A 53,352-nucleotide genomic window follows, 5' to 3' on the forward strand; every position below is an offset into this window, starting at 1 on the left:
GTTCGGACTGGTGTTCCTCGAGACCGGCTCCGTCCCGGAACCGCCGCTGCCGGCGTGGTATCCGTACGTCGCGCAGTTGAATCCCCAAAACGCGTACCGGACCCTCGCGACGGCGCCGTTCGAGGAGACGCCGCTGATCGAAACGGTCGCCGGGACGCCGGGTGCCGCGTCCGCGGTCGCCCTCGAGCCGTGGTTCGCGGGCGTCGTCCTCCTGTGGTGGGGAACGGCGCCGCTACTGATCGGCTACTACCGGTTTCAGTGCGCCGATCTCTGAGCGGATCGACGGTCGCTACTCCCGGCCGAACGCGTAACCCGCGAGGCTTAAGAGGTCACGGTATGGAGTGTCGGCCGTGCCCGAACCCGTCGAAACGACCGATCCGGAGGGCGTCGATTACGGGTGGGTGATGCAGGTCACGTTCGTCACCACGATCCTCGTCGGCGCGCCGATCGTCGCCGCCCTCTCCCTGCAGACCGACCTGCCGAGCTGGAGCGCTCGAGCGGAGTTCGCGGTCCGCGTCGGCGCCGTCGTCTGGACGCTCACCGCGCTCGCGGTGTTCGCGTACGCGAAGCGCCATCAGGAATAGCGTCCGCTGGAGAAACCGCTTAGACTCCCGACGGCCCCGACCCGACGTACTCGAAGGCCGTTTCCGCGCGCTCGGCCGTCAGTTCGTCGCGCCGCGAGTCGCCGACGAACACCGCGTTTTCGGGGTCGACGCCGAGTTCTCGAACCGCCTCGAGCAGCGGCTCCGGATCCGGCTTCTGCGTCGCGACGGTGTCGCGACCGACGACGACGTCGACCGCGTCGGCCAGTCCGTGTTCCTCGAGCGCGATCCGACACGCCGCCTCGCAGTTGAGCGAACAGACGCCGACCGGCACCGTCCGCTCGAGGAGGTCGTCGGCGTGAGCCAACCGCGGTGCGGTGCGGGCGCCCTCGCGTTCGCGGGCGGCGAGCGTCGACTCGACATCCGCCCGCAGACCGGCGTCGTCGGCCGCCTCGAGCATATCCCAGAGGTCAGTGCTCGGCGGCTCGACGCCGGCGGTTTCGTACACTTCGTGGACCGCGCGCGCGGCGTCGGCCCAGTCGACCTCGAGGTCGACGAGCGTCCCGTCCAGATCGTAGACGACGGCCTCGTAGTCGGTCTCGGTCACGATCGGTGATACGAGCGGCGGTCGAATAGTGACTTCGGTTCCGACGGGGGCGACGCTCGCCGAACGCGGGAGCGTGGCTGGAACGGAAACGGACAACGAAAACCGAGTCGCGGTCGGTTTCCTCTCGAGTTATTCGAACCGTACCGTGGTGCGCGGTGAGGCGTTACGACGCGAACGGCCGGCCCCCAGTCGGACACCGGCCGCGACGAGCGCGACGTTACTCGGTCGCCATCTCGCTCGTCGCTCCGTCCAACTGCTCGCTCGCGAGCACGCGATTCGCCCGGCGAAGCCGCTCGGAGAGCGCCTGGTGGGAGATGTCGAGTTCGTTCGCCAGCTCCTCGAGCGAGATCTCGCGGGGGACGTCGTAGTAGCCCTGGCGGTAGGCCTCGGCGATCGCTTCCTTCTGCGGTTCGGTCAGCGCCGCGGTCGTCTCGAGGTCCTCGTCGCCGCCGGCTTCGACCATCCGCTTGACGTCGACGCGAACGCCCAGCTCCTCGATGTCCGAGACGGCGTCCGAGAGCCCCTCGCGGTGGGGGAAGAGGACGCGAAGCGTCCACTGGTTGTCCGCGACCTGCGCGCCCAGCACCGTACCGTCGTGGGCGTAGATCGCGCGACAGATCGAACTGACGTCCTCGCTGTACTTGAGCCGGTAGAACCACTCCCCGTCGTCGGTGTCCTCGAGGAGCTGCTGGTGTTCGACGACGGTCGAGTCCGCACGCAGCGTCTCGTCGAGTTCGTCCGGATCGACGTTTGAAAACCAGACGAGCGGCGTCGTTCGGCCCGGCCCTTCGGCGACGACGCTCTCGACGCGAACCTCCATGTCGGGGAGCTGCCGGAACGTCTCCGCGAGCGCGAACTCGTCGGTCGGGACCGAGAGTTCTGCGATCGTCGTCATCGGCGGATCACCTCGCGCGGCGGGCTCGAGTCCGGTTGGTATCCGACGCTGCTGCCGTGCTCGCTGTGGGACTCGAATCGAATCATAATCATAGTATGGTGGACGGATGCCTGGGGGTCCTCGAGCCGCGCGTGACGCGTTGCGGTATCCCCGCAGGAATCGTGACGGAAGAAGAAACGCCGTCGAAGCCGTTGACCGACAGGCCTTGTTTTTCCAGCGCTTTAAGAGGGCACGTCACGAATACCGACGGTCACGGCTCCGAACCCGTCGGAAACGGCCGTTTCGGTCCAGTCGTTACGTCGACTCGCCGAGGTGGGCCAGCCGGTTCAGCGCGTAAACGGTCCGGAGCACGTCGACACTCTTCCCGCGGTCGAAGACGAGTTCGTCCGTCTCGAGGACGTGCTCTAACGTGTCCCGCGAGGCGTGCTCGGGGGCGGCCGCGATGCCGGCGTCGTTTTCCTCGACCCACTCCATGACGCGCAGGTCGCTCTTGGAGTCGCCCATCACCAGCGCGAAGGGATCGTCGATCCCGAGTACGTCGAACGCGCGCTCGACGCCGACCACCTTGTTCAACTCGAGGCTGCCGATCTCGGCGGCGTCGGCCTCGTAGTAGGCGACGTCGATCCGCTCTAAGGTGTCCGCGAGCCGAGCCGGTACCTCGTCGGCCTTCCGGTCGGGATAGACGCCCTCGCTCTCGAGGACGGCCCTGATCTCGGGGTCCTGATCGGCGTAGAACGCGCGGGTCCAGTCGACGACCGTCTCGTCGCTGATCTCGGTGTCGCCGTCGCCGTTCCCGTTCAACTCGAGGGCCGAGCCGACCGCGTCAGCGAGCAGATCGATAAGGTAGACCAGCGCCTCGTCGATGACGTCGCGGGCGTCCGCGGAGCCGGTCTCGTAGTTGGGCTTCATCGTGATGTTGAACTCGTTGCCCTGCAGGTGACAGCCCCGGCGGAGCTGTTCGGGCGCTTCGGGGAGCACCCGCGAGCGAACGTCGTCGAAGACCGCCCGGATCTCCTCGTCTAAGTCCTCGTAGAGCAACTGCTTGGTGTCCGCGCCGTGGCCCGGCGTGAACACGCCCGTCCCGGCCTCGTAGACGATCGAGAGGTTCCCCGAGTGGACGATCTCGCTGCCCAGCCCCTGGATCGCGAACCCCTTGACGTTCTCTAAGGTCTGGCCCGTACAGATGACGATCGGGACGCCGGCCTCGTGGAACTCCGTCAGCACGTGCAGCGTCTCGCGGGGGATCTCGTTGTCCGTGCCGCCGGCCGAGCGCAGCGTCTCGTCGACGTCTAACACGAGCACGTTCACCGCGCGGCCGTACTTGGCCTCGAGGTCCAAGGCGGTGAAGGCCTGATCGCGGTCCGCCCAGGAGGCGACCTCGGCGAACGTCTCGCCGGCCGCGAAATCGGAGCGGATCTCGTTTTTCCGCCGCTCGAGTTCCTCGGTCGCCTCCTGCCAGTGTTCGAGGGCGACCCTCGAGTCGACCGCCGGGAAGACGTCGACGAACTCCTGGTACTCGCGCAGGGTTGCCGTATCGTACTCGTCGTAGAGCCGGTAGACGAGGTCGTACCGTTCCATGCTAGCTACAGTCAGCGGCAGGGGGATAATCGTTGCCTCCGAGGGCGGCCGACGGCGCCGGCCGCTCGAGGAACCTGGTCGGCCCCCTCGGCGGCACCGCGACCGCACCGGCCACGACGCCGTCGGCGTTCGCCGCTCGACGGACGACGATACGACTATAAAAACGGCGGCCGAACCGTCCGCGTATGAAAAACGTTGACGACCTCATCGAGAGCGCGGCGGAGCTCGCCGACCGCGGTCTCTCGAAGGGCGAGATCGCCGACGAACTGAACGTCTCGCGCGAGACGGCCAGCTGGCTCGTCGAGCGCAGCGGCACGACGGCCAAGCCGACCACGCAGGACACCGCCGAACCGGCCGCCGGCGGCCCCCAGGACATCCACGTCGACTGGTCCGCGGTCGGCCGGGACAGCAAGCGGATGGGCCACATCGCCGCCGCGATGGCCGACCTGCTGGCCAAACACGGCGAGGACGTCGACCTGACGATCGGCATCGAGAAGGCCGGCGCCCCCATCGCCACGCTGATCGCGAGCGAACTCGGCACCGACCTCGGGACCTACACGCCGGCGAAACACCAGTGGGAGGAGGGCGACATCGAGGACCTCGGCGGGACCTTCTCCCGGAACTTCGCCGGCATCCGCGACCGGGAGTGTTACATCGTCGACGACACCATCACCAGCGGCACGACGATGCGGGAGACGATCGAGGCGATCCGCACCGAGGGCGGCGAGCCGCTGGCCTGCGTCGTCCTCGCGGACAAGCAGGGCGTCGAGGAACTCGCCGGCGTCCCGGTCTACTCGCTGCTGCAGGTCATCAGCGTCGGCCAGGACGAGTAACGCTCACCGACGGCCGCCGGTCCGCGGTCCACCGGACGCTTTCGGTCGCGGAGCGACGGTAAAAAAGACGATCGGCGTCGACGTCGAGCGTGCAGTGAGCGAACGGCGTTAGCCGTGGATGCCCATCGCTTCGATCTGTTCCTGGTACCGGTTCCGGATCGTCACTTCGGTCACCTGCGCGACGTCGGCGACCTCGCGCTGGGTCTTCTTCTCGTTACAGAGCAGCGAGGCGGCGTAGATCGCGGCCGCGGCGTATCCGGTCGGCGACTTGCCCGAGAGCAGTCCCTCCTCGGCCGTCTTCTCGATGATCTCGTTGGCCTTGGTCTGGACTTCCTCGGACAGTTCGAGTTCGGAACAGAAGCGCGGGACGTACTTTTTCGGGTCGACGGGTCGCATCTCGAGGCCGAGTTCCTGCGAGATGTATCGATACGTGCGACCGATCTCTTTGCGTTCGACGCGTGAGACTTCCGAAATCTCCTCGAGGCTTCGCGGGATGCCTTCCTTCCGACAGGCGGCATAGAGTGCGGAGGTCGCGACGCCCTCGATCGAGCGGCCGCGGATGAGGTCCTCCTTGAGCGCGCGGCGATAGATGACCGACGCGACCTCGCGGACCGAACGCGGGACGCCGAGCGCCGAGGCCATCCGGTCGATCTCGCTTAACGCGAACTGGAGGTTGCGCTCGCCGGCGTCTTTCGTTCGGATGCGCTCCTGCCACTTGCGCAGTCGGTGCATCTGACTGCGCTTCTTCGAGGAAATCGAGCGGCCGTAGGCGTCCTTGTCCTTCCAGTCGATCGTCGTCGTCAGCCCCTTGTCGTGCATCGTCTGGGTGGTCGGGGCGCCGACGCGGGACTTCTCCTGTCGCTCCTGGTGGTTGAACGCCCGCCACTCAGGGCCCGGGTCGATCTTTTCTTCCTCCACGACGAGCCCACAGTCTTCACAGATGAGCTCACCCCGGTCGGAGTCCTTGACGAGATTGTCCGATTCACACTCGGGACAGGCGCGTACCCCCTCCTGATCCTCGGTCTCGTCCGTCTCACGCGTTCGCTCCCGCTGGCGGGTGGACCGTGTCATCGCACTTTTATAGTAGTAGCACCATTGTATATAAAGTCTTGGGAACCGTTTCGACCGGCTACGGGAAAAGTGCCGAAATCGGACGGTAGGGGCGCTCGAGACGGATATTTACCATCTGGAACCGGAAAGACTTTATCCGGAACCGGCCGATCACAGGGACGAATGCCGGTCATCGAATGCGACGTCGACGCCGCTCGAGACCGACTCGAGGCGGCCGGGGTGACGGTCGAACCGGGCAACACGGAACACGAACGCTGGCGGGCGAGCCGCGGGTCGGCGACGGCGGTCGCCTACGACGACAAGGTCGTCGTGCAGGGCGGGAATCCCCGGGAGATCGAGGCTATTCTCCGCGAGGGAGGCGGCCGGGCGCACGTCTACTTCGACGGCGCGAGCCGCGGCAATCCGGGTCCCGCGGCGATCGGCTGGGTGATCGTCTCCGGCGACGGCATCGTCGGCGAGAACGGCGAACGGATCGGAACGACGACGAACAACCGGGCCGAGTACGAGGCCCTGATCGCGGCGCTCGAGGCGGCCCGCGACTACGGGTTCGACGAGGTCCACGTCCGCGGCGACTCCGAGCTCATCGTCAAGCAGGTCCGCGGCGAGTACGACACCAACAACCCCGAGCTCCGCGAGAAGCGGGTCACCGTCCACGAGCTGCTCTCGAACTTCGACGAGTGGACGCTCGAGTACGTCCCCCGCGAGGTCAACGACCGCGCGGACGGGCTCGCGAACGAGGCGCTCGATCAGGGGTGAGCGGCGGGCGCGGCACCGGTACGGGTACGGACCTCGAGTCTCGAGTGCCGCCCCGTCGGCGATAGCGTTCGGCGCTCGGCCACTCGTCCGGATTTTTGTACCTCGCGTCCGAACACGGCCACATGACTGGCGAGGATCGGTTCAAGCTGTTCGGCGTGTACCTCTCGCGGCCGGTCTACGAGGCCCTCGACGAGCACGTCTACGAGGCGGCCGGGGTCGTCGATCTCGGCGACTACTTCGACGAGACCGCGTCGTCGGTTCCCGCGGGGGATCCGGGCGCCGAGGCGACCGACGAACTCGTCTCGGACCTGCTCTCGGAGTTCGCGACGCTGTACGACGAGGCCGACTTCGAGGCGGCGACGGCCGTCGACCCGGACGGGTTCGTCCTCGCGACCCTCGCCGCGAAGCCGACGCAGGTGGCAGCCCTCCGCGAACGCTTCGAGGCGGCGACGACGATCCGGGAGACGGACCTCCGAACGGTTCACACCGCGATCCTGGCCGCGTTCCTCTCGGTCGACCCGCTCGAGGATCGTACCGGCGGCTCCGGCTGATCGGACGGCCCGCTTGCGCCTCGAGTTCTCGGCGGTCCGACGACGGGACTCGCGGTTCGACTCCGCGACCTAAGCGTGTGGGACCGACGGTCGTCCGAAAATAGCGTCGCGGTCGGCTCCCCTCGACGGCGCGGCGCCTACGCCTCCTGCAGATCCCGAATCGTCACCCAGTGGTCGCCGTATTCGGCCTCGTGTTCGCTCGCGTGCCGGTTGGCTTCGGCCCAGTCCGAACACTCGCGGTCGAACTCGCAGCTGTCACAGCGGAGCTGGTACGCCATGCGCTGTGACACCACGCGAACGCGCTTAAACGTTGGTCGCGGACGGCGACGGCCGCGAGTCCGTCCGCCGCGACCGACGACCCCGCCGCTGCGCCAGGGGACGCGCCGACCGCGGTCGGGCCCGCTCGCAAATAATTAACTCAGTTTCGTATTCTGGTACTTTTACATGGGTGGCCGACGCAGGAACTGTCGATGCCCGAAGTTACGATCTCCGACAATCTGTACGCCAAACTCGAGGAGCAGTCCGACGACGCTATCGAAGACGCGGTGTGGGAACTGCTGTACAAGGCGCGCCGCGAGTAATCGGTCGCTCGTCTGTTCTTCCTCCTGGCTCCGTTTTCGCCGTCGTAGCAGCCGCGTCGACCGTCGGTCGGCGGACTCCCGACCCTCGCCGGCTCGCGAAAATCCGATCCTCGACCCGCCGGCCCGCGACAAACGGCTCACGGCGCGTCGTACTGCACGCTCTCGATCGGATCGTAATGGCGCTGCGTCGAGCGACGGCCGAGTTCCCGCTCGAGGGCCGCGTCCGGCGCCGTTCGGAGTTCGACGGTTCGCCCGTCGACGGTGGTGATCTCGACGCGCTTCTCACGTTCCGTGGCGAACCCGATGCCGTCGTACTCGGTCTCGAGCCGGGTTCCATAGTCGGCGACTGCGAGCCCGGCGAGCGCGGCGAGCACCGCCGATCCCGCGAGGGGACCCGTGGCGGCGAGCAGCCACAGGAACGAGACCGCGGCGAGCAAGCCACCGCAGAGCCCGCCCAGGAGCAGCCGGTCGCGATCGGATCCGAGATCGACGCCGCGATCGAGGTCGAGCCGCCCGCGCGGCTCGAGTCGCGCGTAGCGTCGGCGGGCGAGTTCGGCCGCGCCGCCCCCCGCGACGGTCGCGACCGCGAGCCCGATCGTCGCCGTGCCCGCCGCCGCCGGCGACCGGAGCGCGATCGAAAGGAGCGCGAGGGCGGCGAGCGCGGCGAGGACGGCGCCGGCCCCGGCGACGAGCCGATCGTCGACGCCGCGGTAGGTGGGGCTCGAGCGGAGGCGGCTCCGGATGGACGTGATGTACTCCTGTTTCACGTCGAGGAACTCGCCGTCCGCGGAACAGCCGAGCAGCCGCCGATCCGTGACGCCGATCGCGACCTCCGCCCGTCCGGTCTCCTCGATCAGCGTCCCCTCGTAGACGGCGTTCAGCGATTCGGTTCGGGTGAGATGGGTTCTGAGCGACCGTTCCGACGGCGTCATCACCTCGATAGGCGTCCGCTTTCCCCAAAGTAAAGAGCCCCATTACCGTCGGTTTCGGGTCGTTCCGGTTCGGGCGTGAGAGTCGGTACCTCAATAGTTTGGCCGTGCGTCGACTGTAAGGTGGGCGTATCCGGCGGGCTCGAGCGATCTTGATTTCGGCGGTTCCTCGGAGAACTAGACGCAGTACGAAGCGGGGAGTAGAACGGGGCGGATTTGAACCACGGTCGTTTCGTTTCGCTTCACTCCCTGATTCAAATCCGCCCAACGTCACGACGCTGCCGCTCGCGGATTTGCTCGCGGCAGAAGTAGTGGGTTGGGGCGGATTTGAACCGCCGGCTTCCTCCGTGTGAAGGAGGTATCATAACCGGACTAGATCACCAACCCGCAGGCTGACGTATCGGTGCGTGCGACTTAAGGCTTCCTTTCGTCGGTCGGCGACACGTCCTCGCGGTACGCCGCGACTCGTGCTCGAGCCGCCCCGATCGCCTCGCGAGTCCGCCCCTCGACCGCCCGCTCGAGGCCCGCGACTTCGTCGCGAACCGTCTCGAGGCGGGTGTCGGGTTCAGGCTCGGACTCCGAGGGTCCGAACCGGCGGCGTACCCGATCGGTGACGGGAGCGAGGGTTTCGGCGACGCCGAGGCGGGCGTGTTCGGCGGCGCGAGCGAGGTAGTAGCGGCTATCGTGAAAGTGCTTGTTCATCGTCGTTCACTAGAGAAAGGCGCAGCGAGAATATAGTCCTTTCGTCAGCAACAGAAATAGGACCGTGAAAATACCGCGAACTGAGTACTGATCGGCCCGATCTACGTGAGCGGCCGCGATGCAGTTGACGCAGGAATCGAGGTCGGCTCGAGCCGACTCGAACCGTCAGTACTCGGGCGCTTCTTCCGGTTCGCCGTCGCGCTTGTTGACGACGCGGGCGAACGTGAACAGGCCGTCAGAGAGTCGGTTGAGATACTGGACGGCCTGCTCGTTGATCTCCTCGGCCGTCGCGAGGTCGACCGCCCGGCGCTCGGCGCGCCGACAGACCGTCCGGGCGTGGTGGAGCCGCGCCCCGGAGTCGCTGCCGGTCGGCAGCACGAAGGAGGTCAGCGGCTCGAGTTCCTCGTCGTACTCGTCGATCCAGTCCTCGATCGTCTCGACGTGGGCGGTCCGGATCGCGGGGTCGTCCTCGTCCGGGTCGGGGTTCGCGAAGTCCGCCTGAACGACGTGAAGGTGGTTCTGGACGGTCTGGAGCCGATCGTCGACGTCGTCGTGGCCGGTCGGCCGAATCGTCCCGATGAGGGCGTTGAGTTCGTCGACGGTGCCGTAGGCCTCGATGCGCGGACTCGACTTCGAAACGCGAGTCATGTCGCGCAGGTCCGTCTTCCCGTCGTCGCCGCGGCCGGTGTAGATCGACATATCCGACTCGACGGCCGTCGATCACTTAATCCCTGTCGGGAACGCGGCCGCAGGCGGTATCGTCGCGCCGAATCCGCGCCGTCGCGCTCGAGGCCGCGATCAGTACGTTAAACACACTCGGACCACAACCCCCGCGTATGACGATGGAACTCGACCACGACTGTCCCAACTGCGGGGAGGAGAAGACGTTCTACCGCGCCGCGAGCACGACGCTGCACCTCGGGACGAAGATCAAGTGGCACTGTCCGGACTGCGACTACGGCTTCGTACAGATCGACGACGCCGTGGACACGAGCGCCGCCGAAGCCTAAGCACGGCCGCGACGCCGAACGACTTTTTCTGTCGATCGCCTCGGTTCCGTCGCCCGTTCGAGTCCAATGCCGCGAATCCAGCGGTTCGACGACGGCGCTAGGACTCGTCGGTCTCGAGCGCCTGCCACGACAGCCGCGGGTTCCGCGCTGCACTGGTCTGGTCGATCCGCCGCGCCGTGGTCCGCTCGGGGGCGGCCTCGAGCGTCTCCGAGTCCTCGCCCGCGACGGCGTTGAACGCCGCCGCCAGCCGATCGAGCGTGTCCTTGTTCTCGACCTCCGTCGGTTCGGTCATCAGCGCCTCGGGGACGATCTCAGGCCACTTGGTCGTCGGCGGGTGGACGCCGTAGTCGAGCATCCGCTTGGCGACGTCGGCCGCGTCCTGCTCGCCCGCGCTGGCGACGAACTCGTGGTGAAACGGCTCGTAGGGGACGTCGTACTCGATCTGACTCGCGAGGTAGTTCGCGTTGAGCACGGCCGTCGCGCTGGCGTCCGCCAGCCCCTCGTCGCCCAGCCGCGCGATGTAGGCGAATGCCTTCACGAGCACGAGCCAGTTGCCGTGGAAGCCGTGGACCTTGCCGATGGTGTGCTCGGGGTCGAACAGTTCGTAGGTGGGTTCTCCCGACTTCGATTTCGGGCCGCCGTCTCTGGCCTCGCGCATCCGCGGCGCCGGCAGGAACGGCGCCAGTTCATCGACGACGCCGACCGGCCCCGCGCCGGGGCCGCCGCCCCCGTGGGGCGTCGCGAACGTCTTGTGGACGTTGTAGTGCATCACGTCGAAGCCCATGTCGCCGGGCCGCGCGCGCCCGAGCAGGGCGTTCAGGTTCGCCCCGTCGTAGTAGAGCAGCCCGCCCACGTCATGGACCATCTCGGCGATTTCCGTGATGTCGCGCTCGAACAGCCCCAGCGTGTTCGGGTTCGTCAACATGAGGGCCGCCGTGTCCTCCGAGAGCGCCGCCTCGAGCGCTTCGAGGTCGACCCGGCCGTCCTCGTCGCTGGGCAGCGAGACGACGTCGTAGCCGCCCAGGGCGGCGCTGGCGAAGTTGGTCCCGTGGGCGCTCTCGGGGACGATGACCTCGTCGCGGTGGCCCTCGCCGTTGTGCTCGTGGTAGGCCGCGGCGACGCGGATGCCGACGAACTCGCCGGCCGCGCCCGCGGGCGGCTGGAGCGTGACGGCGTCCATGCCGCCGATCCGGCCGAGGTAGTCCTGCAGCCGGTACATGAGCTCGAGCGTGCCCTGGACGGACCGCTCGGAGCGGTCGGGGTGGACGGCAGCCGAGGGCAGCGCCGCCACGTCCTCGGTGAACTTGGGGTTGTACTTCATCGTACACGAGCCAAGCGGGTAGGGCCCGCTGTCGATCCCGTAGATCATCTGGGAGAGCCGCGTGTAGTGGCGGGCCAGTTCGGGTTCCGACAGTTCGGGCAACTCGAGCGAGTCGCGGGTGAGGTCGTCGGGGAGCGGGGAGTCGACGGTCGTGGCGTCGTCGCCGCTATCGCCGCCGTCACCGTCGCCGTCGCCGCCGATCCCGACTCGAGTCAGGTCCTTTTCCGACAGCAGCGGCTCGTACTCGCCGTTTTCGACGTAGCGGGCCTGATCGTATCGGGCCTGCGCGTCGTCGCCCGCGTTCGCGTCCCGTCTGCCGCCCGTCATCGAACCACCTCCGCGAGCGTCTCGACGAACGCGTCTAACCGCTCGTCGGGGACGCCGGCGACGCAGACCTGAATCTCGTGGTCGCCGACGACGTGGACCGCGAAGCCGCGGCGCTCGAGGTCCTCGGCGATCGCCCGCGCGGGCTGGTCGACGTGGGCGACGAACTCCCGGAGATGGTGGCGGTCGTGGACCGGCGCCGTGACGCCGGTGAGGTCGTCGACGCGCTCCGCGAGGTCCGCGGCGCGGCGTACGCCGCGGTTCGCGAGTTCGACCATGCCGGTCGGCCCGAGCGCGGCGGCGTGGATCGCCGTCCGCAGTGCGACCCAGGCCTGATTCGTGCAGATGTTGCTCGTGGCCCGCTCGCGGCGGATGTGCTGTTCGCGGGTCTGCAGCGTGAGCGTGAACGCCCGGCGGTCGGTCGCGTCCTCGCTCGCGCCGACGAGGCGGCCGGGAACCTGCCGGAGGTAGTCCTCGCGGGTCGCGAACAAGCCCAGGCCCATTCCGTAACTGGTCGGCAGGCCGAGCACGCTCGCGTCGCCGACGACGACGTCGGCGCCGACGTCCGCGGGCCGCTCGAGCAGCGACAGCGCGACCGGGTCCGAGCCGAGCGTGAACAGGGCGTCGTTGGCGTCCGCGAGGTCGCCGATCGCCGCGAGGTGTTCCTCGATCGTTCCCCGTACCGTCGGATTCTCCGCGTAGATCATGACGACCTCCTCGTCGACGGCGTCCTCGAGGGCCTCGAGGTCGACGTTGCCGTCCGCACTCGGGTAGGACTCGACCTCGAGGTCGATGCCTGCGACGTAGTTTTCGAGGGTGCTGCGCCGCTCCTCGCGCAGGAGGTCGGCCTCGGGGACCAGCACCCGGTAGCCGGTCACGTCGCGGACGCGGTCGGCCAGCGTCGCGGCCTCGCCCAGCGCGGTTGCCGCGTCGTACATCGAGCAGTTAGCGATCTCGAGGCCCGTCAGCTCGACCAAAAGCGACTGGTACTCGAACAGGGCCTGAAGGAATCCCTGGGACACCTCTGGCTGGTACTGCGTGTAGGAGGTGAGAAACTCCGAGCGATCCGCGAGGTGATCGACCAGCGACGGCACGTAGTAGCCGTAGTGCCCCCGGCCGAGCAGCTCCGTCAGATCGTCGTTGCGACCCAATATTGAGCGGACGAGCCGCCTCGTTTCCCGCTCCGTTCGCGCGTCGATGCCGAACTCGTCGTCGAACCGGACGGCCGCCGGAACGTCGAACAGTTCCTCGACCGTCTCGGCGCCGACCGCCTCGAGCATCGCCGTCCGGTCCTCGTCCGTGTGGGGAGCGTACGGGCTCCCTGCATGTGTTCTTCCGTGCATGGTATCACCGATCCGCTCGTTGTGCGCCTGTCGCCTGACAGCCGGTCCCGAACACGATATCCAGTGATAGCGCCCTGGGGATAATGAACGCACCCTTTTTCTCGAGACCGTCGCCCCGCGGTCGATTGGTCCCGTCGAGACCGCGGTTCGGCCGCTCGATACCGGGTCGCAACGCGATAGCGTGCCTGCATTCGCCGCGCGGACCGTTAACCCGACCGGCGGTGTCCGGTGCCCGAATGCCACGTGATCGCGACGATTCCGAGACGCCGCTCGACCCCGACGACCAGGAGGTCGGCGCGGAAGCGGCGGCCGACTCCGACTCCCTGCTTGGCATCCTCCCGCACTTCTACCGGGGCGAGGTCAGCCAGGCCAACAGCGCCCAGGACCGCATCGATCGAACGACCGACTGGGCGATCGCCCTGCTCGCCGCCCTGCTCTCGCTCGTCTTCTCGAGTCCGGACATGCCGGCCTTTCTCCTGCTGATCGGCCAGTTCGTCCTCTGTATCTTCCTGTTCTACGAGGTTCGGCGCTACCGCTTCTACGACCACTGGCGGGCGCGGGTGCGGTTCATCCAGGAGAACGTGTTCGCGAACGCATTAGAGCCGGTCGGCGTCGAACACCCCTACTGGCGCGAGGAGCTGAGCGACGACCTCCGGAATCCGACGTTCAAGGTGACGACTCGAGAGGCCCTCTCACGTCGGATTCGACGCGTCTACGGGCTGTTGTTTTCGGTGGTCGGCGTCGCCTGGATCTTCAAGGTCTCCCTGTTCACGCCGGAGCAGCAGTGGACGGAGGCGGCCGAACTGCCCGGCATCCACGGCTACTACGTGGCCGTGGCGCTCGGCGCGTTCTACGTGGCCGTCGTCGTCCTCGCGCTCTGGCCGGCCCCGCGACGGGCGAAAGGCGAGATACACGGCGAGGAGCCCGGCGACTGGAAGAACGATTCGGACGAGTAGGGCTCGAGTCACGCGTTGCGGTTCCGACCGGCGTCAGTGTCCGCTTCGCGTCACGGTTCTGACGGCTCGTCGGTACTCGCCTCAGCATCGTCGTCACCGCCAGCGACGTGCCCGTCGTCCGCACCCGCGTCGCTCGCATCCGTCTCCGGATCGATCCCCGTGCTGACACCGGCGTCGGCCGTGTCGACGGCCGGATCGGCCGCTCGGTCCGTCCCCCCGGTCTCGAGCGACTCGCCGCCGCTCCGTTCGCGGGCGAACACGTCGAGCGTGATCTTCGCGCCGCCGAGCACGACGGGACCGATGAACAGGCCGACGCCGCCGAAGACGACGATGCCGCCGAAGATCCCGACGACGATGATCGCGGAGTTGAAGGCGCTGGTGCGCCCGATCAGCGCCGGTCGCAGGTAGGTGTCGGAGGCGCTGACCAGCGAGCCGTAGGCGACGAGGCCGGCGGCGGGGACGAACTCCCCGATCGCGAGCAGGTAGACCACGACGGGGATCCAGACGCCGAACGCGCCGACCAGCGGCAACAGGGTGAGGACGAACGTGGCGACGGTGAGAAAGACGACGGCGGGGACGCCGACGACTGCCAGCCCGACCCCCATCATCACCGCCTGCACGCCCGCGACGGCGACGTTCCCGACGACGGAGGCCCACATGAGCTGGTCGACTTCCGCCTGCAACTCCCGCAGAATGTCGTCCTCGATCGGCAACACGCGGCGGAACCACGCGACGAGCGCGCCGCCGTCGCGCAGCAGGGCGAACAGGACGAACAGCGTCACCATCAGCCCGATCAGCAGGCCGGGCAGGCCGCTGGCGAGTTCGATGCCGCTCGAGGCGATCCCCTGCAGCCCCGTCTCGATCGGATCCCGGTAGGTCTGGTACGTCTCGGTGAGATCGATCGCGTAACCGGTCGTCTCGAGGCGGGATTCGATCGCCCCGATGTTGAGGTCGCCCCCTTCGACGGCCTCGAGGATGTTCTGGGCCTCGCGGAACGCGACCGCGAGGACGTACGCCAGCGGTAAGATGATCGCGAGGATCGCGACGGCGACGAGCACGAACGCCGCGGTCATCGAGCGGACGTAGGCCTCGAGGCGCCGCTGGGCGGGCATGAGCACGTACGCGAGCACGACCCCGAGCAGCACGTACTGGAGGTACGGGAGGACGACGAACAGCCCGAGGAGCGCGCTCACGACGGCGAGGGCGGTCAGCCCGGTTCGATCGTCGAACCACGATTCGGAGTCGGACGCCGCCGGGGCGGAGTCGGGGGCGGTGCCGGTCTCGGGATGGTGATCGTGATCACGATCAGGATCGCGATCGGGATCGGACGCAGCCATACGCTCCGCTACGGTCGCGCGTCGTATTATCCCGTTGAAGGATTTCGAGCGGTGAACGGATCGGTCGAACAGAATCGGACCCGGAACCCGAGCCGGAACCGGCCGTCGTCAGTCCTCGAGCAGCGACCGCGAGGAGTTGGTGACGACCAGCAGGCTGCTGGTCCCCATCGCGACGGCGGCGAACAGCGGGTTGAGCAGCCCGGTGACGGCAAGCGGGATCGCGACGGCGTTGTAGCAGAACGCCCAGGCGATGTTGCCCTTCACGCGGCGGTCGGTCGCACGAGCGAGGTCGAAGACGGTCTCGACCGAGGAGAGGTCGTCGTCGACCAGCGCGACGTCGGCCGCGTCGGCGGCCATGGCGGTCCCGCCGCCCAGCGCGACGCCCAGGTCGGCGGCCGCCAGCGCCGGCGCGTCGTTGGTCCCGTCGCCGATCATGACCGTCCGGCCGGTCCCCTTGAGCCGCTCGACGGTCTCGGCCTTTCCTTCGGGGGGAACGCCGGCGAACACCCGATCGACGGCCGCGTGCTCGCGGAACCGGTCCGCCGCCTTCGCGTCGTCGCCGGTGAGGACGACGACCTCGGCGCCGCTGTCGGCGATCGCCGTCACCGTCTCGCCCCAGCCCTCGCGGAGTTCGTCGCCGACGACGATGACGCCCTCGGCGGTTCCCTCGCGGCCGACGGCGACCGGCACGCGGCCGGTCTCGCGGTGGGCCTCGAGGGTCGCCGCCACGTCGTCGGGGACCGTCCAGCCGCGATCCCGGAACAGGTCCGGGTGGCCGACGACGACCTCCTCGCCGTCGACGACGCCCGCGACGCCGTTGCGGTAGCTCTCGAAGGACTCGAGGCGATCGTCGCCAGGTTCGTCCGGCTCGCCGTCGGCGGCGTCTGCATCGGTCTCGGTTCCAGCCGTCTCGACCGTGCCGCCGTCCGCGACGGTTCCGGACGCCGTCTCGGCGTCGGCGTCGCCGTCGCTCGAGCCCGAACCCCCGGCCACCGCCGCGATCGCCTTCCCCACTGGGTGGGCGGACCGTCCCTCGAGGATCGCCGCCTTCTCGAGTAGGTCGTCGTCGACGTCGGTATCCGATTCGACGACGGTCATGTCGCCGGTCGTCAGCGTCCCGGTCTTGTCGAAGACCACGGTGTCGGCGTCGCGGATGCGCTCGAAGACGCTGTCATCGAAGACGACGATCGAGCGCTCTAAGGCGTCGCGGATGCCCGCGGCGACGGCCAGCGGGGTCGCGAGCCCGAGCGCGCAGGGACAGGAGACGATCAGCACCGTCAGCCCGTCCAGCAGGGCGCGCTCGACCGGCGCGCCGAGGCCGAGGCGGACGACCGTCACGACGACCGCGAGGACGAGCACGACCGGGACGAAGATCGTCGCCAGCTTGTCCGCGAGCTTCTGGATGCCGTGGGTGCCGCTCTGGAGGTCCCAGACGAGTTCCGTGATGCGATCGAGGCTGCTGGTCGCGTCCTCGCCGACCTCGACCGTGACCGCGCCGTCGGCGACCATCGAGCCGCCGACGACGGCGTCGCCCGCCGCCTTCGTCACGGGCAGGGACTCGCCGGTGACGACCGCCTCGTCGACCGCGGCCTCGCCGTCGACGACCGCGCCGTCGACGGGGATCCGCTCGCCGGCCCGGACCAGCACGCGGTCGCCAGCCGCAAGCTCCTCGAGTGCGACGTCCTCGTGTCCGCCGTCCTCGCTAACGCGGCGCGCCGAGTCGACCTGGACGCTGGTCAGGTCCGAGAGCCGCTCGGTGGCCTCGCGCTTGATCGTCGACTCGTAGTAGTTGCCGACGGAGACGATGACGACGATCGCGACGGTGACGTCGTAGTAGATGTGCTCGCCGCCGACGGCGATCGAGAGCGTGCTGTACAGGTAGGCGCTGACGGCCGCGATCGCGACCAGCAGGTCCATGTTCGGCGACCGGGTCTTGGCGCTGACGTAGGCCCCCTGCAGGATCGGTTTGCCGGTGACGCCGAGGATGATCGTCGTCAGCGCCGCGATCATCAGATAGAAGGGCGTCGCGAGGTCGCTCGCCAGCGTCTCCCGGAAGAACTGCATCGTCCGCTCGTCGTAGAACCAGGCGCCGAAGTACGTGGGGTAGATGATGACGACGTACTGGAGCATCACCATCATTCCCATGAGGACGCCGACGCCGACTCGGGCCATCTCCCAGTTGTCCGCCTGCCGGCGGCTGAAGGCGTCGTCGCGGTCGTAGGCGCTGTAGCCGAGGCCGCTGATGGCCTCCGCGAGGTCGTCCTGGGTGACGCTGTCGGGATCGTGGTCGATCCGCACCGTGTCGGTGACGTAGCTCGCGCTCGCCCCGCTGACGCCCTCCGTTTCGGTCGCGACCGACTCGATGAACGCCTCGCAGGTCGCGCAGTGCATCCCGTCGACCTCGAGGTAAGTGGCCTCGTGGCCGTCGGGAACCGCTCGGTCCGCGTCCGCGTCGTCGGCTTCACGGTCGCGCGCGCTGCGGACGTCTTCGGCATCGACGTCCTCGACGTCGCCGAGCGCGTCGTAGACGTCCCGACAGCCGACGCAGCAGAAGCGGTTCCCCTCGTCGTCGGTGACGTCGCTCCCCTCGACGGGGAGCTCGCACAGCGTACACTGTCGGTCCGCCGAATCGATCGTTGCCTCCGTCATCGTCCAGTTCCTCCGGTTCGTGCGTTCATAGTCCGATCAGTGGTTGTGTCCGCCGCCCATCCCGGCGCCGGCCGTCTCGAGGCCGTCGTAGAACGGCAAGCTGGGATGGGGAACGTGGATTCCGAGGCTCATCAGCCCGTGGGCCAGCAGGACGTACCCCAGCGCGACGAAGGCGATCCCGAGCAGCCGGTGGACCCGCCGGCGGTGTTCGACGTCGACGGCGTCGATGACGGTCCCGTAGGCGAAGACGGCCGGAATCGTCCCGATTCCGAGCGCGGCCAGCGCGAGCGCGCCGCCGGCCGGCGACCCCGTCGCGAACGCGTACAGGAACGCCGGATAGAGGATCGGACAGGGCAACAGGCCGTGCAGCGCGCCCAGGCCAACGATGCCGGGGCCGTTCGCGAGCCGATCGACGTGCGCCGTCAGCCGCGAGACGACGCGCTCGAGGCCCGGCAGCTGGATGCCGCCGGTCGTGCGCCCGAGCAGGTAGTAGACGCCGGTCACGATGACGAAGCCGCCGACGACAATTCCGACGCCACCGCGGACGGTCTCGAGGACGGGCGTCAGCGCGTCGGTCGTCACGAACAGGGCGCTCCCGAGCGCGCCAAACAGCGCGCCCAGCAGCGTGTAGCTGGCCGTGCGGCCGAGGTTGAACAGGGCGTGTTGGCGCACCTCGTAGGTCGTGAGGTGGCTCTCGCGGCCGCGGCTGCGGTTGCGGTTCGAGGTCCGGCCGCCGTCGGTCGCGGCGCCGTCCATCCGACTCGCGTAGACCGTCACGAGCGGGCCGCACATCCCGATACAGTGGGCACCGCCCAGTAGCCCGATGACGAGAAACAGCAGGACGTCGACGCCGAGGAGTGTGAACGGGTCCATGGTGATCGTGGTGTCTCGAGTGCAGGTAGCCGCGCCGGCTACGTCCACGTTCGGGTTCGCGCTTCGAACGCGCAGTCGCCGTAGTAGTCGCGCTAGTCGCCCGACGGGGTAATCGGTTTCGTCTCTCGAGGCGGAACGACGACGACCCGCTCACGGAGACGCGTCGGAAACCGCACGTCTGCGAACACGTTCGGCCGAACCAGGGTGGCGGCCCGGTCGCGATACCAATAGGATTAGTCCGTGCCGTTTTTAGCCACCATGACTGCGGTCTACGTGTGATGAATCGGATGGAGGCGTTTCGAATCCTCGCCAGCGCCGATCGGCAGCTGGTGCTCCACGAGCTGGTCGACGGGGACGACCCGCGTCGTATCGCGGAGATCTCTCGGCAGGTAGCGGCGCGGCGGCATCGAACTCCGCCCGAACGAATCGACGAGACGAAAGTCGAGCGCGCTCGGGTTCGGTTGGTGCACAATCACCTGCCGCGGCTCCGAGAACACGGGGTCATCAACGTCGATCGAGACGAAAACGAGATTTCGCTGTCAGATCGCGACGCGACGGCGCAACTGTTCGACGCCGCCGCCGAGTTAAACAGTTGGCCGCCGAACGATCTCCTCGAGCATCCAGCGCGGCGTCGGTAGGGTTCGGGTTACTCCACGTACCGGTACTGCCGCTCGCCCATCCGACCCCACCCGTCGAAGACGAACTCCTCGCTGGGGGTCGTGAACTCCTCGACGTCGACGTCCATCTCGTGGTTGTGGGCGTCGTGGATCTCCTCGTAGTCCTCCCAGTCCATGTCGTAGCGCTCGGCGAGTTGCTCGTCGACGTTCAGCGCCTCGATCTCGTCTTCCCAGCCGTCCTGGACGATTTCGGCGTGAATCTCGGCCTGCGCGCCGCTGCCGTAGGAGCCGACGAGCAGCCGCTCGCCGGCCATGTCGCGGCCGTCCTCGAGGGCCGCCTTGAGCGCGCTGGCGCGGGCGATGTGGACCGAGCCGGTGTACCAGTTGCCGACGTCGCGGGAGATCGACAGCGTCGGATCGATCGTCTCGGCGTACCACTCCTGGTAGCGGTCCGTCTCCTTCAACTGGTCCATGTAATCTCGCAGGGCGTCGCGGTACTCCTCGTCGGTGTCGAACGCCTCGGCGCGGGGCTGGCGGCCGATCTCGTCGGCCAGTTCGTCCTCGATCGACGTGTTCCGGATGACGTGGCGGTACGCCAGCAGCGCGGCCTTCCGGACCATACCGGGGAACGGCGTGTGGAACGGCGCGTACGCGAAGTCCTCCGCGTGGACCTCCCCGGCGACGCTCTCGTAGTCCTCGAGCGCCTCGCGCATGCGGGCGAGATACACCTGCACGGAGCGTTTGCCGTCGACGGAGGGGAACTGCTGGTTTGGCTTGAGGAAGTCCGTCTCGTCGGCCGAGCCGTAGCCCTGCTCGGCGGAGAGCTCCACGAGGTCGGGGTCCTCGCTGATCAGCATGGCGACGGCGCCGGCGCCCTGGGTCGCCTCGCCGGCGTCACCGCGTGCATAGAGGGCCGTGTCGGTCGCGATGACCAGCGCCGAGCGACCGCGGTTGCGGCCCGCGCGGATCCAGTTGTACGCGTCGTCCAGACTCTGCGTGCCCGCGATGCAGGCGAACTTCCGCTCGCCCTTGTTCGCGTGGTGGAAGTCGCCGTCGTAGACCTGCTCGAGACAGCCTGCGACGTACGTCGAAACGGGCTTGGAGTTGTCGAAGGAGCTCTCGGTCGCGACGTCGATCCGGCCGATATCGTCCGGCTCGAGGCCCTTACGGTCCATCAACCGGTGGGCGGCGTTGGCGCCCATCGTGACGATGTCCTCGTAGCTGTCCGGGAAGGAACTAGCGTTGAGGCCCAGTCCCTTGGTGTACTTCTCGGGATCCTCGCCCTTCTGCGGGGCGAAGGTGCCGGGAAGGTCGAGTTTGAGGTTCCCGGTCCAGATTTCGATCGCATCGATACCGACTGCAGTCATACCAACACAATATCGGAGGAGCTATAAGGTATTGTCGTTCGTCGTTTCGTCAATCGACGAAACGATCGTCGGTCGGCCGCCTCCAGCGCCGGCCGGTTCGGATCACGGATTCGGTTCGTACCAGCGGTCGACGACGGCTCCCTCGTCGTCGAAGACGAGCAGCGTGATCTCGTAGTCGTCCCCGCCGGTTCCGCCGCCCGGTCTGTGGGTGAACTCGCCGTCCGCGGCCGACTGCTCGTCGATCTCCGTCGCCCACGGGTTGTCGCGGTTGCGGAACTCGACCCACACCGCCTCGAGGTTCGTCCCGTCGTCGACGCGGTAGTCGACGGTGTACTCAGACTGGCCTCTGTTCCCGGTGTCCGCGACGGAGACTGACTCGAACTGCGGACTCGTCGCGGTCGCCAACTCGTCGTTCCCGCTCGGGTTGGTCCCGTCGGCCACGTCGTCGATCGTCCGCCGGTCGACCACGACGCCGTCGGTATCGTAGACGCGGAGTTCGATCGCGAACGCGGCGTCGAACCGGTTCCCGGAGAACTCGACGCGCCCGCGCGGAGCGCTCGCGGTTTCGGTCGTGATCGCACCGCTGTCGCGGTTCTTGAAGCTGACCTCGACTCGATCGAACGAGTCCCGGTTCGCGACGTCGTAGGAGACGAAGTACCGGGCCGACTCGTCGTTGGGCTGGCTCCAGTCGTCGACGCGGCTCCCGGTTAGCTGGGGGTCCGAGGGCGACGAGAGGTCGTCGTTGCCGTCGGGGTTCGATCCGTCGGCCGTATCCGTCATCGTCCTCGTGTCGATCACCTCGCCGGCGTCGTCGTACGCCGTGATCGTGATCTCGTACGTGTCTCCCTCCGCACCGCCCTGACTGTACTCGATCGTCCCGCGGGGCTCGGTCCCCTCGCGGATCGCGGTCGTCCCGCTATCACGGTTCTCGAACTCGACCTCGACGCGATCGAACGACGTCGAGTCCGCCGTCGTCACCTCGTAGGAGACGCCGTACCGAACCGTGTTCCGCGCGGTGTCGTCCGTGATCGACCACGCGACACCGTCGTCGCCGCCACCGCCGGCTTCCGATCGCGACACCTCGAGCGTGAGCCGATCGCCGGTGCCGCCGCTCGCCGTATAGGCGGTGACCGTCGTCCCGTCGCTCGGGACAGCGTCGGGGTCGAACTCGAGGGTCGTTCGATTCTGTCCGCTCGCGTTCGTTCGGCCGCGTTCGTCGAACGACGCGACGACGTCGTCGGGGTCGGTGATCGCGTACGAGACCCGCGCGCGTTCGACGGGCGCACCGTCGTCGTCGCGGGTCGCCCGCATCGCGAGCGATTCCATCGTCGACCCCGGCCCGACCGTCACCGAGCGGGTCGTCTCATCCCACTCGGTCAGGTACGCCGCCCGGTCGCCGCCGGTTCCGTTCCCGCCGCCGTCGCCGTCTGACCGGCGAATATCGAACGTCGAACCGCTCCCGTCGTAGTCGCCGACGCCGACTCGAGCGATCCGCAGCGACACCGTGTCCTCGCGGAACTCGATCGTCAGCGCGTCGGCGCCGCGGTCGTAGCCGACGACGCGGACGCCGGCCTCGCCGACGTCGAATCCCGATCCGTTTTCGGCGGCCGGCGCTGAACCGAGCGTCTCGTTCCACCGCTGCGGTTGGTCGGTCGGAATCGAGACGGTAACGTTCCCGCCGTCGGCCGCGAGCTCGATCGGGTCCGACGGCCCGCTTATCGTTTCGGTATCGACCGTTACCGCTCCCGACGTCGATTCGGAGAGGTCGCCCTCGAGCAGCGCGACCGTCAGCGTATCGTTAGAGACGAGTCGCTGCTCGACGCCCCGCAGCGGCACCGATCGCTTCCCGAAGTCGTTGAATGCCAGCGAGTGCTCGAGTCTGGTCGTCGGCGCGTTTTGGTACTCGTTGTAATCCGGTTCGTAGGCGATCGTCGTCGTGTTATGAGTCGTGACGATCTCCGACTCGTCGACGGGTTCCTTGCTTCCGTCCGCCGTCTGCCGGTAGTAGTCCCCCACCAGCGACGCGTTCGCGATCGTGAACGGGCGTTGCCCCGTCGTCTCGAGCGTTCCCCGCGGATCGGGCGGATTGATCGTCATCGCGCGAGAGGGGTACCGCGTTCCGAGCGCGACCGACGTCGCGCGGAACCCGTCGGCCGAACCGACGTTTCGGATCGCGTTCCGGACCTCCTGCAGTTCGTTCTGCACCTGCTGGTTGTGGTCGAACTCGACCGCCTCGTTCTCCGCGGGGACGACGTTGATCTGGTAGAGCGCGAGCGCCGAAAACAGGATCGCGAGCAGCAAGATCGCGCCGATCTGGACCGTCACGGCTCGGTCGTCCCCGTCCGTCCCCCCGGTCCCGTCCCCACGACGCATTATCGAACACGATAGTCGTAACTACGTATACGCTTGTTGGCTCCGGGGTGAGAATCAATCGACCGCCGAACGCGCGGAATTACTCCTCGTCTTCCTCGACGACCTCCGGATCGCTCATCGCGCTCTGGAGGCTGTCGAGACCGTTGATCCACTCCGTGACCAGGCCGTACTCGAGGTCCTCGGCGACCTGCATGTCGAGCTCCTCGCCGTCGATGATGAGCGTGCCGGCCTGCGCGGCGTAGCCGAGCGCAGCGTCGAGATCCTCCTCGGCCTCGGCGTCGGCCGCGGCCCCGAGGTAGTCGCCGACGCTGCCGTCCTCGGCCGGGCCGTTGGCGATGTACTCCTCGGCCGCGAAGAAGACGCAGACGAGACTGGTCTGGACGCCGTCGACGAGGATCAGCTTCTCCTCGTCCTCGATGTCGACCTCGCCGAGGACGATCTCGCGGACGTCCTCGATCTCCGATAGGGCTTCCTCCTGCTCGAGCTCCCCGTCGTCGTACGCGGAGACGATCTTGGCGACCGCGATCGCCGTGTCGTCCTGCAGGTTCAGCAGCAACCGAGCCGACGACTCGTCCTCCGGATCGATGTCCTCGTCCTTGATGCGATCGATCCAGTTCTGCCAGCGTTCCTCCGAGTAGAACTCGGTCGGGGGATTGCTCATACAGACACCTACACCGGCCGCTTGAAATGCCTTTCTCTACACTAGCCACTCGAGGTGACTCTCGGCTATTCTGGCGAGTAACGATCCGTTACCGGTATCTGCCCGTTCAGGCTCGAGCGCGTCGGTACGCCCTCGTATCGCTGCCGACGAACCGGCCCACCGTCCGTCGCTTCCGACGGACTGATCCTACGAATCGCGCTCGAGCGTCGCTTCCGTGTCGATGTCGTAGACGAGTTCGGGCGTCTCGACGTGCGCGTTGCGGACGGCCTCGTCGTACCCCTCCTCGAGCATCCAGCGAACCCGACGTGGGACGGTCTTCGGTCCCAGTACGGCCCCCGGTCGGTCGGGATCGTCCACGTAGTCGGTCTCCATCAGGAACGGCTCGCCGCGCTCGGCGGCCCGCTCGAGACGGTCTTTCTCGCTCATGACGCTCGGGGTCGGGCCCTCGAGGCGGCCGGCGGCGTAGTGTTTGACGACCCGGTGGCGCTCCATGCCGGCGTCTTCGGCCCACTCCGCGACGGTCGTCATCTCCTCGCTGGCCTCCGTGTGCAGTTGGACGGCGCAGTCGAGGTCGGCGCCGAGTTCGAACGCGTGGCGCATGACCTCGTTCGAGGCGTCCCAGACGGCGTCGGAGACGTCGTAGTGAGGGCGGCCCGACTTCAGCGCCAGGGCCTCGCCGTCGGCGACGTACTCCGCCGCGACGTCGAGTCCAGCCTGCATGAGATCCCGCGCTTCCTCGGGCTCGAAGCCCCGGTCGTCGACGAGCCGCGAGATCAGGCCCGGGTGGACGCCCAGCACGGGCCAGGCGCGGCCCTCGAGTTCCGCGGAGGCGTCCGCGACGATCTCGATCGTGCGCTCGAAGACGTCGCGGAAGTCCTCGCCGGTCTCGGCCTCGACGCCGAGGTGCCAGGAGGGTTTGTTGACCACGAGCAGGTGGGTCCCGCCGAGCCGCGCGAAGTCTTCGACGGCGTCGATGCCGCGGTGGTTGTCCGGGTCGAGGTGCAGGTGGTTGTCGAGTACCGGCGTCTCCTCCTCGAGCATACTCGTGTGTGGGCGACCGGTCCGGGAAAAGTCACCGACTTCTCGCGTCGCCCGACCGCCGTCGCCGGTTGCCGCTGCGTCGCCCCGGTATTGTCAGTCCAATCCGATGTGAACTACGAACAACGCTCTTTTCGAGTACCCCCGCCCCGTACTGCGGTCAACCTGGGAAATATTTATATAGTAGCGTGACTTACCTTGAGTTAGTCGAAGCATGACTCTCGAACAATTTACCCGGAATGAGGGGCAGGTAGCCCGCCGGTACGAGTACGACGACGCCACCGTGTTGGCCGTCGACTTCGGAACCGGCGTTACCGACGCCTCGGTCGACCTCGTCGATGACACCGTCATCGTCGTGGTCGAGGACGAGCAGTACGAGTTCGAACTCCCCGAGGGTGCAAGCGACGCACACACGTTTATCAAAAACGGGGTTCTCACTGTCGAACTGGAGGGCGACCTATGAAACTCACCGTCAAACCACTAAAACAGAAGGACGCAGGGCGCGGACTGGCCGCGATCGACCGCGTCTCCATGCGCGAGCTCGATCTCGAGAACGGCGACTACATCGTCATCGAGGGCTCGGGCGACGGACAGGCCGTCGCCCGCGTCTGGCCCGGCTACCCCGAGGACGAGGGCCGGGGGATCGTCCGGATCGACGGCCGCCTGCGACAGGAGGCCGACGTCGGGATCGACGACAACGTCAGCGTCGAGCCCGCGGACGTCAGCCCCGCCAAGTCGGTCACCGTCGCGCTCCCGCAGAACCTGCGGATCCGCGGCGACATCGGCCCGCTCGTCCGCGACAAGCTCAGCGGCCAGGCCGTCACGGAGGGACAGACGGTACCGTTCTCCCTCTCCTTTGGCCCGATGGCCAGCTCCGGCCAGTCGGTGCCGCTGAAGATCGCGAGCACCTCGCCGTCGGGCACGGTCGTCATCACCGACTCGACGACCATCGACATCTCCGAGACGCCGGCCGAGCAGGTCAGCTCCGGCGGCGGCGCCTCGCCCGAGGGCGTCCCCGACGTCACCTACGAGGACATCGGCGGCCTGGACGACGAGCTCGACCAGGTCCGCGAGATGATCGAGCTGCCGATGCGCCACCCCGAGCTGTTCCAGCAGCTGGGCATCGAGCCGCCGAAGGGCGTCCTGCTGCACGGCCCGCCGGGCACCGGCAAGACGCTGATGGCCAAGGCCGTCGCCAACGAGATCGACGCCCACTTCGAGACGATCTCCGGCCCGGAGATCATGTCGAAGTACTACGGTGAAAGCGAGGAGCAGCTCCGCGAGGTCTTCGAGGAGGCCGAGGAGAACGCCCCCGCGATCATCTTCATCGACGAACTCGACTCGATCGCCGCCAAGCGCGAGGACGCCGGCGGCGACGTCGAACGGCGCGTGGTCGCCCAACTCCTCTCGCTGATGGACGGCCTCGAGGAGCGCGGTCGCGTCACCGTCATCGCGGCGACCAACCGCATCGACGACATCGACCCCGCGCTCCGTCGCGGCGGCCGGTTCGACCGCGAGATCGAGATCGGCGTCCCCGACAAGGACGGCCGCAAGGAGATCCTGCAGGTCCACACCCGCGGGATGCCCCTCGAGGAGGGCATCGACCTCGACCAGTACGCCGAGAACACCCACGGCTTCGTCGGGGCCGACCTCGAGAGCCTCACCCGCGAGAGCGCGATGAACGCCCTCCGGCGCATCCGTCCCGACCTCGACCTCGAGGAGGACGAGATCGACGCCGAGGTGCTGGAGACGCTGCAAGTCACCGAACGGGACTTCAAGGAAGCGCTGAAGGGCATCCAGCCCTCGGCGATGCGCGAGGTCTTCGTCGAGGTCCCCGACGTCACCTGGAACGACGTCGGCGGTCTCGAGGACACCAAGGAACGGCTCCGCGAGACGGTCCAGTGGCCGCTTGACTACCCCGAGGTCTTCGACCAGATGGACATGCAGGCCGCCAAGGGCGTCCTCATGTACGGGCCGCCGGGCACCGGCAAGACGCTGCTCGCGAAGGCAGTCGCCAACGAGGCCCAGTCGAACTTCATCTCGATCAAGGGCCCCGAACTGCTGAACAAGTACGTCGGCGAGTCCGAGAAGGGCGTCCGCGAGGTCTTCGAGAAGGCGCGGTCGAACGCACCGACCGTGATCTTCTTCGACGAGATCGACTCGATCGCGGGCCAGCGCGGTCGCCAGCAGGGCGACTCCGGCGTCGGCGAGCGCGTCGTCTCCCAGCTCCTGACGGAACTGGACGGCCTCGAGGAACTCGAGGACGTCGTCGTCATCGCGACGACCAACCGGCCGGACCTGATCGACTCGGCGCTGCTCCGTCCCGGACGGCTGGACCGCCACGTCCACGTGCCCGTCCCCGACGAGGAGGCCCGCAAGAAGATCTTCGAGGTCCACACCCGCGACAAGCCCCTGGCCGACGCGGTCGACCTCGACTGGCTGGCCGAAGAAACCGAGGGCTACGTCGGCGCCGACATCGAAGCGGTCTGCCGCGAGGCCTCGATGGCCGCCAGCCGCGAGTTCATCAACTCGGTCGACCCCGAGGAGATGGCCGACACGATCGGCAACGTCCGCATCAGCAAGGAGCACTTCGAGCACGCCCTCGAGGAGGTCAACCCGAGCGTGACCCCCGAGACGCGCGAGCAGTACGAGGAGATCGAAGAACAGTTCGACACGGCCGAACCGGCTCAGGAGGAGCAGCTCGGGCGCACGTTCCAGTAACGTCGACTCCGCCCTGACCGGTCGTCGCCCCGTTTTTTCGTCTTCGGCAGTCGTTTCCCGTCGCCGTGAGAAACGATCGTCCCTACGGAGCAGAGACCGTTGACTGTCGATACGTTTCGTTCAGAACGAGTGCCGTCCGATCCGTACGCTGGTTACCGTGACCGCTACTTGGGTTTCCCGCCGCCGGACGACGTCCCATCGAGCGGCGTCTCCGAGAGCAACGCCGCGGTCGAATCGGACTCGCGCTGCGACGGCGCGGCGCTGACGTTGCCTGCACCGTCGACCGTCACCACGCAGCTCTCGTACGGAAACCGAACCCGGAGCGACGACCCGTCGGACGACCGGAGAACTCGTTCGAGGGCGTCGGGGTCGACCGCCTCGTAGAGCGGCGTCGACAGTTCCGACGGGGACGTTCCCTGGACGTCTGCGACGGTTTCGACGATTCGCTGCACGAGTCTATCGCTACTGAACGAACTCGAGAGACCACCCGACATCGAGTACACGTTACGCGCATGGCCGCCTAAAAATATCGGAAATCATATAATAATCGAGAGACGCCGCGTTCCGTTCAACACCGTTCGCCGACGCCGTCTGTTTACCGAACGAGTGACGAAAATTCAGGGGTCGGTCGTATACTTCTTCCCGAAGTGGTTGAACGCCCGATCCCGCCGTTCGGTGATCACACCCGTCCTCGAGATCGCGATGCCGAGCTCGTTGAGTTCGTCGGCCACGGCTTCGGCCCGGTCCTGCGACCGACTGACGAGTTCGACGTGAACGTTGTCCTCGTCGACCATCAGTATCGTGACGGAGACGACGTTCTCGATCTCGCTTACCCGTTCGGCGACGCCGTCGCGGTCGGCGTCTTCGATCGTCCCGACGAGGAGCATGCGGTGTTCGAACCCCGCGCTCTCGTGGTCGACGATCGGCGTGTACCCCTCGATGACCCCGCTCTCCTCGAGGTTCGCGATTCGCGTCGCGACGGTACTCGCCGCGAGCCCGACCCGGTCGCCGATCGCCTCGGTCGTGATGTTCCGCGCGTCGTCCTGGAGGACGTGGAGAATCGCCATATCGGTTCGGTCGAGGTCGACGTCGGCGTCGGCAGCGGTATCGAAGTCGGGGTCGCGAGCCATGAGGGTACGATAGACGGTCGCTACGTATGGTTCTTTCACCGCGGTCGTCGGCTCCGCACTTCCCCTCACGCAGCGCTCGAGCTGTCCGTGGGGACAAACAGTTGCACTACACTACGGGCCGCCGGTTAGTCCGACGCCGTCTCGAGCGGCGCGTCCGCCAAGTTCTCGAGCGTCTCGAGCACTTCCTCGGCGTGGCCGTCCGGCGACACGTCCTCGAAGACCGCCTCGATCCGGCCGTCGGGGCCGACGACGTAGGTGTTGCGGAAGACGCCGTCGAAGGTGTTGCCGAACATCTGTTTCTCGCCGTAGGAGTCGTACAGCGTCGCCACCTCGCCCAGTTCGTCCGAGAGCAGATCGAAGGAGAGGTCGTAGTCGTCGGCGAACGTCTCGAGGTCGTCGACGGGGTCGTCGCTGATGCCGACGACCGCGGCGTCCAGTTCGTCGAGTTGCGCGAGGGCGTCGTCGAACCCGCAGGCTTCGGTCGTACAGCCCTCGGTGTTCGCGCGGGGGTAGAAGTACAGGACGAGGCGCCGGCCCTCGAAGTCGGAGCGCCGGACCGTCTCGCCGCGCTGGTTGGGAAGTTCGAACTCGGGTGCCTCGTCGCCTACGTCGAGCATACCCCCGTGTTGGAGAGCGTTCGTGTATATTTTGTGATTGGCAACGCCTCCCGTAGATTCGGTTAGGATCGGCCGCGCGAGGCCGGTATGCGGTGTAACGAAAAGAGACGGATCTGGCTCACTCGAGCCGTTCGGCCGCGTCCCGCTCGACGAGCGGTTCGGCGTTCTGCTCGGGCAGGGTGACGATGTCGTCGCTCGAGAGCGCGTACTCGCGGTCGTCGATGCCGAGGATCGAGCCGACGTCGCGGGTGATGCGGACGGTCGTCCGGTCGACGTCGTCGGCCGTCGAGCCGCCGGCGTCCGCTGCGGCGCCGCCGTCCGCGGTGGCGTCCGCCGAATCCGGTGCTCGAGCGGCGTCGCTCATGTCCGCGTTCGGCTCCCGTTCGGCCGCGGCCGTCGGATCCGACGGTTCGGCCAGCGATCCAGTCGGGGACGGACTCGCGTCTGACTCGTCCCGCGGAGTCGGGCCCGACTCGGCGTCGCCGGCGTCAATCGACGACGGCTCGCCGCCCATCACGTCCGCAGGGGAGACGCCGCTCGAGTCGGTCGGGTCGCTCGAGGCCGCGCCCGAGTCGGCACCCGTCGGCTCGCCGGCTGCGTCCGGCGGCTCCTGCGGCGGTACCGGCGGCGCGTCCCCGTCTTCGGCCGAGCGCGACGCGGGATCGGCCCCGACGCTGCGCTCCGGGGCGGTGCCGGGTTCGGAACCCGAGGCGGGATCGGCCGCCGGCCCGTCGCTCGCACCCGCCGACGCGCCGGCTTCCGGCTGGCCGGTCTCGACGCCCTCGAGGACGTCGAGGACACGCGATTTGTTCGACTCGATGCGATCCACGAGGTCGTCGAACAGGTCCGCCTCCTCGGCGGTCAGGCCCTCGTCGTCGGCCGGCATCCCCGCCGCGGCGAGGCTGGCCTGCTTGACGAGTTTCCCCATCCGGCGCTCGTAGATCGCCTCGACGACGTCTTTTGCCGTCTCGATCTCGTCGGTGAGTCGGCCCACTTCGGGCGAGGAGAAGGGATCCTCGGCTTGCTCGGCGACGCGGTCGCGCTCGTCCTCTAGGTCGGCGATGTACTCGCCGACCTCCTGGTAGAACGAGGGCCGAAGGTTCTGGAGGCTGTCCTTCTGGCGCTCCTTGCTCTGGACCGAGCGTAGTTCGTCTAGGTTCATTCTTTCTCCTTTTCAGCCCTGCCGCGAGCCATCAGGAAGACGGCGACGTACTCCGGGAGCGACTGGTCGCCCTCCGTGATTGTAAAGCTATCTCCTCCGAGTTCGACCTCGCCGCCGTCGGTGACGTCGACCGCGATCTCCTGGCCCGTGAACGTCTCCGGGACGGCGTCGACCAGCGGCTCGAAGTCGTCGAGTTCGTCGCGCTCGAGGCGCACGGTCTTCAGGCCGCTGCCGCCGTGGAGGCTGCCGGGGAGGCGGATGAGCCGGTTGGTGTCCGTCGTGACGGGCTCGTCGATCGGCGCGTTGTCCCGCTCGACGGCCTGCTCGGCGAACCGCTCGGCCAACTGTTCGACGGCGGTGTGAACCGTGACGTTGCCCGCCTCGAGGCCCTCGCGGTTGTTCCGCGCGGCGTTCAGGGTGGCCTGGGCCTTCCCCTCGCCGATGCCGTCGAACTCCTGGAGGCGCTCGAGGGCCGCGTCCTCCTCCATCGCGAGCAGCTCGTCGATGAAGTCCATGAAGTGCGCGTGGATGCGCTTGCCCCAACCGCCCTGAATCTGGAGAGTCCGGCGCTCCGTGGGGGTCTTCCGACCGAGGCCGGCGACGGTCTCCGTTTCGATCAGTTCCTCGAAGTCGAGCCCGATCCCGCGGACGTAGTCGACGATCTCGCGGCGGTGCTCGCGCTCGAGTTCCAGCACGTTCTCGTCGCGGACGTGGACGTGGTAGCCCCGGCCGCCCGAGAAGACGATCTCCATATTCTGGAAGCCGAAATCGTTCTCGAGGAAGTCCAGCAGGCGCAGCAGGGCGTCCTTACACTTCGCGAGCATCTCCGCGTACGAATCCTCGCCCAGCGTCACGCTCGGGAGGTGGTCGGCGTCCAGGTCGAAGACGAGGTCGGCCGACTGCCACTCTTTCTCGTGCATCGACTTCGCGCCGGGGTCGCGAAACCGGCCCGCGGAGAAGTAGACGTGTCGCGGGCGCTTCCGGACGAGAAACTCCGAGAGGTTCCCTAACTCGAGGAGCGAACGGTGGCGGACCATGGTCGTGTCGGGTCCCTCGGTCCAGGGGATGTACCCCCACTCGCGTTCGTTGGCCGCGGGCGGCGGCGTGAGCTCCGTTCGACGGTAGTAGTCGCGGAATCGCCCCCGCAGGTAGGCCCTCGTTCGCTCCTCCATACGACTCGAGTTGTCGGGGACGGTGCGGTATAATCCTGCCGAAAGAGACGGCTTCGAGAGTCGTTGTCGTGGCGCCGCGGCCCGGCCGTCGGGGGCGGTTGCGAGTCTCGTCGCGACGCGACCCCTACGTCCCGAATGACCGTCCCGCGGGCGGCGGAGCCGTTCCCGATCGGCGAAACTTTCTCCACCGTCCCGATCCGACATTCAACCGAGGGATCGACCATGAGTCGAGCCGACTCGACTCCGGTCGAAAACGCCGTGCTGGCGATGAAACAGACGAACCCCGACGCGTCCGTCTCGGAACTGGCCTCACGGATCGGCTGCTCGATCGAGCGCGTCGAGGAAATTCTCGAGGAGTACGAGCACGACCGCGTCGACCTCGAGACGGAAGTGCTCGAGCCGAGGGAACCCGCCGAGTGGGACGACCCCACGGAGTGTCCGTTCTGCGGCGCGTCGATCGACGACGGCGGGGCCGGCTTTATCGAACACGTCGAGCGCAAAAACGACTGCGCGGTCGCGTTCTCGCGGTGGCGCGAGGGCGTCAGTAGCGACGTCGAAGGCGAGTGGGTCGCCTGACGAGACGGGGCGACGCCGAGGGAGCTACGGCGATCGATCCGTTTTCACCGTCGGCGCAGACCGATCGGTAGCTCGAGGGGAAGCTATCGTCGAATCAGGTCCGAGAGGCGATCGGTGATGCCGACGTCGGCGCCGAGTTTGAGGTAGTAGGCGTCGCCGCCGTCCTCGTAGTAGTCGTCGATGCGGCGCTTGATCTCGAACCCGAGGTGCTCATAGAACTGGAGGGCGTTCTCGTTGCTCGTGCGGGCGTGGCAGGTGATCGTGTCGTGGTCCTCGGCGACGCGGGCGACCAGTCGCTTACCGATGCCCTCGCCGCGGAAGTCCGGATCGACGGCGAGAAAGAGAATGTAGCCGTCGCGCCGAACCGCCGCGAATCCGATGAGATCGCCGTCCTGGACGTAACAGTGAACCTTCGAGCGCCGATACGCGTCGGTAAAGAAGTTGTACCGCTGCTTGAGCACCCCCTCCTCCCGATTGATCTGCTCCTTGAGGTCCCAGGCTTCCTCGACGTAGTCGTCACTCCCCGGCGTGACGACCCGACTGTCGACGTTGACGCTCACTACCAGACCGTTACATCGTCGCCAATATAATTCCTCCGGCAGCGATCGCAACCGCCCACGTTCGCGGGTCTCCGTTCCGGTCGGGCCGAATTCGTCGATCGCCGATTTCGTCGGTCGGATCGCGGATGAGAATGGTCCACGCTAACGCGGACGGCCGATTCGACGGTCGACTCCGCGGACGCCGCGGCGACGAGCGACGATCGTGGGCGGAACCGGAAACGATGAGCATACGGCACCGGCCGGCGAACCGCCGGCCGATGGGATACGAACTGCGCGATCACACGGCCGACGTCGCGGTCGCGGCGACCGGCGACTCGCTCGAGGGGGTCTTCGCGTCGGTCGCGAACGGGCTCGCGGCCGCGTCGTGCGACGAGATTCCGGCCGCGGATGCGGACGGGGATTCGGACGAGGCCGACGATCGGTTCTCGTTCGCCGTCGCCGCCGAGAGCCGCGACGCGCTGCTGTTCGATTACCTGGACGAGGTGATCTACCTGCGCGACGTGCGCGCGGAACTGCCGGTCGACCACCGCGTCGAGGCGATCCGGAGCCCCGACGAGGGTGAGGCGAGCGGTGACGACGATACCGACGGCGATCGCTGGTCCCTCGAGGCCACCGCCCGCGGCGTCCCGCTCGCCGAAATCGACGCTCGTGAGGTGAAGGCGGTCACTTACTCCGAGATGGCACTCGAGCGCCGCGACGACGGCTGGGAGGCGTACGTCGTCTTCGACGTCTGACCCTCGAGGGTCGAGGGAATCGGTCGGTCTAAACTACCGTTCCTACCCGGAGATCGTCCGCATTGCCGCCCCTACTCGGCTGACGCCGAACATGCGGACGCAGCGCGGCCCGAGGCCGTCGACGCGCCCTGAGACTCCCCACTCCGAGTCCCGTGCGAATCGGTCCCGACCCACCGCGAGAGACGAACCTTCTTTCACCGTTCGGCGCGGACGCTCACGTATGAGCAACCCCACGTTTGACGCAGACGGCATCACGCTCGAGCAGGTGCGTGAGTACGTCTGGGAGATTCCACGGGAGGGCGACATGCGCGTCCCGGCACGGGTGCTGGCCAGCGAAGCCCTTCTCGAGGAGATCAAGGAAGACAAGACCTTAGAGCAGATCAAAAACACGACCCATCTGCCCGGCATCACCAACTACGCGATCTGCATGCCCGACGGCCACCAGGGCTACGGCTTCCCCGTCGGCGGCGTCGGCGCGCTCGACGCCGAAAACGGCTGCATCTCGCCGGGCGCGGTCGGCTACGACATCAACTGCGGCGTCCGGATGATGCGGACGAACCTGACCTACGACGAGATTCAGGGTCGCGAGGAGGAACTCGTCGATTCGCTGTTCGCGAACATCCCGTCGGGCCTTGGCGGGGGCGGCATCGTCGAGGCCGGCGTCGACGCCGTCGATGAGATCCTGGAGCGGGGCGTCGACTGGGCCCTCGAGAACGGCCACGCCGTCGAGGAGGACCTACTGCACTGCGAGGACGAAGGGATGCGCGAGGGCGCCGACGCGGACAAGGTCAGCCAGAAGGCCAAGGACCGCGGGAAGAACCAGATCGGTTCGCTCGGGTCGGGGAACCACTTCCTCGAGGTCCAGCGCGTGACCGACGTCTTCGACGATGACGTGGGGGAGGCGTACGGCCTCGAGGAGGACCAGATCGTCGTCCTGATTCACTGCGGTTCGCGCGGGCTGGGTCACCAGACGTGCAACGATTACCTGCGCAAGATCGAACAGCAACACCAGGGCCTGTTGAATCAGCTGCCGGACAAGGAACTCGCGGCGGCGCCCGCAGGCTCCCAGCTCGCCGAGGACTACTACGCGGCGATGAACGCGGCGATCAACTTCGCATGGGTCAACCGCCAGCTGATCATGCACCGCACGCGGCAGGTCTTCGAGCGCGTCTTCGACCGGTCGTGGGAGGAGATGGACATGCACCTGCTGTACGACGTGGCCCACAACATCGCGAAGAAAGAGACCCACGACGTCGATGGAGAGCAGCGCGAACTCTACGTCCACCGCAAGGGCGCCACGCGAGCGTTCCCCGCCGGCCACCCCGAAGTGCCGAAGGCCTACCGCGACGTCGGCCAGCCGGTTATCATCCCCGGCAGCATGGGCGCCGGCAGCTACGTCCTGCGCGGCGGCGAGAACTCCATGGACCTCACGTTCGGCTCGACCGCCCACGGCGCGGGCCGGCTGATGAGCCGCACGCAGGCCAAAAACGAGTTCTGGGGCGGTGACGTCCAACAGCAACTCGAGGAGCAGGACCAAATCTACGTCAAGGCCCAGTCGGGCGCGACGGTCGCCGAGGAGGCGCCGGGCGTCTACAAGGACGTCGACGAGGTCGTCCGCGTCTCGGACGCGCTGGGCATCGGCGACAAGGTCGCGCGGACGTTCCCCGTCTGCAACATCAAGGGCTGAGTCGCGCTACTTCAGGCGGAACGGATTCTCGTCGTCTTCATCCGTTCCGCCCTCGCCGCTTTCGTCGGTCTCGTACGGTTTCCGCGCCGTGATCGTCACCGTCGCTTCGGGGTCGTCCTCGTCGGCCCACGGGCTGTCGTAGGCCGAAATCTCGAGGTCGGTGACGTCCCAGCCCTCGTTCTCGATGAGTTCGACGAGTCGGCGCTGGTCCGCGAGCATGTCCTCGTCCATGCGTTCCCGTTCGTCCGTGAGCGGGGTAGGTCTTCCGCCGCCCGCGCCCGACCCGCGATCCGCCGTATCGATGTGACGACAGCGACGCGTCACGCGCCCTCCCGTTCCGGCCCGAGGCTGACGACCTCCTCGACGAGCGTCCGGTGGGCCCGCCGGAGCCGCTCTGACAGCGCCTGATGGGAGACGCCAAGCTCGTCTGAGAGGTGCTCCATGTCCATCTCGCGAGGGATCTCGTAGTAGCCACGCTCGAGGGCCGCGACCAGCGTCTCGTACTGCGCGTCGGTCAGGTCGTACCGGTTGTGTCGGTCCTCCTCGACCCGGTGGATCTTCTGGACGTCGATGGACATCCCCTGTTCGGTCGCGAACTCGTAGACGTTCGACAGCGACTTGCGTTCCGGAAAGAGCACCCGAAACTGCCACTGCGTGCCCTCGACCCACGCGTCCAGCACCGTCGCCATCTCCTCGGTCAGCAGGTGGATCATCACGGTCACGTCGTCGACCCAGTTCAGCCGGTAGAGCCGCTCGTCGTCGAGGTCGGTCAGCAGTTCGAACGCCTCGACGCTCGGGTCGGCCTCGAGGCGCCGGTCGACGGCCGAGAGCGTCGACTCGTCGCCGGAAAACCAGACGTAGGGCATGACGTGGTCCGGATCGTACGCGACGACGCGCTCGATCTCGACATCGACGTCGCCGCTCTCCTCGAGGGTGTGGCGCAGCGCGAACTCCTCGGCGGGGACGGCGATCTTGGCAATCGTACCCATGGGATCGTCAACCACGTCCTCCCTCAAGAGTGCTGTACCCGGGGCGACCGTGTTGGTAAATTGAACAGTATGGTGAGATAACTGGACGGGCGCCCGGAGCGGCCGCGACACGAAACTGAAATCGGTTACGGGAGCCGGAAATACCCGGCGAGTTTAAGCGGATACGACTGCAATTGCGTCACATGCTCACCGACGAGTTCGGACGCGAGGTCACTGGCGTCCGCGTCTCCCTTACCGATCGGTGCAACTTCGACTGCGTCTACTGTCACAACGAGGGGCTGGGCGACACGCGGGGGCCGATGGATCCGCAGGACGACGAGATGGACACCGACGACGTCGTCCGGTTCCTCGAGGTGGCCGCCGAGTTCGACGTCGACGCGGTCAAGTTCACTGGCGGCGAGCCGATGCTCCGCCAGGATTTAGAAGAGATTATCGCGCGCACGCCCGACCAGATGGAGGTCTCGCTGACGACCAACGGCACGTTCCTGCCGGGCCGCGCCGAGGATCTCGTCGACGCCGGCCTCGAGCGGGTCAACGTCTCGCAGGACGCGCTCGATCCCGCCGATTTCGCCGAGATTACGAAAAGCGGCGCCTACGAGAAGGTGCTCGAAGGGGTTGACGCCGCGCTCGAGGCCGGACTGGACCCGGTCAAGCTCAACATGGTCGTCTTCAAGCACACGGCGGGCTACGTGCCCGAGATGGTCGACCACGTCGCGAAACACGACGGGCTCCAGCTCCAGCTCATCGAGTACATGCCCGAACTGACGGGCAAGCCGGAGTGGAACATCGACATCGAGCGGGTCCACGACTGGCTCGCGGAGCGGGCCGTCGAGGTCGAACACCGGGAAATGCACGACCGGCGCCGGTACTGGATCGCCGAGGGAGCGGTCGACGACGAGGACGCTGGCGATGTCGCACTGGACTCCGCGGACCGATCGGAACTCGGCATGGTCGAGATCGTCGACCCCGTCGAGAACCCCACGTTCTGTGCGAACTGCCACCGGGTCCGCGTCACTCACGAGGGCTACCTGAAGGGCTGTCTCAACCGCAACGACGATCTCAAGTCGATGGGCGAGATGACCAAACCCGAGATTCGCGAGGCCTTCCGCGAGGTCGTCGCGAACCGCGTTCCCTACTACGGCGAGTACATGGTCAAAAACGACGACGGCGAGTGGGTGGTCAACGACGAGTACATCGAGGAGTACGCGCAGGCCTGACCGCTCTTTCTCCGCCGTTCTCACCGCTCATTCTCCGCTCGAGTCACCGTCGCGAACGCCCCGAACGCCCCGAGCGCTGCGTCCCCGATCGCTCGCGGCCGGTTCCGAGGCCGACCGTTACGAGCAGCGCCGCGACCAGCGACAGGACGACCGCCGCGACCGGCTGGCCACCCGCGCCGGCGACGTACACCGCGTAGCCGATCGTCCCCGTCACCAGCCCGACCAGCAGACTCGAACCGATCGCGACCGCTTCGAGGCGGATCGTCCGCGCTTCGCGTCCCAGTTGCTCCCCGACGTCGATCGCGGTGTGGGCGAAGTCCCACGCCAGCACGGTCGCGATCGTGCCCGCGACGGTCGCGGCGACGGGGGCGCCCTCGAGGCCGCCGGCGACGACGCCGAAGAAGAGTGCGGCCCCGCCCACGTCGGCCGCCGTCCGGTGGCCGACGACGAGCGCGGCCCCGAGGACGCCCGCACCGAGGACGCCGAACGCGAGGCCGGCGGTCGCGCCGACGCCGCCGGCGAACGCGGCGACGAGCGCGGCCAGGCCGGCGGCGATGCCCGCGACGCGGGTCGGTTTGCGGGTAACGTCGACGCTGGCACTGTCCGCGTCTTCGGTTTCGGGGTCGTCGCCGCGTGCGCGGTCGCGGCCGGCGTTGCTATCGCTCGCCTCACCCGCCATCGATGCGCCGCTCGCGCCGCTCATGCGCGACCACCAGCGCGTGCGTGGCGCGCGAAGACGTCGTCGATCGTCTCGTCGGCCGGCCAGTCGATCACCGGAATCCCGATCCGCTGGAGGTCGAACCGCCGGACGCGGCGGGCGACCGCCGAAAGCTGCTGGCCCGCCGTCCGGTCGGCCGTCGGATCCGGACTGACGACCGTCACGGGGTGGTCCCGCGACTCGAGTCGCCGCGCGATCGTGACGGCGCCGGCGTCGCAAAGCGGCGTCAGCAGGACGATCTGAGTCTCCGCCGAGAGCCGGCGGCGGATCGTCCGCAGTTGGGGCAGCCACCGGCTCTCCGAGCGCGGCGGCGTCGAGTCGAACTGCGGGTGCGTCGCGAGCAGGTCCTGAAAGCGGATCTCGTGGTGGCGCCCCGACGCCGGCGCGAGCCAGCAGGGGTCGGCGTCGGTCGTCGCGCCCGCCGCCGCCTCGCGACCGATCGGCCCGAGCGCCGCGAGCCCCACGGTGTCGCCGTGGGCCAGCAGCGAGGCGGCGATCCGCCCCGCGGCGGCGACAGACCGGTCGACGGCGTGGGCGCCGTCGGGCTCGGGCGCGAGAAACGCCGCCTTCCGCGCGTCGATGAGCACGACCACGCGGGCCGCCCGCTCCTCGTGGAACTCGAGGGTCGCGAGTTCGCCGGTCTTCGCGCGGCGGTTCCAGTCGATCCGCGAGAGCGGGTCGCCGGCGCGGTACTCCCGCACCGAGTAGAACGTCGTCCCGGCGCCGCCCTCGGCGGTCGTCAGCTGCCCGGCGAACGACGCCGCGGTGGCCCGCAGCGGCACCGGCGCCTCGATCGGCCGCAGCGTCGGCTCGCAGACGACGGTCGTCTCGCCGCCGACGAGGAACTCCCGCTCCCGCGAGCGTGAGAGGTCGCGCACGATCGCAAGCGCGGGGTCGAACTCGTGGGTCCCCCGCCGGACGGCAACCGTGTACTCGAGCGCGACCGACTCGCGGGGTCGCAACGCGGTGCCGAGACGGTTCGAACCGTCGACGACGGCAAGTCCCGGCGGCACGCCGTCGACGAGCCGGAGGTCGGGGACGAACCGGCCGCTCTCGTTGGTGATCGTGACGGTGACGTCGATCTCGTCGCCCGGTTCTGGATCGTCGTCGCTCAGTTCGCGCGCGATCGACAGGTCCAGCTCCGGCGGTTCGAACGTGCGCGCGAAGCCCGCGTAGCCGACGCCGACGACGCCGGCGAGCACGACGCCGGGCGACTCCGCGAGCGCGCCGATGCCGACGGCGAACAGTGCGACGACACCGATCCCGGTCCAGTAGTTCGTCAACCGCGCGGCGGTCGATTCGATGCCGGACACCGACTTGGCGGCCGTCCGCGAGTCGCCGTCGGACCGGTCGAGTCGCTCGTCCTCGTAGGCGGGCAGCGGCCTCGAGTCGGCCGCGTTCTCGTCGCCGTAGCCGGTCGCGGCGATGGCGGCGACGGCGTGGCGGACGCCCGCCCGGAACGACGCGTCGCGACCGCGCCGCAGCAGGCGGGGCAGCCAATCGGCGAGCGAGGCGGACGTCCCCCCGCTCTCCGAGAGAAAGGCGGCCGCCGTCGAATCGCTCGTCCAGGTGCCGTCGTCTATCCGCTCGGCCGCCTCCTCCTCGGAGTACCCCTCGAACCGGGTGAGCGCGGCGATCGCCGCGAGGCGGAGGCCGCCGGCGATCCGTCGGCTACCGGCGGCGTACTCCGCGGTCATCGTCCTGAACTCGTCGATCGCGTCGGAGACCGTCGCTCCGGGTGCGGGTACCGGGGTCCGACGCTCCGGGGTCGGGGTGTCGGCCTGGCGGCGCACGCCGCGTCGGCGGAACGCGGCGACGATCCCGGCCCCCGTCGCGAGGAGACCGACGACCAGGACGACCCGTCCGTCCAGCGGAACGTCGACGACGCCGGCGCTGACGGCGACGGCGCCGACGAACGACAGCACGCCGACCGCGAGCGCGAGCGTGCGGCCGGTGACAGACGTCATCGGTCGTCACCCCCGTGTCCCCGTCTCGGTCCCTCGGTGCCGACCGGCCCGCCGTCCAGTCGCTCGTTCCGCTCGTCCCCGGTCGCGTACTCGTCTTCGATCCGCCGTAAGACGTCGACCGCGCGCGCCTCCATCTCCGGCGTCGTCTCGACGTCGCCGTACCGCACCGCCTCGAACAGGCCCGTGAGTTCGTCGACGTGCTCGCGGTCGATCCCCGCCTCGACCGCGGCGGCGGCGAACTCCCGCGGCGTGCTCGAGTCCGGCCGATCGACCTCGAGGCGGTCGGTCATCTCCCTCCAGGCGCGGTAGATCTCGTTGTCGACGTCGCTCCCGGCGTCGTCGATCCGATCGGCCGCACGACCCGCCGCGCTGCCGACGGCGGCGGCGTCCGATGCGGGGTCGTCGGCCTCGTCCTCGCGGACGACGGGCGGCGCCCCCGTCCCCGAACCGCCGCCCCGCCGGCTCGCGAAGAGCCCGCCGACGAAGATCGCGGTGACGACCGCGAGGACGAACAACAGCGGGCCAGTCGAGAAGGAGTCGCTCTCGCCCTCGCCGGAGCCGAGATCACCGCCGCCGCCCGTTCCGTTCGCTGCCGGCTGCTCTACCGGCTGCGGACCGGCGGGCGAGAATCCCTGAAACAGAACCGTAAACAAGAGGGCGCCGACGAGGAGGACGGCCAGGACGGCCGCGATCGTCTTGACGGCGTCCCGATGGTGCGCGAGCAGGTACCAGACGAGCCCGACCGCGACGAGGATCACCAGCGCGTATACGAGGTACTCGAGAAACGCCGGTGGATCGCCAGCAATCGGCCGGCCGGGCCCCGGCTGTCGACCGACGCCGCCGCCTTCTCCGGGCCCGACGCCGCTGCCGGTGCCCCCGGTCTCGAGCGGGTTCTCGATGGTCGCGGCCGCGAGCGCGATCGCGGCGATCGCGCTGACCGCGGCGAGGAGTCGAACGAGACGTGGATTCGTTGACACGTATTGACACCACGTTATCCCGCTTCACTAATAAGTTAAATCCTCGGCCAGGCGCTCGTCCGAACCCCGTTCAGCGGTCGTGTCGGCTCGAGTCCGAGCGATCGAGATCGAGCGAGGCGGCGTCGGACGCGTGTGGTACCGTCGGCCACCCGCTGGTATCATTCGTTGCGCTTAAGTACAAGACGGGGGTACGTTCTGGTGCGATACGTGTAGGGGAGCAATCCCCGAGTCCGAGAGGGCGATGATAGCACACGGTGTCGTGGTAGCCAAGCGGCCCAAGGCGCATGGTTGCTAACCATGTGGCGTCAAGCCTCCGGGGTTCGAATCCCCGCCACGACGTCGGACTTACCGGACTGACGTTTTCCGTCAGTCGTTTGCACCGCACGCAGACCAGACACACATACCCAACATATGAGCGCGGAAGAACCCCAAGAACAAGAGGAGGACGAAGACCTTCAGTACTTCGTCCGCATCGGTCAGACCGACCTCGACGGGACGAAGTCCGTCGAGCGCTCGCTGACGGAGATGAACGGGATCGGTCACCGGACCGCCCGGATCATCGCCCAGGAGGCGGGCGTCGACCGAACGGCGACGTTCGGTCGGCTCGACGACGACGTCATCGACGAGGTCGTCGAACTCGTAGAGAACTACGCCGACGAAGTTCCCGACTGGCTCAACAACCGGCCGGAGGACTTCTACACCGGCGAAACGACCCACGAGATCGGCAACGATCTCGAGCTGACCCGCCAGCACGACATCAACCGGATGAAGATGATCGACTCCTACAAGGGCGTGCGCCACAAGCGCGGCCAGAAGGTTCGCGGTCAGCGAACCAAGTCCACCGGTCGTACGGAGGGCACTATCGGGGTCAACGTCGAAGAGATCCGCGAGGAAGCCGAAGAAGGCGGCGAGGAGGAAGGTGGTGAATAATGCCGCTCGGGACTGACACCAAGAACTACGAAACCCCGAACCACCCCTACCAGGGTGAGCGCATCGCCAACGAACACTCCCTCGTCGACCGCTACGGGCTCAAGAACAAGGAAGAGCTCTGGCGAGCCCAGTCCGAGCTTCGCTCCTACCGGCGCGAGGCCCGCGACCTGCTCGGCCAGGCCCAGGGCGACGAAACCGTCCAGCGCCGCGCCGACGAGTTCCTCGGCCGGCTCAAGCGCGTCGGCATCCTCGACGAAGCCGACGAGCTCGGCGCCGTTCTGTCGCTCGAGGTCGAAGACATCCTCGAGCGCCGGCTCCAGACGGTCGTCTACCGGAAGGGACTCGCGAACACCACCCAGCAGGCCCGGCAGTTCATCACGCACGGCCACATCGTGGTCGACGGACAGCGCCACCGGGTCCCGTCCTACGTCGTCGACGTCGACGAGGAGGACCTCGTCGAGTTCGACGAGAACAGCCCGCTTGCGGACGAACTCCACCCCGAACGAGCGGAGGGTCAATAACATGAGTCAGGACGACGAAAAGTGGGGGATCGCCCACGTGCACGCATCGTTCAACAACACGATCATGACCGTGACGGACCTGACCGGCGCGGAGACGATCGCCAAGTCCTCCGGCGGGACGGCGGTCAAGCAGAACCGCGACGAGGCGTCGCCGTACGCGGCCATGCAGATGGCCGAGTCCGTCGCCGAGGAGGTCAAGGCCGCGGGCATCACCGGACTCCACGTGCGAGTCCGTGGCCCCGGCGGCAACCTCCAGAAGTCCCCCGGTCCCGGCGCGCAGGCGACGATCCGCGCGCTCGCCCGCTCGGGCATCGAGATCGGACGCATCGAGGACGTCACGCCGATCCCGCACGACGGATCGCGCGCACCCAAAGGCAAGGGCGGCTACTAGACCATGAGCGAAGAGTACGACGTCGAGTTCGTCGAACGCGACGACCGCGAGGCGCGGTTCCTCGTCCGCGGCGTGACGCCGGCGTTCGCCAACGGCATCCGCCGCGCGATGCTCGCCGACGTGCCGACGATGGCGATCGACACCGTTCGCTTCGTCGAGAACTCGTCGGTGATGTTCGACGAGCAACTCGCCTTGCGGCTCGGGCTCGTCCCGCTGACGACCCCGCCGGAAGACGAGTTCGGCGAGGACGCCACCGTCACGCTCTCGATCGACGTCGAGGGGCCTGCAACCGCCTACTCCGGCGATCTCGAGTCCAGCGACGACCTCGTCCAGCCCGCGGACGAGAACATCCCGATCATCGAACTCAAGGACGGCCAGCGGCTCGAGGCCGAGGCCGACGCCGTACTCGATCGCGGGAAGGACCACGCCAAGCATCAGGGCGGCGTCGCGGTGGGCTACCGACACCTCCAGCGGGTCGTCGTCGAAGACGACCTGCCGGAGTTCGAGGAGTCCGAAGCCCAGATCGTCCGCGGCGTCATCGAGGACGACGGCGAACTCGTTCCTTCGAGCGAGTTCGACCACGACCTCTCGAACCGCTACCCCGACAAGCGGGTGTCGGTCGAGGACGTGCCCAACGCCTTCGTCTTCCACGTGGAGACGGACGGCTCGTTCAGTGTCGAGGAGCTCGTGACCCGAGCCGCCGAGACGCTCGAGTCGCGCGCGACCGAACTCGAAGAAGCGGTACAGCTATAGCATAGAGATGACCCGACGCCCCCGACCCGACGTGAACATGAACGTGTCTGCGTGTCTGCACGAGGAGGCCAGCGTCCGCACCGGCGCCGTGAGCCGCGAGGCCGGTACGGCGGCGTCCTCGCTCGATGGAATCGAAAGGGGTTTGAAGGGGCGACGGGTACACGGAAGTGCGAGCAGGGATAGCCAAGTCAGGCCAACGGCGCAGCGTTCAGGGCGCTGTCTCGTAGGAGTCCGCAGGTTCAAATCCTGCTCCCTGCATCAATCCCACTTCCGTTTCTCTCACATCGGTACCACGCGACCGACGAGCGTTGCGACCGTTCGGGGTCGGCTTCGATCCCGCGGACGCGGCGCTCGAGCCGTCGGTCGTCGGTATTGCAGTCACGATCACTACACTACAGTCGCGGTTGCCACACGACACGTCGCAACCGCTCGCAGTTATTTGGAGGATACCAATGAGTAGCAAAACGAATCCGAGGCTCAACGATCTTATCGCCGAGCTGAAGTCGACGTCCCGCGAGACGGACGCCGACGTCTGGCGAGATATCGCGGACCGACTCGAGAAGCCCCGGCGCACCCACGCTGAGGTGAACCTGGGCCGCATCGAGCGGTACGCACGCGAAGAAGAGACCGTCGTCGTTCCCGGCAAAGTGCTGGGTTCGGGCGCACTGCAGAAGTCGGTCACCGTCGCGGCCGTCGACTTCAGTTCGTCGGCCGAGACGAAGATCGAACAGGTCGGCGAGACCGTACAGCTCGAGCAACTGCTCGAAGAGAACCCCGAAGGATCCGACGTGCGGGTGATCGCATGAGTGTGAACATCTCCGACTTCGACGCCGACGTCGTCGTCGACGCCCGAGACTGCATTCTCGGCCGCGTCGCCAGCGAGGTCGCCCAGCGCGCGCTCGACGGCGAGCGCGTCGCGGTTGTCAACGCCGAGGACGCGGTCATCACCGGCGACAAGGAAGACATCTTCCAGACCTACCGCAAGCGACTCCAGCTCGGCTCCGACAGCGGCCCCTACTACCCGAAGCGACCAGACACGATCTTCAAGCGGTCCATCCGGGGCATGCTGCCGTACAAGAAGCCGCGCGGTCGCGAGGCGTTCGAAAACGTCCGCGTCTACGTGGGCAACCCCTACGAAGACGAGCAGGACGCCCAGATCCTCGAGGGGACGTCGCTGGATCGACTTTCGAACATCCGCTTCGTCCACCTGGGCGAAGTCGCAGACCAACTGGGTGCTAACGTCACATGGTAACCAACACGAGTGGCAAGAAAAAGACGGCCGTCGCTCGCGCCACCGTGCGCGACGGAGAGGGTCGCGTGCGAATCAACTCCAAGCCGGTCGAGCTGGTCGAGCCGGAGATGTCCCGGCTCAAGATGCTCGAGCCGTTCCGCATCGCCGGTGAGGACCTACGAAGCGAGATGGACATCGACGTCCGCGTCGAGGGTGGCGGCATCAGCGGTCAGGCCGACGCCGTCCGCACCGCCATCGCGCGCGGCATCGTCCAGCACACCAACGACGCCGAGCTCCGGGACGCGTTCATGGAGTTCGACCGCTCGCTGCTGGTCAACGACGTTCGCCAGTCCGAACCGAAGAAGTGGGGCGGCCCGGGCGCTCGGGCGCGCTACCAGAAGTCCTACCGCTGAGGTGATCCACTCATGATGGTACCGGTCCGGTGTTTCACCTGTGGCAACGTCGTCGGCGAACACTGGGAGGAGTTCGACGAGCGAGCCAACGAGGGCGACGAGGACCCCCAAGAGGTCCTCGACGACCTCGGCGTCGACCGCTACTGCTGTCGGCGGATGCTCGTCAGTCACACCGACCTCGTCGACGTCGTCTCCCCCTACCAGTAACGCACCAGCCAACCTATGCAACAGCAACGACACAACCGCTACGAGAAGGCGCGGATCCTCGGCGCTCGAGCGCTGCAGGTGTCCTACGGGGCGCCCGTGCTGATCGAGACGGATCAGACGCAGCCGATCCTGATCGCCGCCGAAGAGTACGACGCCGGCGTGTTGCCCTTTACCGTCAAACGGGGGAACGAGTGAGCACATGACGCTGATCACAGACATTCGACTCCGACGGATCCTCGATTCGCGCGGCAACCCGACCGTCGAAGCCGACGTCGTCACCGAGAGCGGCGGCTTCGGCCGCGCAGCAGCACCGAGCGGTGCCAGCACTGGCGAGTACGAAGCCGTCGAGCGACCGCCGACCGAGGCGATCGCCGCGGCCCGCGAACACGCCGTCCCCCGACTCGTCGGGGAGGCCTACGCCGGCAATCAGCGCGAGGTCGACTCGATCCTCCGCGCCGCCGACGGCACGGACGACTTCTCCGAGATCGGCGCCAACAGCGCGGTCGCCATCTCGATGGCCGCCGCGAAGGCCGGTGCCGACGTGCTCGGCGCACCGCTGTTCCAGCATCTCGGCGGCACGTTCCGCGGGGAGAACTTCCCGACGCCGCTCGGTAACGTCGTCGGCGGCGGCGAACACGCCGCCGACGCGACCGACATTCAGGAGTTCCTCGCGGCGCCCGTCGGCGCGCCGAGCGTCGAGGACGCCGTCTTCGCGAACGCGGCCGTCCACGCCGAAGTCGCCGATCTGCTCGAGGAGCGCGGTCACCCCTCCGGCAAGGGCGACGAGGGCGCGTGGGCGCCCTCGATCGACGACAGCGAGGCGTTCGAGATCGTCGACGAGGCGGTGTCGACGGTGCAGGACGAAGTCGGGTTCAACATCGGCTTCGGCCTCGACGTCGCGGCCGCCGAGATGTACGACGCCGACTCGGAAACCTACGAGTACGAGTCCGCCGGCGTCAGCCGCGACACCGAGGAACAGATCGAGTACATCGCGGAGCTGGTCGACGAGTACGATCTCGTCTACGTCGAGGATCCGCTCGACGAGGACGACTACGACGCGTTCGCCGAGCTCACCGACGAGGTCGGCGACCAGACGCTGATCTGTGGCGACGACCTGTTCGTCACGAACACCGACCGGCTCGTCGACGGAATCGATCGCGGCGCGGCAAACAGCATCCTGATCAAGCCCAACCAGATCGGGACGCTGACCGACGCCTTCGACGCGATCGAACTCGCCACGCAGAACGGCTACGACTCGGTCATCTCCCACCGCTCGGGCGAGACCGAGGACACGACGATCGCACACCTCGCCGTCGCGACCGACGCACCGTTCATCAAGACCGGTGCCGTCGGCGGCGAGCGAACCGCAAAGCTCAACGAGCTCATTCGAATCGCAGACGACGCGACATGACAGACAACGACACGACCCAAGAAGGGCTCGACGCCGCCGAGGAGGAAATCGACGAGGAGCCAGCCGAAGGGGCTGGCCCCGCCGCCGAGGAGGACGTCGAGCCAGTAGACGAACAGTCCGCGGACGCCGAGGCCGACGAGGCCGACGCCGACGCAGAACCGACCGCAGACGCCGAGGCCGACGAGGCCGAGACGGAGGAAGACGCCGGTCCCTCCCTCGACGACGACGTGATGTCCGACGAGGAGGCGGACCTGCTGATCCCCGTCGAGGACTACCTCGGCGCCGGCGTCCACATCGGGACCCAGCAGAAGACCGCGGACATGGAGCGGTTCATCCACCGCGTCCGCACCGACGGCCTCTACGTGCTGGACGTCTCCAAGACCGACCAGCGCATCCGCACGGCCGCGGACTTCCTCGCCAACTACGACCCCGAGCAGATTCTGGTCACCTCGAGCCGCCAGTACGGTCGCTTCCCGGCCGAGAAGTTCGCCGAAGCGGTCGGCGCTCGAGCGCGCACGGGTCGGTTCATCCCGGGCACCCTCACGAACCCCAAGTACGACGGCTACATCGAACCCGACGTCGTCGTCGTCACGGACCCGATCGGTGACGCCCAGGCCGTCAAGGAGGCCATCACGGTGGGCATTCCGGTCATCGCGATGTGCGACTCGAACAACCAGGTCAGCAACGTCGACCTGGTCGTCCCGACCAACAACAAGGGTCGCAAGGCCCTCTCGGTCGTCTACTGGCTGCTCGCCAACGAGGTCCTCGACCGCCGCGGCGCCGAGCCGTCCTACGCGCTCGAGGACTTCGAGAGCTCCGTCTAACGCGGTTTCAATTTCGAACCGGCGACTCGAATTGCGCTGTTCGTTTTCCGCCGTTCTTCACGCCGACAGCGTCGAGCACGACGTTCTCGAGCGCTGTCTCGGTCGTTGTCGGTCGTTAGCCGTTCGAGTCCCTCGAGCGGCGGCCGCCGACGGCCAACCCTAAACCACCGGGTTCGACGGGCGGCTGACGAACGGCGACGGCAACCGAAACGCGACGAGTCGCGAGCGAAGGAATTACCTCGGGACCGTTCGAAGGGCGGATATGGACTCCCTACTGTTCGACTTCGAAAAGGAGAAACTCCCCGCGCCGGTCGTCCTCGCGACGATCGGACTGATCGCGCTGTTCGCGCTCGGGATTCCGCTCCGAGTGCTGCTGACGCTGCTATAACGGCCGCTCCGTCACCGGCCCGTCTCGACCTTCTTCCTACGCAGACGCCGTCTCGAGCAGCCGTTTGACTCGCTCGGCGGCATCAACGGCCGTCGCTCCGAAGACGTACGTCGCCGGTTCGATGCCGAACGCGCCCCGGTGGTAGGCCACGCGCGGCACTGCGCCCCGCTCCGCGAACCGATCGCGGAGGTGTTCGCCCCGATCCTCGTAGTCGGCGTCGAACTCGAGGGGCTCGATTCCGCGCTCGCGGGCGGCCTCGAGGAGCGCGTCGTCGGTCGCGATGTTGATCGCGCCGCGGACCGCCGAGTCGATATCGGCGGCCGCGAGGACGGCCGTCGCGACGTGTTTCGAGGCTCCGAACTCGGGGTTCGCGGGGATTTCGATTCGACCGCCCATCGCGTAGATCCGGCCGGGAACGGCGGCGACGTCGGTCACGTCGTCGGCCTCGGGCAGCGCCATTCCGACGTTGGTGCCGACGTTCGGGACGTATCTGGCCATCCTCTGGATGGATGCGATCGTCCGCGCGGCCGTCCGGACGTTCGCCAGGACGTCCCGCTCGGCCCGCACGTCGGGGTCGAGCCCGCGGACGCAGAGGTCACAGCCCAGCCCGCGGAGTTCGGGCATCTCCTCCTCGTGAAGTTCGCAGATCGGCCCCCGATCCTCGAGGCTGCGGATCAGCGAGAGGAGTTCGGCCAGCGCGTCGTAGCCGTCCATATCGCCGCCGGCGAGGCCGTCGGCGATGCGCTCGACGGTCGCGACGGTCTCGGGGTCGTCCCGGAAGCGGTCGTCGCCCCCGCTCTCGCCGCTGACGTACTTGCTGACGGCGGCCTGGGTGACGCCGAGTTCGGCGGCGATCTCCCGTTGGGTCATGCCGCGGTCGGCGAGTTCGGTCGCGAGCATCGCCCGCACGGTGGGAAGAAAGCGGTCGACGACGAGTTCGCTCGGCAGGACGAGCGACATACGCTCGCGTTCGAGCGACGCCGGCTTAAGTGTGAATGCTCCGATCGCCGTACTACCCGCCGTCTGCCGGCCGTCGTCTGCTGTCCGCCGTCTGCTGTCCGTCGTCCGCCGTCGATCATCCCACCTGCTGCACGCCGCCGTCCGCGAGAAGATAGCTATTAAGCGTCGTCGTCCGAACGCTCGGATATGGCAGTCTCGAGCGCTCCCGGGAAAGTCTACTTGTTCGGGGAGCACGCGGTCGTGTACGGCGAGCCCGCCGTTCCCTGCGCAATCGAGCGACGGGCGCGGGTGGACGTCGAGCAGCGGGCGGACAGCAAACTGCGCGTTCACGCGGAGGACCTGAGCCTGGACGGGTTTACCGTCGAGTACGGCGGCTCGACGGACGATCGACCGGACGTCGACGTCTCGGAGTCGCTGATCAGCGCGGCGATGGGGTACGTCGACGAGGCGATCGCGCAGGTCCGCGACGCCACCGGCGCGGACGACGTCGGCTTCGACGTGACCATCGAGAGCGACATCCCGCTCGGCGCGGGACTCGGCTCGTCGGCGGCGGTCGTCGTCGCGGCCATCGACGCCGCGGCGCGGGAACTCGGCGTCACCCTCGAGGTCGACGAGATCGCCGACCGCGCGTACCGCACCGAACACGAGGTCCAGGACGGGCAGGCCTCCCGCGCCGACACCTTCTGCTCGGCGACCGGCGGCGCGGTCCGGGTCGAGGGGGACGACTGCCGCTCGATCGAGGCCCCCGACCTGCCGATCGTGATCGGTTTCGACGGCGGCGCAGGCGACACCGGCCAGCTCGTCGCGGGCGTGCGGAATCTGCGCGAGGAGTACGACTTCGCTGCCGACACCGTCGAAGCCATCGGCGATATCGTCCGCCGCGGCGAGGAAGCGCTGGCCGACGGCGACCTCGAGGAACTGGGCCGACTGATGAACTTCAACCACGGGCTGCTGTCGGCACTGGGCGTTTCCTCGCGCTCGCTTGACACGATGGTCTGGGCGGCCCGGGACGCCGACGCCTACGGCGCGAAGCTGACGGGCGCCGGCGGGGGCGGCTGCATCGTCGCGCTCGATCCGACGCCCGAAACCGAGACGGCCCTCTCCTTTACGCCGGGCTGCGAGGACGCCTTCCGCGCCGAACTCGCGGAGACGGGGGTGAAGCGACTCGAATGATCGTCCTGAAACTCGGCGGGAGCGCGATCACCGACAAGGAGCGACCGGAAACCCTCGACGGCGAGGCGCTCGAGCGGGCGGCGGACGCGATCGGCGGGGCGCTCGAGGGACGCGGTGGCGGTGACAGTGACGAGGCTGCGGACCTCGTCATCGTCCACGGCGGCGGCAGCTTCGGCCACCACAACGCCAGCGAACACGGGGTGACGACCGCAGAGGGAACGCGCGACGCCGAGGCCGTCATCGACGTCCACGGCGCGATGAAGACGCTGAACCAGTTCGTCCTCCAGCGGCTCCTCGAGCGGGACGTGAACGCAGTCCCCGTCCATCCGTTCTCGACGGCCCACCGCGACGCCGACGGCGCGCTCGCGCTGCCGACCAGCCAAATCGAGACGATGCTCGCGGAGGGGTTCGTCCCCGTCCTCCACGGCGACCTCGTCGCCCACGCCGGCGAGGGCGCGACCGTCGTCAGCGGCGACGAACTCGTCGCCGCGCTGGCCCGCGACCTCGAGGCCGATCGAGTCGGCCTCTGTTCGACGGTGCCCGGCGTGCTAGACGCGGAGGACGAAGTGATCGATCGAATCTCGTCGTTCGAGGACGTCGAAGCCGTCCTCGGCGCGAGCGACGCGACCGACGTGACCGGCGGCATGGCCGGCAAAGTACGGACGCTGCTCGAGCTCGAGGCGCCGTCGTCGATCTTCGGCCTCGAGGACGTTTCGGCGTTCCTCGCGGGCGAGCGGCCGGGGACGACGATCGAGTCCGAATCGTCGTAGCTCGACGGGAACCGGGCGGACTCGAGGCGAGCCGAGAACGTCGTTTTTCACCTCGCACAACGGACGGGATCAACCCGCGGTGTTTTTAACACCCCGGCGTGTAAGGGTACATACCGAGACCCGCGGGCAAGTGCGTTCGGGGCTCACGGTTGTGGGCAACGGCGGATTCGCCGTCCGAACGCATAGCGGGATGGCCGACGCGCTGCAAGACGCCGGGGCCGCGCAACCACTAGTCCGCGGACCGTTTCGATGAGAGTCCAACGCGGCTTTCAGTACAACGACCATGGAAATCGAAATCGCAACCATTGGCGGCTACGAAGAAGTCGGACGGCAGATGACTGCCGTCCGCGCCGGGGACGACGTTGTCATCTTCGACATGGGTCTGAACCTCTCGCAGGTCCTGATCCACGACAACGTCGAAACCGAACGGATGCACAGTCTCGATCTGATCGACATGGGGGCGATCCCCGACGATCGGATCATGAGCGACCTCGAGGGCGACGTGCAGGCGATCGTGCCCACGCACGGCCACCTCGACCACATCGGCGCCATCAGTAAGCTGGCTCACCGGTACAACGCACCGGTCGTCGCGACGCCGTTCACGATCGAACTCGTCAAGCAGCAGATCGAGGGCGAGCAGAAGTTCGGCGTCGAGAACGACCTGATCAAGATGGAGGCCGGCGAGACGATGTCGATCGGCGACTCCGGCAAGGTCGACCTCGAGTTCGTCAACGTCACCCACTCGATCATCGACGCGATCAACCCGGTCCTGCACACGCCCGAGGGCGCCGTCGTCTACGGGCTGGACAAGCGCATGGACCACACGCCGGTCATCGGCGACCCGATCGACATGGAGCGGTTCCGCGAGATCGGTCGCGAGGGCAACGGCGTTCTCTGTTACATCGAGGACTGTACCAACGCGAACAAGAAGGGCCGCACGCCCTCCGAGCGGGTCGCCCGCGAGCACCTGCGGGACGTCCTCTACAGCGTCGAGGACTACGACGGCGGCATCGTCGCGACGACGTTCTCCTCGCACATCGCCCGCGTCAAATCGCTCGTCGAGTTCGCCGACGACATCGGGCGCCAGCCCGTCCTGCTCGGTCGCTCGATGGAGAAGTACTCCGGCACCGCCGAGCGGCTGGACTTCGTCGACTTCCCGACCGACCTCGGGATGTTCGGCCACCGCAAGTCCGTCGACCGCACCTTCAAGCGGATCATGAACGAGGGCAAGGAGAACTTCCTGCCGATCGTCACCGGCCACCAGGGCGAGCCCCGCGCGATGCTCACCCGGATGGCCCGCGGCGAGACGCCGTACGAACTGGACGACGGCGACAAGGTCGTCTTCTCCGCCCGCGTCATTCCGGAGCCGACCAACGAGGGGCAGCGCTACCAGGCCGAGAAACTGCTCGGCATGCAGGGCGCCCGCGTCTACGACGACATCCACGTCTCCGGCCACCTCAATCAGGAGGGCCACTACGAGATGCTAGACGCCTTGCAGCCCCAGAACGTCATCCCGGCTCACCAGGACATGAGCGGCTTCTCGAGCTACGTCAACCTCTGCGAGAGCGAGGGGTACAAGATGGGCCGTGACCTCCACGTCACGCGCAACGGCAACCTCATCCAGCTCGTGGACTGATACTGATCGCCATGACGACCCCCGAGGCACGAGAGGAGGCGGTGCTCGAGGCGGTTCGGAAGCGCCGCGAACGCGTCAACGACGCGATTCCCGAGGAGTTGCCGATTCAGAAACCGGAGCGGCTCTACGAGGCGTCCCGGTACCTGCTGGACGCGGGCGGCAAGCGGCTCCGCCCGACCGTCCTGTTGACGGCCGGCGAGTCGCTGGTCGACGTCGAGCCGCTGACGGCCGACTACCGCGAGTTCCCGACGCTGCATGGCGCCGGCGATGCGGGCGCCTCGAGTTCCGACGGTCCCGCGGGCCCCGAGACGATCGACCTCATGGACGCCGCCGTCAGCGTCGAGGTCATCCAGTCGTTCACGCTGATCCACGACGACATCATGGACGACGACGACCTCCGCCGGGGCGTCCCCGCCGTCCACCGGGAGTACGACCTCGAGACGGCGATCCTCGCGGGCGATACGCTCTACTCGAAGGCCTTCGAGATCATGCTCGAGACCGGCGCCGCGCCCGACCGCTCGGTCGAGGCGCTGGACATCCTCGCGACGACCTGCACGAAGATCTGCGAGGGGCAGTCGCTGGACGTCACCTTCGAGGAGCGCG

General features: G+C 67.7%; 60 protein-coding genes and 3 tRNA genes (2 of these 63 cut by a window edge). 33 read left to right on the plus strand and 30 right to left on the minus strand.

Features of this window, described 5'->3' with window-relative positions; genetic code table 11:
* Together ACYQ26_RS16075 and ACYQ26_RS16080 are read left to right on the plus strand one after the other, a co-directional pair.
* A protein-coding gene (locus tag ACYQ26_RS16075; RefSeq protein WP_459809902.1) for an ABC transporter permease subunit crosses the window boundary here: on the plus strand, positions 1-274 show its 3' end. It extends 611 nt beyond the left edge of the window; 274 of the gene's 885 nt are visible here — the last part of the coding sequence; the start codon falls outside the window, past its left edge; it ends in the stop codon at positions 272-274.
* A gap of 76 nt (positions 275-350) precedes the next feature.
* The gene (locus ACYQ26_RS16080; protein ID WP_459809903.1) at positions 351-584 is read left to right on the plus strand and encodes a DUF5822 domain-containing protein; all 234 of its coding nucleotides are present in this window, start codon (positions 351-353) and stop codon (positions 582-584) included.
* A 19-nt stretch (positions 585-603) separates the two neighbouring features.
* Here ACYQ26_RS16080 and ACYQ26_RS16085 read toward each other — a convergent pair whose 3' ends face one another.
* The 3 genes from ACYQ26_RS16085 to ACYQ26_RS16095 all read right to left on the minus strand — a co-directional run bounded on the left by ACYQ26_RS16085 (position 604) and on the right by ACYQ26_RS16095 (position 3,622).
* Positions 604-1,149: an HAD family hydrolase gene (locus ACYQ26_RS16085; RefSeq protein WP_459809904.1), complete on the minus strand. Its 546-nt coding sequence runs from the start codon at positions 1,147-1,149 to the stop codon at positions 604-606.
* Positions 1,150-1,366: 217 nt separating this feature from the next.
* A complete protein-coding gene (locus ACYQ26_RS16090) occupies positions 1,367-2,044 on the minus strand; it encodes a helix-turn-helix domain-containing protein (RefSeq protein ID WP_459809905.1) in 678 nt (225 codons plus the stop codon).
* 294 nt (positions 2,045-2,338) lie between these two features.
* Positions 2,339-3,622: an HAD family hydrolase gene (locus ACYQ26_RS16095; RefSeq protein WP_459809906.1), complete on the minus strand. Its 1,284-nt coding sequence runs from the start codon at positions 3,620-3,622 to the stop codon at positions 2,339-2,341.
* 185 nt (positions 3,623-3,807) lie between these two features.
* On the opposite strand from ACYQ26_RS16095, the gene gfcR reads away from it, so the two are divergent.
* Positions 3,808-4,455, plus strand: coding sequence for a transcriptional regulator GfcR (gfcR, locus tag ACYQ26_RS16100; RefSeq protein ID WP_459809907.1), 648 nt, complete (start codon positions 3,808-3,810; stop codon positions 4,453-4,455).
* A gap of 108 nt (positions 4,456-4,563) precedes the next feature.
* Here gfcR and ACYQ26_RS16105 read toward each other — a convergent pair whose 3' ends face one another.
* A complete protein-coding gene (locus ACYQ26_RS16105) occupies positions 4,564-5,526 on the minus strand; it encodes a transcription initiation factor IIB (protein WP_006108914.1) in 963 nt (320 codons plus the stop codon).
* Positions 5,527-5,688: 162 nt separating this feature from the next.
* On the opposite strand from ACYQ26_RS16105, the gene rnhA reads away from it, so the two are divergent.
* On the plus strand, positions 5,689-6,282 hold the full coding sequence (gene rnhA / locus ACYQ26_RS16110) for a ribonuclease HI (protein ID WP_459809908.1): 594 nt from the start codon (positions 5,689-5,691) through the stop codon (positions 6,280-6,282).
* 122 nt (positions 6,283-6,404) lie between these two features.
* Positions 6,405-6,833, plus strand: a complete 429-nt coding sequence (locus ACYQ26_RS16115) for a hypothetical protein (protein ID WP_459809909.1) — start codon at positions 6,405-6,407, stop codon at positions 6,831-6,833.
* A 137-nt stretch (positions 6,834-6,970) separates the two neighbouring features.
* Here ACYQ26_RS16115 and ACYQ26_RS16120 read toward each other — a convergent pair whose 3' ends face one another.
* Positions 6,971-7,111, minus strand: a complete 141-nt coding sequence (locus ACYQ26_RS16120) for a hypothetical protein (RefSeq protein WP_459809910.1) — start codon at positions 7,109-7,111, stop codon at positions 6,971-6,973.
* Positions 7,112-7,303: 192 nt separating this feature from the next.
* Between ACYQ26_RS16120 and ACYQ26_RS16125 the strand changes: the two genes are divergently transcribed.
* Complete coding sequence (locus ACYQ26_RS16125; protein ID WP_459809911.1) at positions 7,304-7,414, plus strand: phosphohydrolase; 111 nt, start codon at positions 7,304-7,306, stop codon at positions 7,412-7,414.
* Positions 7,415-7,551: 137 nt separating this feature from the next.
* On the opposite strand, the gene ACYQ26_RS16130 is transcribed toward ACYQ26_RS16125, so the two are convergent.
* The 4 genes from ACYQ26_RS16130 to ACYQ26_RS16145 form a co-directional block, all read right to left on the minus strand.
* The gene (locus tag ACYQ26_RS16130) at positions 7,552-8,346 is read right to left on the minus strand and encodes a hypothetical protein (protein WP_459809912.1); all 795 of its coding nucleotides are present in this window, start codon (positions 8,344-8,346) and stop codon (positions 7,552-7,554) included.
* Between the two features lie 309 nt (positions 8,347-8,655).
* Positions 8,656-8,730, minus strand: a tRNA-Val gene (locus ACYQ26_RS16135).
* 27 nt (positions 8,731-8,757) lie between these two features.
* Complete coding sequence (locus ACYQ26_RS16140; RefSeq protein WP_459809913.1) at positions 8,758-9,045, minus strand: DUF7553 family protein; 288 nt, start codon at positions 9,043-9,045, stop codon at positions 8,758-8,760.
* Positions 9,046-9,210: 165 nt separating this feature from the next.
* Complete coding sequence (locus ACYQ26_RS16145) at positions 9,211-9,744, minus strand: cob(I)yrinic acid a,c-diamide adenosyltransferase (protein ID WP_459809914.1); 534 nt, start codon at positions 9,742-9,744, stop codon at positions 9,211-9,213.
* 137 nt (positions 9,745-9,881) lie between these two features.
* Here ACYQ26_RS16145 and ACYQ26_RS16150 point away from each other — a divergent pair, with 137 nt between their 5' ends.
* Positions 9,882-10,055: a DUF7838 family putative zinc beta-ribbon protein gene (locus tag ACYQ26_RS16150; protein WP_459809915.1), complete on the plus strand. Its 174-nt coding sequence runs from the start codon at positions 9,882-9,884 to the stop codon at positions 10,053-10,055.
* Positions 10,056-10,152: 97 nt separating this feature from the next.
* Here the strand turns inward: ACYQ26_RS16150 and gcvPB are convergent, their stop codons facing one another.
* Positions 10,153-11,703, minus strand: coding sequence for an aminomethyl-transferring glycine dehydrogenase subunit GcvPB (gene gcvPB / locus ACYQ26_RS16155; RefSeq protein WP_459809916.1), 1,551 nt, complete (start codon positions 11,701-11,703; stop codon positions 10,153-10,155).
* Positions 11,700-13,043 (minus strand): aminomethyl-transferring glycine dehydrogenase subunit GcvPA, encoded by a 1,344-nt coding sequence (gene gcvPA / locus ACYQ26_RS16160; RefSeq protein WP_459809917.1) that lies wholly within the window; start codon positions 13,041-13,043, stop codon positions 11,700-11,702. Before gcvPA ends, gcvPB begins: the two co-directional genes overlap by 4 nt.
* A gap of 236 nt (positions 13,044-13,279) precedes the next feature.
* Here gcvPA and ACYQ26_RS16165 point away from each other — a divergent pair, with 236 nt between their 5' ends.
* Positions 13,280-13,999, plus strand: coding sequence for a DUF2270 domain-containing protein (locus ACYQ26_RS16165; protein WP_459809918.1), 720 nt, complete (start codon positions 13,280-13,282; stop codon positions 13,997-13,999).
* A 50-nt stretch (positions 14,000-14,049) separates the two neighbouring features.
* Here the strand turns inward: ACYQ26_RS16165 and ACYQ26_RS16170 are convergent, their stop codons facing one another.
* From ACYQ26_RS16170 to ACYQ26_RS16180, 3 genes are all read right to left on the minus strand, one after another.
* The gene (locus ACYQ26_RS16170) at positions 14,050-15,336 is read right to left on the minus strand and encodes an AI-2E family transporter (protein ID WP_459809919.1); all 1,287 of its coding nucleotides are present in this window, start codon (positions 15,334-15,336) and stop codon (positions 14,050-14,052) included.
* A gap of 108 nt (positions 15,337-15,444) precedes the next feature.
* A complete protein-coding gene (locus ACYQ26_RS16175; protein ID WP_459809920.1) occupies positions 15,445-17,985 on the minus strand; it encodes a heavy metal translocating P-type ATPase in 2,541 nt (846 codons plus the stop codon).
* Between the two features lie 36 nt (positions 17,986-18,021).
* A complete protein-coding gene (locus tag ACYQ26_RS16180) occupies positions 18,022-18,858 on the minus strand; it encodes a sulfite exporter TauE/SafE family protein (RefSeq protein WP_459809921.1) in 837 nt (278 codons plus the stop codon).
* Positions 18,859-19,136: 278 nt separating this feature from the next.
* Between ACYQ26_RS16180 and ACYQ26_RS16185 the strand changes: the two genes are divergently transcribed.
* Positions 19,137-19,496, plus strand: coding sequence for a DUF7344 domain-containing protein (locus ACYQ26_RS16185; RefSeq protein ID WP_459809922.1), 360 nt, complete (start codon positions 19,137-19,139; stop codon positions 19,494-19,496).
* 8 nt (positions 19,497-19,504) lie between these two features.
* On the opposite strand, the gene hmgB is transcribed toward ACYQ26_RS16185, so the two are convergent.
* The 4 genes from hmgB to ACYQ26_RS16205 all read right to left on the minus strand — a co-directional run bounded on the left by hmgB (position 19,505) and on the right by ACYQ26_RS16205 (position 24,917).
* Positions 19,505-20,842, minus strand: a complete 1,338-nt coding sequence (gene hmgB / locus ACYQ26_RS16190) for a hydroxymethylglutaryl-CoA synthase (RefSeq protein WP_459809923.1) — start codon at positions 20,840-20,842, stop codon at positions 19,505-19,507.
* Positions 20,843-20,944: 102 nt separating this feature from the next.
* Positions 20,945-23,215: a hypothetical protein gene (locus tag ACYQ26_RS16195; RefSeq protein ID WP_459809924.1), complete on the minus strand. Its 2,271-nt coding sequence runs from the start codon at positions 23,213-23,215 to the stop codon at positions 20,945-20,947.
* 79 nt (positions 23,216-23,294) lie between these two features.
* The gene (locus tag ACYQ26_RS16200; RefSeq protein ID WP_459809925.1) at positions 23,295-23,876 is read right to left on the minus strand and encodes a DUF2150 family protein; all 582 of its coding nucleotides are present in this window, start codon (positions 23,874-23,876) and stop codon (positions 23,295-23,297) included.
* A 186-nt stretch (positions 23,877-24,062) separates the two neighbouring features.
* Positions 24,063-24,917, minus strand: coding sequence for a TatD family hydrolase (locus tag ACYQ26_RS16205; RefSeq protein WP_459809926.1), 855 nt, complete (start codon positions 24,915-24,917; stop codon positions 24,063-24,065).
* Between the two features lie 211 nt (positions 24,918-25,128).
* Here ACYQ26_RS16205 and ACYQ26_RS16210 point away from each other — a divergent pair, with 211 nt between their 5' ends.
* Together ACYQ26_RS16210 and ACYQ26_RS16215 are read left to right on the plus strand one after the other, a co-directional pair.
* Complete coding sequence (locus tag ACYQ26_RS16210) at positions 25,129-25,377, plus strand: DUF7127 family protein (protein WP_459809927.1); 249 nt, start codon at positions 25,129-25,131, stop codon at positions 25,375-25,377.
* Positions 25,374-27,635 carry a CDC48 family AAA ATPase gene (locus ACYQ26_RS16215; RefSeq protein WP_459809928.1) on the plus strand — a complete coding sequence of 754 codons (2,262 nt, stop codon included), beginning with the start codon at positions 25,374-25,376 and terminating at the stop codon, positions 27,633-27,635. Before ACYQ26_RS16210 ends, ACYQ26_RS16215 begins: the two co-directional genes overlap by 4 nt.
* Positions 27,636-27,799: 164 nt before the next feature.
* On the opposite strand, the gene ACYQ26_RS16220 is transcribed toward ACYQ26_RS16215, so the two are convergent.
* From ACYQ26_RS16220 to priS, 5 genes are all read right to left on the minus strand, one after another.
* Positions 27,800-28,087, minus strand: a complete 288-nt coding sequence (locus ACYQ26_RS16220; protein ID WP_459809929.1) for a HalOD1 output domain-containing protein — start codon at positions 28,085-28,087, stop codon at positions 27,800-27,802.
* 165 nt (positions 28,088-28,252) lie between these two features.
* Positions 28,253-28,765 (minus strand): Lrp/AsnC family transcriptional regulator, encoded by a 513-nt coding sequence (locus ACYQ26_RS16225; protein ID WP_459809930.1) that lies wholly within the window; start codon positions 28,763-28,765, stop codon positions 28,253-28,255.
* Between the two features lie 125 nt (positions 28,766-28,890).
* Complete coding sequence (gene bcp, locus ACYQ26_RS16230; RefSeq protein WP_459809931.1) at positions 28,891-29,382, minus strand: thioredoxin-dependent thiol peroxidase; 492 nt, start codon at positions 29,380-29,382, stop codon at positions 28,891-28,893.
* Between the two features lie 118 nt (positions 29,383-29,500).
* Positions 29,501-30,544 (minus strand): DNA replication complex subunit Gins51, encoded by a 1,044-nt coding sequence (locus ACYQ26_RS16235; protein WP_459809932.1) that lies wholly within the window; start codon positions 30,542-30,544, stop codon positions 29,501-29,503.
* Positions 30,541-31,716, minus strand: coding sequence for a DNA primase small subunit PriS (priS, locus tag ACYQ26_RS16240; protein WP_459809933.1), 1,176 nt, complete (start codon positions 31,714-31,716; stop codon positions 30,541-30,543). Before priS ends, ACYQ26_RS16235 begins: the two co-directional genes overlap by 4 nt.
* Before the next feature lie 222 nt (positions 31,717-31,938).
* Here priS and ACYQ26_RS16245 point away from each other — a divergent pair, with 222 nt between their 5' ends.
* Positions 31,939-32,292: a DUF7501 family protein gene (locus ACYQ26_RS16245; RefSeq protein ID WP_459809934.1), complete on the plus strand. Its 354-nt coding sequence runs from the start codon at positions 31,939-31,941 to the stop codon at positions 32,290-32,292.
* An 83-nt stretch (positions 32,293-32,375) separates the two neighbouring features.
* Here ACYQ26_RS16245 and ACYQ26_RS16250 read toward each other — a convergent pair whose 3' ends face one another.
* A complete protein-coding gene (locus tag ACYQ26_RS16250) occupies positions 32,376-32,852 on the minus strand; it encodes a GNAT family N-acetyltransferase (RefSeq protein ID WP_459809935.1) in 477 nt (158 codons plus the stop codon).
* 257 nt (positions 32,853-33,109) lie between these two features.
* Here ACYQ26_RS16250 and ACYQ26_RS16255 point away from each other — a divergent pair, with 257 nt between their 5' ends.
* A complete protein-coding gene (locus tag ACYQ26_RS16255; protein ID WP_459810757.1) occupies positions 33,110-33,586 on the plus strand; it encodes an archease in 477 nt (158 codons plus the stop codon).
* Between the two features lie 220 nt (positions 33,587-33,806).
* Positions 33,807-35,273: an RtcB family protein gene (locus ACYQ26_RS16260; RefSeq protein ID WP_459809936.1), complete on the plus strand. Its 1,467-nt coding sequence runs from the start codon at positions 33,807-33,809 to the stop codon at positions 35,271-35,273.
* 6 nt (positions 35,274-35,279) lie between these two features.
* Here the strand turns inward: ACYQ26_RS16260 and ACYQ26_RS16265 are convergent, their stop codons facing one another.
* Both ACYQ26_RS16265 and ACYQ26_RS16270 read right to left on the minus strand, forming a co-directional pair.
* Positions 35,280-35,504: a hypothetical protein gene (locus tag ACYQ26_RS16265; RefSeq protein WP_459809937.1), complete on the minus strand. Its 225-nt coding sequence runs from the start codon at positions 35,502-35,504 to the stop codon at positions 35,280-35,282.
* Positions 35,505-35,593: 89 nt separating this feature from the next.
* A complete protein-coding gene (locus ACYQ26_RS16270; RefSeq protein WP_459809938.1) occupies positions 35,594-36,262 on the minus strand; it encodes a helix-turn-helix domain-containing protein in 669 nt (222 codons plus the stop codon).
* A gap of 182 nt (positions 36,263-36,444) precedes the next feature.
* On the opposite strand from ACYQ26_RS16270, the gene moaA reads away from it, so the two are divergent.
* The gene (gene moaA, locus ACYQ26_RS16275) at positions 36,445-37,479 is read left to right on the plus strand and encodes a GTP 3',8-cyclase MoaA (protein ID WP_459809939.1); all 1,035 of its coding nucleotides are present in this window, start codon (positions 36,445-36,447) and stop codon (positions 37,477-37,479) included.
* Positions 37,480-37,522: 43 nt separating this feature from the next.
* On the opposite strand, the gene ACYQ26_RS16280 is transcribed toward moaA, so the two are convergent.
* Genes ACYQ26_RS16280 through ACYQ26_RS16290 form a run of 3 tightly spaced genes read right to left on the minus strand, consistent with a single transcriptional unit; the run spans position 37,523 to position 41,141 of the window.
* A complete protein-coding gene (locus ACYQ26_RS16280; RefSeq protein ID WP_459809940.1) occupies positions 37,523-38,182 on the minus strand; it encodes a DUF7519 family protein in 660 nt (219 codons plus the stop codon).
* On the minus strand, positions 38,179-40,164 hold the full coding sequence (locus ACYQ26_RS16285; protein ID WP_459809941.1) for a DUF7269 family protein: 1,986 nt from the start codon (positions 40,162-40,164) through the stop codon (positions 38,179-38,181). Before ACYQ26_RS16285 ends, ACYQ26_RS16280 begins: the two co-directional genes overlap by 4 nt.
* A complete protein-coding gene (locus tag ACYQ26_RS16290) occupies positions 40,161-41,141 on the minus strand; it encodes a DUF4129 domain-containing protein (protein ID WP_459809942.1) in 981 nt (326 codons plus the stop codon). The genes ACYQ26_RS16285 and ACYQ26_RS16290 overlap by 4 nt, the downstream gene beginning before the upstream one ends.
* A 256-nt stretch (positions 41,142-41,397) precedes the next feature.
* Here ACYQ26_RS16290 and ACYQ26_RS16295 point away from each other — a divergent pair.
* The 14 genes from ACYQ26_RS16295 to ACYQ26_RS16360 all read left to right on the plus strand — a co-directional run bounded on the left by ACYQ26_RS16295 (position 41,398) and on the right by ACYQ26_RS16360 (position 48,210).
* Positions 41,398-41,480 (plus strand) — tRNA-Ser (locus ACYQ26_RS16295).
* A 72-nt stretch (positions 41,481-41,552) separates the two neighbouring features.
* Positions 41,553-42,071 (plus strand): 30S ribosomal protein S13, encoded by a 519-nt coding sequence (locus ACYQ26_RS16300; protein WP_459809943.1) that lies wholly within the window; start codon positions 41,553-41,555, stop codon positions 42,069-42,071.
* Positions 42,071-42,592 (plus strand): 30S ribosomal protein S4, encoded by a 522-nt coding sequence (locus ACYQ26_RS16305; protein WP_459809944.1) that lies wholly within the window; start codon positions 42,071-42,073, stop codon positions 42,590-42,592. Before ACYQ26_RS16300 ends, ACYQ26_RS16305 begins: the two co-directional genes overlap by 1 nt.
* Position 42,593: 1 nt before the next feature.
* Positions 42,594-42,983, plus strand: a complete 390-nt coding sequence (locus ACYQ26_RS16310; protein ID WP_005579703.1) for a 30S ribosomal protein S11 — start codon at positions 42,594-42,596, stop codon at positions 42,981-42,983.
* 3 nt (positions 42,984-42,986) lie between these two features.
* A complete protein-coding gene (locus ACYQ26_RS16315; protein WP_459809945.1) occupies positions 42,987-43,736 on the plus strand; it encodes a DNA-directed RNA polymerase subunit D in 750 nt (249 codons plus the stop codon).
* 173 nt (positions 43,737-43,909) lie between these two features.
* A tRNA-Leu gene (locus ACYQ26_RS16320) sits at positions 43,910-43,994 on the plus strand.
* A gap of 194 nt (positions 43,995-44,188) precedes the next feature.
* Positions 44,189-44,542 (plus strand): 50S ribosomal protein L18e, encoded by a 354-nt coding sequence (locus tag ACYQ26_RS16325; RefSeq protein WP_459809946.1) that lies wholly within the window; start codon positions 44,189-44,191, stop codon positions 44,540-44,542.
* Positions 44,539-44,988 carry a 50S ribosomal protein L13 gene (locus tag ACYQ26_RS16330; RefSeq protein WP_120244273.1) on the plus strand — a complete coding sequence of 150 codons (450 nt, stop codon included), beginning with the start codon at positions 44,539-44,541 and terminating at the stop codon, positions 44,986-44,988. The genes ACYQ26_RS16325 and ACYQ26_RS16330 overlap by 4 nt, the downstream gene beginning before the upstream one ends.
* Positions 44,982-45,380, plus strand: coding sequence for a 30S ribosomal protein S9 (locus ACYQ26_RS16335; RefSeq protein ID WP_013878279.1), 399 nt, complete (start codon positions 44,982-44,984; stop codon positions 45,378-45,380). Before ACYQ26_RS16330 ends, ACYQ26_RS16335 begins: the two co-directional genes overlap by 7 nt.
* Before the next feature lie 12 nt (positions 45,381-45,392).
* Complete coding sequence (locus ACYQ26_RS16340) at positions 45,393-45,587, plus strand: DNA-directed RNA polymerase subunit N (RefSeq protein ID WP_007143648.1); 195 nt, start codon at positions 45,393-45,395, stop codon at positions 45,585-45,587.
* Between the two features lie 15 nt (positions 45,588-45,602).
* Positions 45,603-45,782 (plus strand): DNA-directed RNA polymerase subunit K, encoded by a 180-nt coding sequence (locus tag ACYQ26_RS16345; RefSeq protein ID WP_013878277.1) that lies wholly within the window; start codon positions 45,603-45,605, stop codon positions 45,780-45,782.
* A gap of 4 nt (positions 45,783-45,786) precedes the next feature.
* Complete coding sequence (eno, locus tag ACYQ26_RS16350; protein WP_459809947.1) at positions 45,787-46,998, plus strand: phosphopyruvate hydratase; 1,212 nt, start codon at positions 45,787-45,789, stop codon at positions 46,996-46,998.
* The gene (gene rpsB, locus ACYQ26_RS16355) at positions 46,995-47,822 is read left to right on the plus strand and encodes a 30S ribosomal protein S2 (RefSeq protein ID WP_459809948.1); all 828 of its coding nucleotides are present in this window, start codon (positions 46,995-46,997) and stop codon (positions 47,820-47,822) included. The genes eno and rpsB overlap by 4 nt, the downstream gene beginning before the upstream one ends.
* A 262-nt stretch (positions 47,823-48,084) precedes the next feature.
* Complete coding sequence (locus ACYQ26_RS16360; RefSeq protein ID WP_459809949.1) at positions 48,085-48,210, plus strand: hypothetical protein; 126 nt, start codon at positions 48,085-48,087, stop codon at positions 48,208-48,210.
* A gap of 36 nt (positions 48,211-48,246) precedes the next feature.
* Here ACYQ26_RS16360 and ACYQ26_RS16365 read toward each other — a convergent pair whose 3' ends face one another.
* Positions 48,247-49,170, minus strand: a complete 924-nt coding sequence (locus tag ACYQ26_RS16365) for a thiamine-phosphate synthase family protein (protein WP_459809950.1) — start codon at positions 49,168-49,170, stop codon at positions 48,247-48,249.
* Between the two features lie 186 nt (positions 49,171-49,356).
* Between ACYQ26_RS16365 and mvk the strand changes: the two genes are divergently transcribed.
* The 4 genes from mvk to idsA3 all read left to right on the plus strand — a co-directional run.
* Positions 49,357-50,343 (plus strand): mevalonate kinase, encoded by a 987-nt coding sequence (mvk, locus tag ACYQ26_RS16370; protein ID WP_459809951.1) that lies wholly within the window; start codon positions 49,357-49,359, stop codon positions 50,341-50,343.
* Complete coding sequence (locus ACYQ26_RS16375) at positions 50,340-51,113, plus strand: isopentenyl phosphate kinase (protein ID WP_459809952.1); 774 nt, start codon at positions 50,340-50,342, stop codon at positions 51,111-51,113. Before mvk ends, ACYQ26_RS16375 begins: the two co-directional genes overlap by 4 nt.
* 283 nt (positions 51,114-51,396) lie before the next feature.
* A complete protein-coding gene (locus tag ACYQ26_RS16380) occupies positions 51,397-52,749 on the plus strand; it encodes an RNase J family beta-CASP ribonuclease (RefSeq protein WP_459809953.1) in 1,353 nt (450 codons plus the stop codon).
* Between the two features lie 11 nt (positions 52,750-52,760).
* Positions 52,761-53,352, plus strand: the 5' portion of a protein-coding gene (gene idsA3, locus ACYQ26_RS16385; protein WP_459809954.1) for a geranylfarnesyl diphosphate synthase. It continues 503 nt past the right edge of the window; 592 of the gene's 1,095 nt are visible here — the first part of the coding sequence; the start codon lies at positions 52,761-52,763; its stop codon lies off the right edge, out of view.

The organism is Halopiger thermotolerans (assembly GCF_054654555.1).

Excerpts from the sequence above, each read along its gene's own strand:
- ACYQ26_RS16090 (WP_459809905.1), bottom strand. The coding sequence starts at position 2,044 with ATGACGACGATCGCAGAACTCTCGGTCCCGACCGACGAGTTCGCGCTC.
- ACYQ26_RS16095 (WP_459809906.1), bottom strand. The coding sequence starts at position 3,622 with ATGGAACGGTACGACCTCGTCTACCGGCTCTACGACGAGTACGATACG.
- gfcR (WP_459809907.1), top strand. The coding sequence starts at position 3,808 with ATGAAAAACGTTGACGACCTCATCGAGAGCGCGGCGGAGCTCGCCGAC.
- ACYQ26_RS16105 (WP_006108914.1), bottom strand. The coding sequence starts at position 5,526 with ATGACACGGTCCACCCGCCAGCGGGAGCGAACGCGTGAGACGGACGAG.
- rnhA (WP_459809908.1), top strand. The coding sequence starts at position 5,689 with ATGCCGGTCATCGAATGCGACGTCGACGCCGCTCGAGACCGACTCGAG.
- ACYQ26_RS16115 (WP_459809909.1), top strand. The coding sequence starts at position 6,405 with ATGACTGGCGAGGATCGGTTCAAGCTGTTCGGCGTGTACCTCTCGCGG.
- ACYQ26_RS16120 (WP_459809910.1), bottom strand. The coding sequence starts at position 7,111 with ATGGCGTACCAGCTCCGCTGTGACAGCTGCGAGTTCGACCGCGAGTGT.
- ACYQ26_RS16125 (WP_459809911.1), top strand. The coding sequence starts at position 7,304 with ATGCCCGAAGTTACGATCTCCGACAATCTGTACGCCAAACTCGAGGAG.
- ACYQ26_RS16130 (WP_459809912.1), bottom strand. The coding sequence starts at position 8,346 with ATGACGCCGTCGGAACGGTCGCTCAGAACCCATCTCACCCGAACCGAA.
- ACYQ26_RS16140 (WP_459809913.1), bottom strand. The coding sequence starts at position 9,045 with ATGAACAAGCACTTTCACGATAGCCGCTACTACCTCGCTCGCGCCGCC.
- ACYQ26_RS16145 (WP_459809914.1), bottom strand. The coding sequence starts at position 9,744 with ATGTCGATCTACACCGGCCGCGGCGACGACGGGAAGACGGACCTGCGC.
- ACYQ26_RS16150 (WP_459809915.1), top strand. The coding sequence starts at position 9,882 with ATGACGATGGAACTCGACCACGACTGTCCCAACTGCGGGGAGGAGAAG.
- gcvPB (WP_459809916.1), bottom strand. The coding sequence starts at position 11,703 with ATGACGGGCGGCAGACGGGACGCGAACGCGGGCGACGACGCGCAGGCC.
- gcvPA (WP_459809917.1), bottom strand. The coding sequence starts at position 13,043 with ATGCACGGAAGAACACATGCAGGGAGCCCGTACGCTCCCCACACGGAC.
- ACYQ26_RS16165 (WP_459809918.1), top strand. The coding sequence starts at position 13,280 with ATGCCACGTGATCGCGACGATTCCGAGACGCCGCTCGACCCCGACGAC.
- ACYQ26_RS16170 (WP_459809919.1), bottom strand. The coding sequence starts at position 15,336 with ATGGCTGCGTCCGATCCCGATCGCGATCCTGATCGTGATCACGATCAC.
- ACYQ26_RS16175 (WP_459809920.1), bottom strand. The coding sequence starts at position 17,985 with ATGACGGAGGCAACGATCGATTCGGCGGACCGACAGTGTACGCTGTGC.
- ACYQ26_RS16180 (WP_459809921.1), bottom strand. The coding sequence starts at position 18,858 with ATGGACCCGTTCACACTCCTCGGCGTCGACGTCCTGCTGTTTCTCGTC.
- ACYQ26_RS16185 (WP_459809922.1), top strand. The coding sequence starts at position 19,137 with ATGAATCGGATGGAGGCGTTTCGAATCCTCGCCAGCGCCGATCGGCAG.
- hmgB (WP_459809923.1), bottom strand. The coding sequence starts at position 20,842 with ATGACTGCAGTCGGTATCGATGCGATCGAAATCTGGACCGGGAACCTC.
- ACYQ26_RS16195 (WP_459809924.1), bottom strand. The coding sequence starts at position 23,215 with ATGCGTCGTGGGGACGGGACCGGGGGGACGGACGGGGACGACCGAGCC.
- ACYQ26_RS16200 (WP_459809925.1), bottom strand. The coding sequence starts at position 23,876 with ATGAGCAATCCCCCGACCGAGTTCTACTCGGAGGAACGCTGGCAGAAC.
- ACYQ26_RS16205 (WP_459809926.1), bottom strand. The coding sequence starts at position 24,917 with ATGCTCGAGGAGGAGACGCCGGTACTCGACAACCACCTGCACCTCGAC.
- ACYQ26_RS16210 (WP_459809927.1), top strand. The coding sequence starts at position 25,129 with ATGACTCTCGAACAATTTACCCGGAATGAGGGGCAGGTAGCCCGCCGG.
- ACYQ26_RS16215 (WP_459809928.1), top strand. The coding sequence starts at position 25,374 with ATGAAACTCACCGTCAAACCACTAAAACAGAAGGACGCAGGGCGCGGA.
- ACYQ26_RS16225 (WP_459809930.1), bottom strand. The coding sequence starts at position 28,765 with ATGGCTCGCGACCCCGACTTCGATACCGCTGCCGACGCCGACGTCGAC.
- bcp (WP_459809931.1), bottom strand. The coding sequence starts at position 29,382 with ATGCTCGACGTAGGCGACGAGGCACCCGAGTTCGAACTTCCCAACCAG.
- ACYQ26_RS16235 (WP_459809932.1), bottom strand. The coding sequence starts at position 30,544 with ATGAACCTAGACGAACTACGCTCGGTCCAGAGCAAGGAGCGCCAGAAG.
- priS (WP_459809933.1), bottom strand. The coding sequence starts at position 31,716 with ATGGAGGAGCGAACGAGGGCCTACCTGCGGGGGCGATTCCGCGACTAC.
- ACYQ26_RS16245 (WP_459809934.1), top strand. The coding sequence starts at position 31,939 with ATGAGTCGAGCCGACTCGACTCCGGTCGAAAACGCCGTGCTGGCGATG.
- ACYQ26_RS16255 (WP_459810757.1), top strand. The coding sequence starts at position 33,110 with ATGGGATACGAACTGCGCGATCACACGGCCGACGTCGCGGTCGCGGCG.
- ACYQ26_RS16260 (WP_459809936.1), top strand. The coding sequence starts at position 33,807 with ATGAGCAACCCCACGTTTGACGCAGACGGCATCACGCTCGAGCAGGTG.
- ACYQ26_RS16265 (WP_459809937.1), bottom strand. The coding sequence starts at position 35,504 with ATGGACGAGGACATGCTCGCGGACCAGCGCCGACTCGTCGAACTCATC.
- ACYQ26_RS16270 (WP_459809938.1), bottom strand. The coding sequence starts at position 36,262 with ATGGGTACGATTGCCAAGATCGCCGTCCCCGCCGAGGAGTTCGCGCTG.
- moaA (WP_459809939.1), top strand. The coding sequence starts at position 36,445 with ATGCTCACCGACGAGTTCGGACGCGAGGTCACTGGCGTCCGCGTCTCC.
- ACYQ26_RS16280 (WP_459809940.1), bottom strand. The coding sequence starts at position 38,182 with ATGAGCGGCGCGAGCGGCGCATCGATGGCGGGTGAGGCGAGCGATAGC.
- ACYQ26_RS16285 (WP_459809941.1), bottom strand. The coding sequence starts at position 40,164 with ATGACGTCTGTCACCGGCCGCACGCTCGCGCTCGCGGTCGGCGTGCTG.
- ACYQ26_RS16300 (WP_459809943.1), top strand. The coding sequence starts at position 41,553 with ATGAGCGCGGAAGAACCCCAAGAACAAGAGGAGGACGAAGACCTTCAG.
- ACYQ26_RS16305 (WP_459809944.1), top strand. The coding sequence starts at position 42,071 with ATGCCGCTCGGGACTGACACCAAGAACTACGAAACCCCGAACCACCCC.
- ACYQ26_RS16310 (WP_005579703.1), top strand. The coding sequence starts at position 42,594 with ATGAGTCAGGACGACGAAAAGTGGGGGATCGCCCACGTGCACGCATCG.
- ACYQ26_RS16315 (WP_459809945.1), top strand. The coding sequence starts at position 42,987 with ATGAGCGAAGAGTACGACGTCGAGTTCGTCGAACGCGACGACCGCGAG.
- ACYQ26_RS16325 (WP_459809946.1), top strand. The coding sequence starts at position 44,189 with ATGAGTAGCAAAACGAATCCGAGGCTCAACGATCTTATCGCCGAGCTG.
- ACYQ26_RS16330 (WP_120244273.1), top strand. The coding sequence starts at position 44,539 with ATGAGTGTGAACATCTCCGACTTCGACGCCGACGTCGTCGTCGACGCC.
- ACYQ26_RS16335 (WP_013878279.1), top strand. The coding sequence starts at position 44,982 with ATGGTAACCAACACGAGTGGCAAGAAAAAGACGGCCGTCGCTCGCGCC.
- ACYQ26_RS16340 (WP_007143648.1), top strand. The coding sequence starts at position 45,393 with ATGATGGTACCGGTCCGGTGTTTCACCTGTGGCAACGTCGTCGGCGAA.
- ACYQ26_RS16345 (WP_013878277.1), top strand. The coding sequence starts at position 45,603 with ATGCAACAGCAACGACACAACCGCTACGAGAAGGCGCGGATCCTCGGC.
- eno (WP_459809947.1), top strand. The coding sequence starts at position 45,787 with ATGACGCTGATCACAGACATTCGACTCCGACGGATCCTCGATTCGCGC.
- rpsB (WP_459809948.1), top strand. The coding sequence starts at position 46,995 with ATGACAGACAACGACACGACCCAAGAAGGGCTCGACGCCGCCGAGGAG.
- ACYQ26_RS16360 (WP_459809949.1), top strand. The coding sequence starts at position 48,085 with ATGGACTCCCTACTGTTCGACTTCGAAAAGGAGAAACTCCCCGCGCCG.
- ACYQ26_RS16365 (WP_459809950.1), bottom strand. The coding sequence starts at position 49,170 with ATGTCGCTCGTCCTGCCGAGCGAACTCGTCGTCGACCGCTTTCTTCCC.
- mvk (WP_459809951.1), top strand. The coding sequence starts at position 49,357 with ATGGCAGTCTCGAGCGCTCCCGGGAAAGTCTACTTGTTCGGGGAGCAC.
- ACYQ26_RS16375 (WP_459809952.1), top strand. The coding sequence starts at position 50,340 with ATGATCGTCCTGAAACTCGGCGGGAGCGCGATCACCGACAAGGAGCGA.
- ACYQ26_RS16380 (WP_459809953.1), top strand. The coding sequence starts at position 51,397 with ATGGAAATCGAAATCGCAACCATTGGCGGCTACGAAGAAGTCGGACGG.